This is a genomic window from Pseudomonas palleroniana, from assembly GCF_003031675.1.
Classification (GTDB): Bacteria; Pseudomonadota; Gammaproteobacteria; order Pseudomonadales; family Pseudomonadaceae; genus Aquipseudomonas; species Aquipseudomonas palleroniana.
On the sequence record NZ_PYWX01000048.1, the window covers coordinates 1 to 57,671 of the forward strand.

The window sequence follows — 57,671 nt, forward strand, 5'->3', positions numbered from 1 at the left end:
CGTTGATAGAGCCAAACAACACCGCCCTACCAACTCCTTCTGGGCTTCGATGAACTGAAGCTATTCGCTGCCTGAATCTTCGTAACTTCTTGTTTACCAAGGAGTTTTTAGTTTCGACTGCGCCGGAAGTGGGGCGAATTATAGACAGATATAATTCGCCGTCAACCACTAATTTCAGCTTTATTCAGCCTTGAGCGTAATACGCGCAAATGCCTTCTTCCCTGCCTGACAGACATGGGTAGCACCAAGCTCGTATATAAAGGTGCGATCAACCACCTCACCATCTATACGCACACCGCCGGAACCCAGCAGATCACGTGCCACCGCCGAGTTCTTCACCAGGCCCGCCTTGTTAAGGACAGCCGCGATCGGCATTGCCTCTGCAGCAGCCAATTCAATCTCAGGCAGATCGTCCGGCAGCTCGCCATCCTTCATACGGTTACCCGCCGCACGGTGAGCACTGGCCGCAGCCTCTTCACCATGGAAACGCGCAACGATCTCTTCTGCCAACTTGATCTTGACGTCCCGCGGATTCGCACCCGCCTCTACATCGGCACGCAATGCGTTGATCTCATCCATCGAGCGGAAGCTCAACAACTCGAAGTAACGCCACATCAGCGCATCCGGAATAGACACCAGCTTGCCGTACATCACGCCGGGAGCTTCCTGGATACCCACATAGTTACCCAAGGATTTGGACATCTTCTTGACGCCATCCAACCCCTCCAGCAAAGGCATAGTCAGAATGCATTGAGCTTCTTGCCCATACGCACGCTGCAGCTCACGCCCCATCAGCAGGTTGAACTTCTGATCAGTACCGCCCAGCTCGACGTCCGCACGCAACGCCACCGAGTCATACCCCTGGACCAGCGGATACAGGAACTCGTGAATGGCAATCGGCTGATTGGTGGAGTAGCGCTTATCGAAATCATCGCGCTCAAGCATGCGCGCGACAGTGTACTGAGAGGTCAGACGAATAAAGTCCGCCGGCCCCATCTGATCCATCCAGGTGGAGTTGAACGCCACCTCGGTCTTGGCCGGATCGAGAATCTTGAACACCTGCGTCTTATAGGTCTCGGCATTCTCGAGAACCTGCTCACGAGTCAGCGGCGGACGCGTTGCGCTTTTGCCGCTCGGATCACCGATCATCCCGGTGAAATCACCGATCAGAAAAATGACCTGATGCCCCAGCTCCTGGAACTGACGCAACTTGTTAATAAGCACGGTATGCCCCAAGTGCAGATCCGGTGCTGTCGGATCAAAGCCAGCCTTGATACGCAGGGGCTGGCCACGCTTGAGCTTTTCAATCAGCTCGGCCTCGACCAACAATTCTTCCGCACCACGTTTTATCAGCGCTAGCTGCTCTTCAACCGACTTCATAACAGACCCGCAAGGCTCGAATTCAAAAGGGAACCAACCATACAAGATCAGTGACTAATTACAAGTTTTGCCCTACGTACGGACACCACTCAGCAAGCCCAGCGTTCGCGAGCTTGCGCCACAGATGATTTGGTTATATTTTATACAGTTATTTCATCTTCATCATGTCATTCATCTTTTCCATTTCATCTTCAAAGTCAAAATTACTTATGACCACTGAACCGTCTAAAGCGCCGCCGCTTTACCCGAAGACCCACTTGCTCGCCGCAAGTGGCATCGCCGCTCTTCTCAGCCTGGCACTCCTGGTATTCCCTTCCAGTGACGTAGAAGCCAAACGAACATCCCTGAGCCTTGACCTGGAAAGCCCAGTTGAACAACTGACACAAGATCAAGACGCTTCCGACGCCCAACAAGCCACAAATGCACCAGTTGAATCACCCTTCGCACAGATAGAAAACACGCCTGAAGAGACTCAACAGGCCGAACAGGAGCCGCCTGCAGCCGCCCCTGCCAAGAACCCACTGCATCGCGAAGTGATCGTGGCGAAAGGTGACACGCTATCAACCTTGTTCGAGAAGGTCGGCTTGCCCGCCGCCACCGTTAATGAGGTGTTGGCCAGCGATAAACAAGCCAAGCAATTCACCCAGCTCAAGCACGGCCAGAAGCTTGAGTTCGAAATGGCGCCAAACGGCCAGCTGAACAACCTGCACAGCAGCACCAGCGACCTGGAAAGCATTGCCCTGACCCGGGGCGCCAAAGGTTTCACCTTCAACCGCATAACCGCCAAGCCCGTAATGCGCTCAGCTTACGTACACGGCGTAATCAATAGCTCCCTGTCTCAATCAGCCGCCCGCGCCGGCTTGTCCCACAGCATGACCATGGACATGGCCAAGGTGTTCGGCTACGACATCGACTTCGCCCAGGACATCCGCCAGGGTGACGAATTCGACGTGATCTACGAACAGAAAGTCGCCAACGGTAAAGTCGTCGGCACCGGCAACATTCTTTCCGCACGTTTTACCAACCGCGGCAAGACCTATACCGCCGTTCGCTATACCAACAAACAGGGCAATAGCAGCTACTACACTGCCGACGGCAATAGCATGCGCAAGGCCTTCATTCGTACGCCCGTCGACTTCGCTCGTATTAGCTCGCGTTTCTCCATGGGTCGCAAGCATCCAATTCTGAACAAAATCCGCGCCCACAAAGGCGTCGATTACGCAGCCCCTCGCGGCACGCCTATCAAGGCAGCCGGTGACGGTAAAGTCCTGCTGGCCGGCCGTCGTGGCGGTTACGGCAACACCGTGATCATCCAGCACGGCAACACTTACCGTACCCTGTATGGTCATATGCAAGGTTTCGCCAAGGGCGTATCGACAGGCAGTAACGTGAAGCAGGGCCAGGTGATCGGTTATATCGGTACCACCGGCCTGTCGACTGGACCGCACTTGCACTATGAGTTTCAGGTCAACGGCGTTCACGTAGATCCGCTGGGCCAGAAGCTGCCAATGGCCGACCCTATCGCCAAGGCCGAGCGCGCACGCTTCCTGCAACAGAGCCAGCCGCTGATGGCGCGCATGGATCAGGAACGGTCCACCTTGCTGGCTTCGGCGAAGCGTTAAGGTATGTCGCTCTATATAGGCGTGATGTCCGGGACCAGTCTCGATGGCCTGGATATCGCCCTGATCGAACAAGACCCGACGATCAAATTGATCGCCAACCACTATATTCCCATGCCGGACACGCTGCGCACCGAGCTTCTTGACCTGTGCGCCAGCGGCCCGGACGAGATAGCCCGCTCGGCCATTGCCCAGCAACACTGGGTAACACTGGCCGCTCAGGGCATCCACGCCTTGCTGGACCAGCAAAATCTCAAGCCTCAGGATATCCGTGCGATTGGCAGCCATGGCCAGACCATCCGCCATGAACCTGCACGGGGCTTCACCGTTCAGATCGGCAACCCCGCCCTGCTCACCGAGCTGACCGGTATCGCCGTGGTCAGCGACTTTCGCAGCCGTGATGTAGCGGCCGGCGGCCAGGGCGCACCCTTGGTACCCGCCTTTCATGAAGCGTTGTTCGGCGAGCAGACCGGTCAGCGCGCCGTACTAAATGTCGGCGGGTTCAGCAATCTCAGCCTGATTGAAACCGGCAAGCCCGTAGCGGGCTTCGACTGCGGCCCGGGCAACGTATTGCTGGACGCCTGGATTCATCACCAACGCGGTGAGCACTTTGACCGAGACGGCCAATGGGCGGCCAGTGGCAAGGTCCAGCCGCAGTTACTCAACGCGCTGCTCAGCGACCCCTTCTTCCAGACCAAAGGCCCGAAAAGTACCGGACGCGAAGTGTTCAACCTGAAATGGCTGCAACAGCATCTCGGTCAATTGCCTGCGTTCCAGCCTCAGGATGTGCAAGCCACCCTGCTTGAGCTGACCGCCCTGACCGTCGTCGAATCTCTACAAGCGGCACAATCCGGAACGCAGACCCTGCTGATCTGCGGCGGCGGCGCCCATAACGCTACGCTGATGAAGCGATTGGCCGCACTGCTGCCCAACACCCAGGTCGATAGCACCGCTTCTTACGGTGTAAGCCCCGACTGGGTTGAGGCCATGGCCTTCGCTTGGCTGGCCCATTGCTGCCTCGAAGGCATCGCCGCCAACCGCCCGAGTGTCACCGGTGCACGCGGGCTTCGGGTCCTGGGCGCGATCTACCCCGCCTGACGACACTGAGAATCGCAGACAGCAAAACGCCGCTTGGCCAATCAAGGCCAAGCGGCGTTTTTTATGCGCTATCGATCAGATCGAGAACGAAGACCCGCAACCACAGGTAGTCGTGGCATTAGGGTTCTTGATCACAAAACGCGAACCTTCCAGACCTTCCTGATAATCCACCTCGGCACCTGCCAGGTATTGGAAGCTCATCGGGTCAACGACCAGGCTGACGCCCTCGCGCTCGACGATCGTATCGTCGTCGGCCACATCTTCATCGAAGGTAAAACCGTACTGAAACCCTGAACAACCGCCGCCCGTAACGAATACGCGCAGCTTCAAGCGATCATTACCCTCTTCATCGACCAGGCTCTTCACCTTGTGCGCAGCACCGTGGGTGAATTGCAAAGCCGTGGGGGTGAAGGATTCAACGCTCATGCTGATAATCTCCCGGCGTAGCGCCGCCCTATGCGTAATGGACGGCATTATCCGCTTCTCCTAGAAAAGCGGTCAACTATTGTTACGGTATATCAATCTGCTCAAGCGCCATTAAAAACACAAAAGGCCCGATCAACGGGCCTTTTGCACAGCGACAAAGCCGTCTTAAGGCAGCATGCCTGCGTGAGACAAGCCCAGCTTTTCATCCAGGCCAAACAGGATATTCATGTTCTGCACCGCCTGGCCCGACGCGCCCTTGACCAAGTTGTCGATCACCGACAGCACCACCACCAAGTCGCCATCCTGCGGACGGTGCACGGCAATACGGCATACATTGGCACCACGCACGCTGCGGGTTTCCGGGTGGCTGCCGGCGGGCATCACGTCGACGAACGGCTCGTTGGCGTAACGCTTTTCAAACAGCGCCTGCAGATCAACCGAGCGATCGACCACGGTGGCGTAGAGCGTGGAGTGAATACCACGGATCATCGGCGTCAGATGTGGCACAAAAGTCAGGCCCACATCCTTACCGGCAGCACGGCGCAGCCCTTGGCGGATTTCCGGCAGGTGGCGATGCCCTTTGACTGCGTAGGCTTTCATGCTTTCCGACGTCTCGGAGTACAGCGAACCTACTGCCGCGCCACGACCGGCGCCACTCACGCCCGACTTGCAGTCCGCGATCAAACGCGAAGCATCTGCCAGCCCGGCCTCCAGCAATGGCAGGAAACCCAGCTGGGTCGCAGTCGGATAGCAGCCCGGCACGGCAATCAGGCGCGCTTGTTTGATCTGCTCGCGATTGACTTCCGGCAGGCCATACACCGCCTCCTCCAGCAATTGCGGTGCGCCGTGCGGCTGGCCGTACCATTTGGCCCACTCATCGGCATCCTGCAGGCGGAAGTCTGCGGACAGGTCGATCACCTTGGTGCCGGCCGCCAGCAGTTCGCCAGCCAACGCATGGGCCACACCGTGGGGCGTAGCGAAAAACACCACATCACAGGCGCCCAGGGTCTTGATGTCCGGAACACTGAATGCCAGGCCGTCATAGTGGCCTCGCAGGTTCGGGTACATATCGGCCACGGCCAGCCCGGCCTCTGATCGGGAAGTGATGACGACCACCTCTGCCTGCGGATGCTGGGCCAACAGACGCAGCAATTCGACACCGGTGTAACCCGTGCCGCCGACGATACCGACCTTGACCATAAACCTGCCCTCAACGAACCCACTGGAAAGGCGTCGATAATAGGGGCCGTATCGTCCTGCGACAACCGCCAACGTGACGTACGGCCGCGTCAACCACTACTATCTTGGCTACCGTGAACCTGGGAATAATCAAAAATGCTTTATCTATGGGTCAAAGCCTTTCATATCGTCAGCATCGTCTGCTGGTTTGCCGGGCTGTTCTACCTCCCCCGCCTCTTCGTCTACCACGCTCAAAGTGAGGACACCGTCAGCAAAGAACGCTTCAGCGTGATGGAACGCAAGCTTTACCGCGGCATCATGGGGCCGGCGATGCTCGCCACATTGATATTCGGTATCTGGATGCTTGCGCTTAACCCCGGCATCTTTCAATCGGGTGCCTGGATCCACGCCAAGCTCACGCTTGTCGTACTGTTGATCGGCTACCACCACATGTGCGGCGCACAGGTGAAGCGTTTTGCCCGTGGCGAAAACACCCGCAGCCATGTCTTTTATCGCTGGTTCAATGAAGTGCCGGTTCTGATATTGCTGGCTATCGTAATTTTGGTCGTGGTCAAACCGTTCTAACTTCACATCACACGGGGTACCTCCAATGTCGCTGCCCGCTCTGCTTGAACAACGTCTGCGCCTGCCGGTAGTGGCTGCGCCGATGTTCCTGATTTCCAACCCGCAACTGGTCCTGGCGTGTTGCCGCAACGGGGTGGTCGGGAGCTTCCCGGCGCTCAACCAGCGCGAAAGCAGCGGCTTCAAGGCCTGGCTGGAGGAAATCGAAGCGGGCCTGGCACAGTTGGACAACCCCGCGCCATATGCCGTCAACCTGATCGTGCACAACAGCAACCCACGTCTGCAGGCCGACCTGGCGATCTGTATCGAACACAAGGTCCCCATCGTCATTACCAGCCTCGGCGCGGTGAAGGAACTGGTCGACGCCGTGCACAGCTATGGCGGACTGGTGTTTCACGACGTCACCACGCGGCGCCATGCCGAGAAAGCCGCAGAAGCGGGTGTTGACGGCCTGATCGCCGTGGCGGCCGGCGCCGGAGGCCATGCAGGCACCTGGAGCCCATTCTCGCTGATCGCTGAAATACGCCAGTTCTTCGATAAAACGCTGCTGCTGGCCGGCTGCCTGAATCATGGGCACGAGATCCTCGCCGCCCAGCTGTTGGGAGCCGACCTTGCGTATTTCGGCACGCGCTTTATCGGCACCACCGAAAGTCATGCGCCGGATGCCTATAAAGAGATGCTGCTCACATCGCGGGCCGCCGACATCGTGCACACTCCAGCAGTCTCCGGCGTACCCGCCAGCTTCATGCGCCAGAGCCTGGAAAACGCCGGCTTCGACCTCGCAGCCCTTCAAGGCAAGGCGCAAGTCAATTTCGGCTCCAAGCTCAAGCCGTTGAATGACGAGGCCAAAGCCTGGAAAACCGTATGGTCTGCCGGCCAAGGTGTCGGGGAAATCAATGATTTGCCCACTGTGGACGAACTCGTTGCTCGCCTGGATGCCGAATACCGCAAGGCCCGCGAGCAGGTGACACAGTTACGCTGGCCACGCTGATACAATTGCCGGACCGGCTGGCAGCAGCCGGCCTGCAACCCTCCCACTACAAACGACAAGGATGCCCGCATGAGCGACAACCGTTTCAAGATAGTGTTTGATGGAGCATTGCTCCCGGGTGTCGAAAGCACCACTGCCAAGCTGAACCTCGCCGAGCTGTTCAAGAGTGAAGTCGAGGCCATCGAGAAACTCTTCACCGGCCGCCCCGTTGCGCTGAAACGTGACCTGTCCCGCCCGGACGCAGAAACCTATCTCAACGCACTGAAAAACGCCGGCGTCGACGCACGTATCGAAGCCGAACAGCCGGTAGCCTTCAGCCTGGCAGAAACCCACGAAACATCGTCCCACACCTCAGACTTCTCGCAACCAGCCGCCTCGCCCTATGCCCCACCGCGCGCAGCCGTAGGCGATGAGTTGCCGGAATACGCCCCCCTCAACGTGTTCACCATCCATGGACGTATCGGCCGCCTGCGGTACCTGGCCTGGACACTGGTGTTGACCGTTGCGATGCTCGTCGCCTCCGGCATCATCGCCACTGCCGGCTTTGCCGTGGCAACCGCTTCGCCGACCGCGGGTATCATCCTGGGCTCGCTGCTGGGCTTTGCGTTGTTCGTGGCCATGCTCTGGGTCAGCGTGCAAATCGCCGTGCAGCGGCTGCACGACCTGGGTTGGTCCGGCTGGTTATGGTTCCTCAACCTGGTCCCGCTGGTGAACAGCGTCTTCCCGATCTTGTTGCTGGTATTGCCGGGGAACGCTGGCGCCAACCAATACGGTGCGCCACCACCGCGCAACTCCACTGCGGTAAAAGTCCTGGCGACCTTGTGGCTGGCGTTTATTCCGGTGATGCTGGCTATCGTGGTTACGCTGGGTATGAACGGTTATCTGAATCAACTCGAAGCCAACATGGACAGCGGCTACGAAAACAGCTCGATCACCTCCGATGACGCTGCCGATCAGAGCGTTATCGTTGATGAAGAAGACGCGCAAAGTGCTGATGAAGCAGCCGAACCTGTAGACTCTCCAGAACAGTGAAGAAACGCCCGCCCGCCTGTGATGTCCCTGTCACAGGCTCGGCGGCGTTGCGATGGAGAAAGGCATGACCCGTTACGCTCTGATCACCGGTGCCTCCAGCGGCATCGGCCTGGCTTTGGCCGAAGCCCTGGCCCGGCGCGGCCGCAGCCTGATTCTGGTGGCCCGTCAGCGTGATCAGTTGGAAAACATTGCAATCGAATTGACTCAACGCTTTGGCGTCGAGGTGCTGTTTCGTGCCTGCGACCTGGGCGAGCCCCTGCGTTTGTCTGGGTTCCTGCTGGAACTGGAAGAAGGCGAACGTCAGATCGACTTGCTGGTGAACTGCGCCGGCATCGGCACCAGCGGGCCATTTCTGGCCCAGGACTGGATGACCGAACAAGACCTGATCGAAGTCAACATTCTGGCCCTGACCCGCATGTGCCATGCCCTTGGCAACGCGATGGCCCTGCACGGGGGCGGGCAGATTCTCAACGTCGCCTCAGTCGCCGCCTTCCAGCCCGGCCCGTGGATGAGCAGCTACTACGCCAGCAAGGCTTATGTACTGCACTTTTCCGAAGGGTTGCGCGAAGAGTTGAAAACCTGCGGCATCAAAGTTTCAGTCTTGTGCCCCGGACCTACACGCACGGCGTTCTTCGGCACCGCGCAAATGGACGCCGCAAAGCTCGACCGCAGCGGACAATTGATGAGCGCTGAGGAAGTGGCGCTCTATACCGTGCGAGCACTGGAAAAGAACAAAGCCATCATCATTCCCGGGCGACGCAATCGCTGGCTGGCCTTCAGCCCGCGTTTCAGCCCACGCTGGCTGACCCGCAAGATCGCAGGCGCGATCAACAAGGCCTATTGCCCGCGCTGACCGCCTGGGTACACTCACCTCGCACTTTCATAATGGAGAAACAGCTGTGGATACTCTGTTCACCAAGATCATCAACAGAGAAATACCCGCGAAGATCATCTACGAGGATGACCAGGTCCTCGCCTTCCACGACATCGCGCCTCAGGCACCGGTGCATTTCCTGGTAATCCCGAAGAAGCCGATCCGTACGCTCAATGACCTGACGGAAGAAGACAAGAGCCTGGCCGGCCATATCCTGTTCACTGCCCAGCGCCTGGCGGTAGAGCAAGGCTGCGAAAAGGGCTTTCGCGTGGTGATGAACTGCAATGAAGATGGCGGGCAGACCGTCTATCACATCCATATGCATGTACTCGGCCAGCGCCAGATGAACTGGCCACCGGGCTGATCAGCCTCGCGGTACAGGTCGCGGCCCAAGGCTGCGACCCCATGCCCCTGACTCAGCACAAACGCTTTGTCCTCTCTTGCGGTAAACTGGCCGCCGAGATTCCTCCCGGAGGTCAGCATGACTACCCAACGTCACTACTCGCCGATTGACCGTCTGTTGCTGCAAGCCGACATGGCCATGCGCACGCTGCTGCCATTCAGCGGCCAACCTTACCGTCCATCGCCCGCCATAGTGCAACCTGAAGCGCAGATGAGCGAGACCGACACCCGCCACGTTGCCGGCCTGATGCGTATCAACCATACCGGTGAAGTGTGTGCCCAGGCGCTGTACCAGGGCCAGGCGCTGACCGCCAAGCTGCCGCAAGTACGCGCGGCGATGGAACATGCGGCCGAAGAAGAAATCGACCACCTGGCCTGGTGCGAACAGCGCATTCGCCAACTGGGCAGCCACCCCAGCGTACTCAACCCATTGTTCTACGGTTTGTCGTTCGGCATCGGCGCCGCTGCCGGCTTGATCAGCGACAAGGTCAGCCTGGGGTTTGTCGCAGCGACAGAACATCAGGTATGCAAACACCTGGATGAACACCTGGAGCAATTGCCGGCGGAGGACGAAAAGTCCCGGGCCATTCTTGAGCAAATGCGCATCGATGAAGAACACCACGCAGAAAGCGCACTGGATGCCGGCGGTTTCCGCTTCCCGGCGCCGGTAAGGTTCGGCATGAGCCTTTTGGCCAAGGTCATGACCAAGAGCACCTACCGCCTATAAGTACCTAGAGCCTGACCCGCAAAAAAAGGGCGCTATCGAGCGCCCTTTTTCTTTTGCGTGTCCCGTCAGCCCAGCTCGATGATTTCGTAGTCGTGGGTGATCGCCACACCGGCCGCGCCGAGCATGATCGACGCCGAGCAATACTTCTCGGCCGACAACTCGATGGCACGTTTGACCTGAGCCTCTTTCAGCGCTCGCCCCTTCACCACGAAATGCATATGGATCTTGGTAAACACCTTGGGATCTTCAGTGGCACGCTCGGCCTCCAGGAAGGCTTCGCAGCTCTCCACGGCCTGGCGGGATTTCTTCAGGATGCTGACCACGTCGAAATTGCTGCAACCGCCTACGCCGAGCAGGAGCATTTCCATCGGGCGTACACCCAGGTTACGGCCACCGGCCTCCGGCGGGCCGTCCATGACCACGACATGGCCACTGCCCGACTCACCGAGGAACATGGCTTCGCCCGCCCATTGGATGCGTGCCTTCATCATCCAGACTCCACTGCTAAAAAAGGGTCATCAGCTTAGCACAGGGCCTCGAAACAGCAGCGCCCCGCATGAAAGCGATCAATGACAGCATTTGCCAGGCAAAATCATCAATCGAATCAGAATGCGTCTGGTAAGCTGGCGCCAATTCAATGGCGCATTGCCATCTTTTGTGCAGCGTGTATCAATGCCGACACCGCTGGATAAAAACAAATCCAATCACACCCTGCAGTTCTTTCGGGATACAACCATGGTTGCTCTTACTCCCACACCCAAGATCAAGAATCTCGACAAGTTGTTGATGCATTGCCAGCGCCGTCGCTATCCGGCCAAACACAACATCATCTGCGCAGGCGAACGCTCGGAAACGTTGTTCTTCATTGTGAAGGGCTCAGTCACCATCTTGATCGAGGATGACGACGGTCGCGAAATGATCATCGCGTACCTCAATACCGGGGATTTCTTTGGGGAACTCGGGCTGTTCGAACAGGCGGGTAAAGAGCAGAAACGCAGCGCGTGGGTGCGGACCAAGGTCGAATGTGAAGTGGCCGAGATCAGCTATACAAAATTCCGCGAACTGGCCCAGCATGACCCCGACATTCTGTACGCGCTGAGTGGTCAGATCGCCCAGCGCCTGCGTGACACCACGCGTAAAGTGGGCGACCTGGCATTCTTTGATGTCACCGGCCGCGTGGCTCGCTGCCTGCTTGAGCTGTGCAAACAGCCTGACGCGATGACTCACCCCGACGGCATGCAGATCAAGGTCACACGCCAGGAAATCGGGCGCATTGTCGGGTGTTCACGGGAAATGGTCGGCCGCGTGCTCAAGGACCTGGAAGAGCGCAACCTGGTGCACGTCAAAGGCAAAACAATGGTGGTGTTCGGTACCCGTTAACCCGGCAGGAAACTGGCCAACATTTGACGGTACAGCGCGTCCAGCCGAGCGATCGCATCCGGCGCGGGAAAAGCTTCGTGCAGGGCAATATGGCTGTCGGCACGCACCCGCTGGTCGAGACCGCAGGCTTGATTGAAGCGATTGACCGCCGCGATCAGTTCCTCACGGTCGTTATCCAGCAGCAATGCACCATGCACCAACCCCACCGGGCGGCCAGCACTTTGTCGCCAGCGCTGGGCGGTGCCGACCATTTTGCGGCCGTTCAGATTGACGTTGTAGCGACCGTCACAAAACGCGCCGTCGATTTCACCGACAGAAGCATCGCCCCCCAACTCGCTGAGTAAATCGCAGATCGGCTGGCACAAACGCAAGTAACCGGTTTCGATACGATTCTGGTCACCTTCGCTGCGCGGCGGTGCATAGACCAGGGCGATATTGACCGTCGCACTCGACTGCGGCACCGGTTCTCCGCCGGTTTCACGCAGCAGTACCGGCCAACCGGCATCCGCTGAAACCTGGCTGGCGGTTGCGAAAGCCGGCAGCCGGCTCAAACGGCGCGGCATGACCAAGGCTTGATCGCTGGGCTGCCAAAACAACAGCCCGAACGCCTGCTCACCCGCACACACGGCCGCCAACAACGCCTGCTCGGCGGCAAGCCCTGCCTCAACGGTCATCCTTGCGGGCAGGGTCATCATCAGTCCAGGGTCGAACCGCTGATCGTCACGCCACGCTCCGGGAAGAACAGGCGTTGCAGCTCCGCCCCCGGGTTCTCGGCGCGCATGAATGTCTCGCCGACCAGGAACGAATACACGCCGCTGATTTCCATCAGTTCAACGTCAGCTCGGTTGACGATGCCGCTCTCGGTAACCACCAGGCGGTCCCGCGGAATGCGCGGCAACAGGTCGAGGGTGTTTTCCAGGCTGACTTCGAAGGTGTGCAGGTTACGGTTGTTGACCCCCACCAGCGGTGTGTCGAGGGTTTTCAGAGCGCGCTCCAGCTCGTCGCCATCGTGCACTTCAACCAACACATCCAGCCCGACGCTTTTGGCCACGGCGGCCAGCTCAGCCATCTTCACGTCATCCAGCGCGGAAACGATCAACAGCACACAGTCGGCGCCGAGGGCACGGGCTTCGACGATCTGGTAAGGGTCAACCATGAAATCCTTGCGGATCACCGGCAGCTTGCACGCGGCGCGCGCCTGCTGCAGATACAAGTCGGAACCTTGGAAGTAGTCGATATCGGTCAGCACGGACAGACAAGTCGCCCCGCCCTTCTCATAGCTGCCGGCGATTTCCGCCGGCACGAAATGTTCGCGGATCACGCCTTTGCTTGGAGAAGCCTTCTTGATTTCGGCAATCACCGCCGGTTGCTTGAGCTTGGCCTGGGTGATCAAGGCATTGGCAAAACCACGCGGGGCATCGGCGACTTTCGCCTGAGCCTCAAGCTCCGCCAGGCTCACGCGAGCGCGGCGCTCGGCGACTTCTTCGGCTTTGCGCGCGAGGATTTTTTCCAGCACGGTCGGGACACTCATCCTTCATTCTCCATCTTGAACACTGCGGTGAATGCTCCCAGCTCTTCGAGCTTCTCGCGAGCCAGACCGGTGTGCAACGCATCGTGGGCCAAAGCGACACCCTCTTTAAGACTATAGGCATGGTCCGCTGCGTAAAGTGCCGCGCCAGCATTCAGGACAATCATTTCCGCGGCTTTTTGGCCATTTTCAGTCTTGCGACGCCCCAAGGCATCACGAATCAGCTCCAGCGACGCCGCCGGGCTCTCAACCGAAAGGCCGTGCAAACTCTGGCTCTTCATGCCGAGATCTTCGGGCTCGACCCAATATTCGCTGACCTGGTCATTCTTCAGCTCCGCGACAAAGGTCGGTGCCGCCAGGCTGAACTCATCCAGGCCATCCTTGGAATGCACCACCAGCACGTGCTTGCTGCCCAGACGCTGCAGCACTTCGGCCAACGGCCGGCACAGCGCCTGACTGAATACGCCCACCACCTGATGTTTCACACCGGCCGGATTCGTAAGCGGGCCGAGCATGTTGAACAGGGTACGCAGGCCAAGATCCTTGCGCGGGCCGGCTGCGTGTTTCATCGCACCGTGATGGGACTGGGCGAACATGAAGCCAATGCCCACGCTGTCGATACAGCGCGCCACTTGCACCGGTGTCAGGTTCAGGTAGATCCCGGCCGCTTCCAGCAAATCGGCACTGCCGCTCTTGCCGGAAACCGCACGGTTGCCGTGCTTGGCCACGGTGCAGCCGGCGGCGGCGACGACAAAGGATGAAGCCGTCGACACGTTGAAGATATTGGCGCCGTCACCGCCGGTGCCTACCACGTCGACCACACCGTCGAGGGTATTGAGTTCGACCTTGTCCGCCAGCTCACGCATGACCGACACGGCGCCCACGATTTCGTCGATGCTCTCGCTCTTCATGCGCATCGCCATCATGAAAGCGCCGATCTGCGCATCGGTGCATTGACCGGTCATGATTTCGCGCATCACATCGCTCATTTCAGCGGTGCTCAGGTCCAGATGGCCGACGATACGGCTCAGGGCAGTCTTGATATCCATGGAAAGTCCTTAGCGCGTGCCGCCGCTCTGCTTGAGAAAGTTGGCGAACAGCTCGTAGCCCTGCTCGGTCAGGATTGATTCGGGGTGAAACTGCACCCCTTCGATATTCAGCGTCTTGTGGCGCAGGCCCATGATCTCGTCGACCGAGCCGTCTTCCAACTGGGTCCAGGCGGTCAACTCCAGGCATTCGGGCAGCGTCTCGCGCTTGACCACCAGCGAGTGGTAACGGGTCACGGTCACCGGCAAGTTAAGGCCGTGGAACACCCCCAGGTTCTTATGGAACACCGGGCTGGTCTTGCCGTGCATCACTTGGCGCGCACGCACTACGTCACCGCCAAACGCCTGGCCGATGGACTGATGGCCCAGGCATACGCCCAAAATCGGCAATTTGCCGGCGAAGTACTTGATCGCTTCCAGGGAGACGCCGGCTTCGGTCGGCGTGCAGGGCCCCGGCGAAACCACAATGCGTTCCGGATTCAAGGCGGCGATTTCGGCCACGGTCAGTTCATCGTTGCGCACCACTTTGACCTCGGCACCGAGTTCACCCAGGTACTGCACAACGTTGTAGGTAAAGGAGTCGTAGTTATCAATCATCAGCAACATGTGGGTTCAAACCTCTTGAATTCACTGATTTCGAATGACCGCCTTCCAAAAGAGTGTCCCGCTGCCAGACGCACGTTCCGGTTGCCGGGGTGAGCGGGCAAGGGCGTCAAACAGAGGGTGCAGAAGGCAAATCGGTACAGGTCCGGCCAGGCCGGCAGAGAAAAATGTCAGGCGCGCCAACGCCAACGGGCGTGTGCCTTGACTACTCGCATCAAGAGTTTGCTGATGATCAACACGGGGAGGGTCTCATTCATACGTTCTGGCACAGTAACGTAGCCTCGCCAGCGGTGCAATATGGAGCAACGAATACGGGGGCATCACCACCGCCTCTTTGTAGGAAAAAACCATAATCGTCGAAGAAAAGCCGGAAAACATTGCTAGTGTTTCACCTGCGATACAAAAACAACTAAATGGAATTTTGCATGTTCAGACCGACTTTCTTCGCTCCATTGGCCGGCTGCCTCCTGTCACTGGCCTGCGCGCAGGCATTTGCAGCCTCATCTCCCTACTCAACCATGGTGGTTTTTGGCGACAGCCTCGCCGACGCCGGCCAGTTCCCCGATGGCAACGCCGGCGCCACCTTGCGCTTTACCAACCGCACCGGGCCGACGTTCCAGGGCGGCTACGGCCTGGTTTCATCGACCTTATTGGGTACCAGGCTGGGTGTCGCGCCCAATGACCTGAATGCCTCCACCTCACCGGTTCGTGCAGCACAAGGTCTGCCTGACGGGAACAACTGGGCGGTCGGCGGCTACCGTACCGACAATATTCTGGATTCCATCACCTCCGTCTCCAACGCGGCGATTCCACCCGGCAACGCCGGTGGCGGTACCGTACTGCGCAGCCGCCAGGGTTATCTACCGGCCAACGGCGGGCGAGCCGACCCCAATGCGCTGTATTTCCTCTCCGGGGGCGGCAATGACTTTTTGCAAGGCCGTGTACTCAGCCCCGGCCAAGCCGTTGCCGCAGGCGGGCGTCTGGCCGACAGCGCACAAGCTCTGCAACAAGCGGGGGCGCGCTACATCATGGTGTGGATGTTGCCCGACCTGGGGCTGACACCGGCGATTAACGGTACGCCGGCACAAGGGGCGAGTACTGCCCTGAGTAACCTTTTCAACCAGGCGCTGGTCCAGCGCCTGTCGCAGATCGACGCCCAGATCATCCCGCTGAACATCCCGTTGCTGTTGAAGGAAACCTTCGCCGACCCTGCCCGCTTCGGCCTGGCCACCGGACAAAACCTCACGGGCACCTGCTTCACCGACCCCAGCTGCGCCAACCCGACCTATGGGCTTGGCGGCACCAACCCCGATCCGACCAAGCTGATCTACAACGATTCGGTACACCCCACCATCACTGGGCAACAGCTGATCGCCGACTACGCCTATTCGCTGCTCGCGGCGCCATGGGAATTGAGCCTGCTGCCGGAGATGGCCCAAGGCACCCTGCGTGCGCACCAGGATGAACTGCGCAATCAGTGGCAGGCCGACAACGGCCACTGGCAGGCGGTGGGCCAATGGCGAGCGATTGTGGCGGGGGGAGGCCAGCACTTGGACTTCGATCGTCAAGGCAGCTCGGCCAGCGGTGACGGCAATGGCTACAACGTCAATGTCGGCGGCAGCTACCGGCTCAACGAGAGCTGGCGTGTAGGCGTTGCAGCCGGGCTGTATCGACAGACTCTCGAAGCCGGCGCCCGCGATTCGGACTACAAACTCAACAGCTACATGGGCAGTGCTTTCGCGCAGTACCAGCAAAACCACTGGTGGGCCGATGCCGCACTGACCGGCGGCAAACTGGACTTCGACAGCCTCAAGCGCAAGTTCGCCCTGGGCGTCAGCGAAGGCTCGGAGAAAGGTGACACCGACGGCTGGCTATGGGCCTTGAGCGGCCGCGCAGGCTATGACATTGCCGCTCCAGGCAGCGACTGGCACCTGTCGCCCTTTATCAGCGCCGATTACTCGCGGGTCGAAGTAGAGGGTTACTCGGAAAAAGACAGCCGCTCCACCGCACTGACCTTCGCCGATCAACAACGCGACTCCAAACGCCTCGGCGTCGGCCTGCAGGGCAGCTACCGCGTGACGCCGCAAACCCAGGTATTTGGCGAGGTCGCCCACGAGCACGAGTTCGAAAACGACACCCAGAAGGTGAAGATTTCACTCAACAGCGTGCCGGGCATCGACTTCAAACTGGATGGCTACACGCCCCGCAGCAACTCGGACCGCTTGAGCCTGGGAGTCAGCCACAAGCTGACACAAGAGCTGGCGCTGAGGGCTGCGTATAACGTAAGAAAGGATGACAACCTGACCCAGCAAGGGGTGAGTGTGGGGGTGAGCCTGGACTTCTGATCAAGTCTTGAAATGGCGCAAAACCAAAGTGGGAGGGGGCTTGCTCCCGATTGCGGTGGATCAGCCAGCTCATTGGCAACTGACACTCTGCAATCGGGAGCAAGCCCCCTCCCACACTTTGATCTACAGCTGGCTTCACCCCTGCGGGGTTTGCTCAGCCAACGCCACCGCGCGGAACATGGCGCGGCGCTTGTTCAGGGTTTCTTCCCATTCAAGGGCCGGCACCGAGTCCGCCACAATGCCGCCACCGGCCTGCACATGCAGCTCACCGTCCTTGATCACCGCGGTGCGGATCGCAATGGCGGTGTCCATGTTCCCGTTCCAGGCGAAATAGCCCACCGCGCCGCCGTAGACGCCCCGCTTGACGGGCTCCAGCTCATCGATGATTTCCATCGCACGAATCTTCGGCGCACCCGACAAAGTGCCCGCCGGCAAAATTGCCCGTAGCGCGTCCATCGCGGTCAAGCCGGCCTTCAGCTCGCCGGTCACGTTGGAGACGATGTGCATGACGTTGGAATAGCGCTCGATCACCATCTTCTCAGTGAGTTTCACCGAGCCGATTTCCGAGACACGCCCGGTATCGTTGCGACCCAGATCGATCAGCATCAAGTGCTCGGCGATTTCCTTGTCGTCGCTCAGCAGGTCTTCTTCCAGCGCCAGATCCGCCTCTTCGGTCGCGCCACGCGGGCGAGTACCGGCGATCGGGCGCACGGTGATCAGGTTGTCCTCGACACGCACCAGCACTTCCGGCGAGCTGCCCACCACGTGGAAGTCGCCAAAGTTGAAGAAGTACATGTAGGGCGTCGGGTTGAAACAACGCAGCGCACGGTACAGATCGATCGGCGCCGCCTTGAAGTCGATGGACATACGTTGCGACGGCACGACTTGCATGCAATCACCTGCGAGGATGTACTCCTTGATGGTGTCGACTGCGCGCTCGTAGTCATCCTGGGTAAAACTGGAGCGGAATACCGGGTCAGCGGCAGGCGGACGGCTAAGGTCCAACCCGCGCCGCGGAGTGATCGGCTGGCGCAGTTTATCCAGCAGGGCTTCGAGACTGGCCTGGCCTTGTTCGAACGCGTCCGCCTGGGACGGGTCGGCCAAGACGATCGCATGCATCTTGCCGGCGAGGTTGTCGAACACCACCACGGCATCGGAGACCATCAGCAGAATGTCCGGCACGCCCAATGGGTCGGGGTTCGGGCATTTGCCCAGGCGTTTTTCCACGTAGCGCACGCAGTCGTAGCCGAAGTAACCCACCAGGCCGCCGTTGAAACGCGGCAGGCCGGGAATGGTCGGTACGTTGTAGCGCGCCTTGAAGGTCTCGACGAAGGCAAGCGGGTCTTCCACATCATGGCTTTCGATCTCGACGCCATCATGCGTGATACTCACCCGATGGTCGTGTACCCGCAGCACGGTACGGCACGGCAGGCCGATGATCGAGTAACGGCCCCATTTCTCACCGCCCTGTACCGATTCCAGCAGATAGGAATTGGGCTGGTCGGCCAGTTTCAAGTAGATCGACAGCGGCGTATCGAAGTCGGCCAGGGTTTCGCAGGCCATGGGAATACGGTTATAGCCGGCAGCGGCCAAACGCAGGAATTCTTCGCGGATCATGAGGTGCCTCGTGGCTTGAGGGTCAAACGGTCAGATAGGCAAACGTGCCGCAGCGCGGCCAGGATCAGTCAGGCGCGCCAACGCCAGCGGGCCAGGGCCTTGATGACTTTCATCCAGAGTTTGCGAGTGACCACCACGATGGAATTTCCAGAAGGGTTTGAATCGACGTCGAGCAACGTTATCTCAGCGCCCGCTCCCAAGCAACCGGGGATTAACTGGCGCAGGTCATCAATCACCAGCGCCGGCGACTCTTCGGCAATCGGCCGGCCATGGTTATAGCCGTAGCTCAGGGCCACGCACTGCACCCCCGCCGCTTTCGCCGCCAGCACATCACTGCGCGAATCGCCGACGAACAACGACTGGGACGCGGGGATGTTGGCCATTTTCATCACGAAGAACAGCGCCGCCGGGTCAGGTTTCTTCTGCGGCAGGGTATCGCCGCCGATGATCCAGCGGAAATAGCGGCCGATCTTCATCTCGTCCAGCAACGGCGCGACGAAACGCTCCGGCTTGTTGGTGATCAGCGCCATTTCCACACCCTGCTTGCTCAGCCACTTGAGGGTGTCGCGCACGCCTGGGTAAACCACGGTCAGTTCGTGGCTGCTCTCATAGGCGGCGTTAAACAGCTCCAAGGCGTGTTCGGCCTCGACATCGTCCACACCGTCGGCGTCGAGATGATTGGCCAGGGCCCGGCGCACCAGCATCTGTGCGCCGTTACCCACCCATTCGCGCACCGAATCAATGCCCGCCGGCTTGCGCCCCAGCTTGAGCAGCATCTCGTCCACCGCCGCCGCCAGGTCAGGCACCGAGTCGATCAAGGTACCGTCCAGATCGAACATCACCAGCCGTGGCAGTTTGCCGGGGAACAGCCGCTCAAAGCCGCTCATGGACGCGCCAGCGCCAGTTCGGCACGCATCTTGTCGATGACTTCCAGGTAGTCCGGGGCGTTGAAGATCGCCGAGCCGGCCACAAAGGTATCGGCACCTGCAGCAGCGATTTCGCGGATATTGTTGACGTTGACCCCGCCGTCGATTTCCAGGCGGATATCACGGCCGGACGCATCGATCAGCGCACGGGCTTCGCGCAGCTTGTTCAGCGTGCCGGGGATGAACGTCTGCCCGCCAAAGCCTGGGTTGACGCTCATCAGCAAGATCATGTCGACCTTGTCCATCACATACTCAAGCACGCTCAGCGGGGTGGCCGGGTTGAACACCAGGCCGGCCTTGCAGCCGCCTTCGCGGATCAGTTGCAGGGTACGGTCGACGTGCAGCGAGGCTTCCGGATGGAAGGTAATGTAGGTCGCGCCAGCCTCAACGAAGTCGCCGATGATGCGATCCACCGGGCTGACCATCAGGTGCGCATCGATCGGCGCGGTGATGCCGTACTTGCGCAACGCCGCGCAGACCATCGGCCCGATAGTCAGGTTGGGTACGTAGTGGTTATCCATGACATCGAAGTGCACGAAGTCCGCACCGGCGGCCAATACCTTGTCCACTTCCTCACCCAGGCGGGCAAAGTCGGCGGAGAGAATCGATGGAGCAATGACGAAGGGCTGCATGACGCACCTTTTTGAGCTAAATCACGATGGCGCGCATTGTATACCTCATGCTTTGCCGCGCGCACCGTGACCTGGCTCAATGGCTAGTACGCTGCGCGGTAGATTTTCTCGATATCCGCTGTGCTGAGCTGGCGCGGGTTGTTGCGCATCAGGCGTTCAATGCCTGCAGCTTCGGCAGCCATGGCCGGAATTGCGTCTTCGGGAATCCCGAAGCTGCGCAGGCCCGTGGGGATTTCCACGGCGGCGCACAACCGCGTCATCGCCGCGACGGCCTGATCGGCCGCGTCAACCAGACTCAAGCCGGTGACATTCACGCCCATGGCCTCGGCGATGTCGCGCATGCGTTCGACACACGCCAGTTTGTTCCACTGCATCACATAGGGCAGCAACAGGGAGTTGCTCACGCCATGACCGATATGAAAACGACCGCCCAACGGATACGCCAATGCATGCACGGCGCCCACCCCGGCGTTACCGAACGCCATGCCCGCCATCAGGCTGGCGGTGGCCATGTCGTCACGGGCCTGCAGATGCCCCGGGTTGGCGTACGCCTTGGGCAATGCGTTGGCTATCAACTTGACCGCGCCGATCGCCAGGGCATCGGTAATCGGCGACGCATTCAGCGACAGGTAGGCTTCAATGGCATGCACCAACGCATCCACACCGCTGGCGGCTGTCACGCTGCGCGGGCACGTGAGGGTCATTTGCGGGCTCATCAGTGCAACATCCGGCAGCAAGTAATCGCTGACGATGCCTTTTTTCAATTGTGCGACCTTGTCGGAAAGGATCGCCACATTGGTCACCTCCGAGCCGGTACCGGCCGTGGTCGGGATCGCGATCAACGGCGGCCCCTTGCGTGGCACCTGGTCGATGCCGAACAGATCGGCCAGCGCACCGTGGTAGCCGGCATACGCGCCGACGCATTTGGCGATATCGATGGAGCTGCCCCCGCCGACACCAATCAAGCCATCATGCCCGCCGTCGCGGTAGGCCTGCATGCAGTCTTCGACGATGGCAATTTCCGGGTCGGGCTGCACCCGGTCGAAGATTTCATAGTCGCGCTCGCCCAAATGCTCGAGCGCCAGCGCCACGGTGCCGGACTTGACCAACGCCGCATCGGTGACGATCAGCGGGTTATCCACATCCAGGCGTGTGAGTTCGGCGGCCAGTTGCTCGATGGCACCTGCGCCGGTGAGCAACTTGTGGGCGATCTTGAATGAGGAAGTACTCATGTGCGCGGCCTCTTATTGAAGGATGGGCTGGCACAAGAGTAGCTCTCTATGCGGGGTTGTCAGCCATTCAGCAGCTGAATGGTCATCATACCTGCGCAGTGCGCAGCTTCTCGCTACGCCCGCGCAACCATTCCAGGGTGAGCAACAGCAGCACCGAGAAGGCAATCAGCAGGGTGGCGGCAGCAGCAATGGTCGGGCTGAGGTTCTCGCGGATGCCGCTGAACATCTGGCGCGGCAGGGTCGCTTGCTCGGGGCCGGCGAGGAACAGCGTCACCACCACTTCATCGAACGAGGTAGCAAAGGCAAACAGCGCCCCGGAAATCACCCCCGGCGCGATCAACGGCAAGGTCACCCGGCGAAACGCGATCAATGGCGAAGCGCCCAGGCTCGCCGCCGCCCGCACCAGGTTATGGTTGAAACCCTGCAAGGTCGCCGACACGGTAATGATCACAAACGGCACACCCAGCACCGCATGCACAACGATCAGCGAGAAGAAGCTGTTGCCCAGGCCCAGTGGCGCAAAAAACAGGTAACTCGCCACGCCGATAATCACCACCGGCACCACCATCGGCGAAATCACCAGGGCCATCACCAGCGCCTTGCCGGGGAAATTGCCGCGCGTGAGGCCTATCGCGGCCAAGGTGCCGAACACCATGGCCAGCACCGTGGCGGCCGGCGCGACGATAATGCTGTTCTTCAACGCACGCATCCATTCGGCCGAGGCGAAGAAATCCTGGTACCAATGCAGCGAAAAACCTTGCAGCGGGTACACCAGGAAACTGCCGCTGTTGAACGACAGCGGGATGATCACCAGCACAGGCAATATCAGGAACAACAGGATCAAGCCGCACAGAATCCGCAGGCTGTAGAACCACAGGCGTTCGACGGGCGACATATAAGGGCTCAGCATCGCAAGTTCTCCTCAGCTCAGGCGCAGGCGGCTGGCGCCTACCAGCCGGTTGTAGATCAGATACAGCAGCACCGTCGCCAGCAGCAGCAAGCCGCCCAGCGCCGTGGCCATGCCCCAGTTGATGCTGGTGTTGGTGTAGAACGCCACGAAGTAGCTGACCATCTGGTCGTTCGGGCTGCCGAGCAGCGCCGGGGTGATGTAGTAACCAATCGCCAGGATGAACACCAACAGGCAGCCGGCGCCGACGCCGGCGTAGGTCTGCGGGAAATACACGCGCCAGAAGCTGGCGAACGGGTGGCAGCCCAGGGAAATCGCTGCACGCATATAGGTGGGTGAGATGCCTTTCATCACGCTGTAGATCGGCAGAATCATGAACGGCAACAGGATGTGCACCATGGAGATATAGACCCCGGTACGGTTGAACACCAGCTCCAGGGGTTTGTCGATCAAGCCCATGCTCATCAAGGCGCTGTTGATCAGGCCACCGGATTGCAGCAGCACGATCCACGCGGCGACCCGCACCAGGATCGAGGTCCAGAACGGCAGCAGCACCAGAATCATCAGCAGGTTGCTTTTGCGCGCCGGCAGGTTGGCCAGCAGGTACGCCAAGGGATACGCCAGCAGCAGGCAGATGAAGGTAATCACCAGGCCCATCCAGAAGGTACGCGCGAAAATGTCCAGGTAAATGGCCTGGTCCGGCGTAGCCGGGGCCAGTTCGCCCAGGTCATTGATACGGTGGTCGACAGCCGCCAGCAGGTAGAACGGTGTGAGGCTGCTGGTATTGCGCCGGATCGCCTGCCAGTACGCGGGGTCGCCCCAGCGTTCATCGAGGCTTTCCAATGCTTCTTTATAAGAGCCGGGCGCCTCGGTAAAGGGCAGCGCCCGCGCGGTTTTGGTCAGCAGGCTGCGATAGCCGGCCAACTCCATGTTCAAGCGCTTGGACAAGTCGCCCAGCGTCTGGTTTTTGCGCGCTTCGCCCAAGTCTTCGCTCAGCGCCTGATACACCGGTTCGCCGGGCAGGCCACGGCCATCCCAGGCCTTGACCGCCACCACGGTACGCGGCAAACCGCCCACCACTTCCTCGTTGCCGACGCTTTTGTAGAGCAGCGCAATGATTGGCACCAGGAACACCAGCAGCAAAAACAGCACCAGCGGTGCAATCAATGCCTGGGCCTTCCAGCGGTTGAGCCGTTCGGCACGCGCCAGGCGCTGCTTGAGGGTGGGGCTGGGAATGGCGATAGCCATGGCTGACTCCGGATCTTGAAAGGAAATGCAGAACCCTGGTGGGAGAGAGCAACGCCTCTCCCACTGGGGTAAGCGGTGTTATTTGGCAGCCCAGGAATTGAAGCGCTGCTCCAACTGCTCGCCGTTATCCGCCCAGAAGCTCACATCGATCTGCACCTGGTTGGCGATGTTTTCCGGGGTGGTCGGCATATCCTTGAGGATGTCCTTGGCCAGCAACGGGACCGCTTGGGTGTTGGCCGGGCCGTAGGCAATGTTTTCCGAGTAGGTCTTCTGCTGCTGCGGCTGAACCGAGAAGGCGATGAATTTCTTCGCGGCTTCGGCACGGTCTTTCGCCAGGCCTTTAGGAATGGCCCATGCGTCAAAGTCGTAGATGCCGCCGTTCCACACCACCTTGAGGTTGCTTTCTTTCTGAACGGCAGCGATACGGCCGTTGTAGGCCGAACTCATCACGACATCACCCGAGGCCAGGTACTGTGGCGGTTGGGCGCCCGCTTCCCACCACTGGATCGATGGCTTGAGTTCGTCGAGCTTCTTGAATGCACGGTCCTGGCCATCTTTGCCGGCCAATACTTTGTAGACGTCCTTGGGCGCTACGCCGTCGGCCATCAGGGCGAATTCCAGGGTGTACTTGGCACCTTTACGCAGGCCGCGCTTGCCTGGGAATTTCTTGGTATCCCAGAAATCCGCCCAGCTGGTTGGCGGGGAAGCCAATTTGTCGGCGTTGTAGGCCAACACCGTGGACCACACGAAGAAACCCACGCCGCACGGCTGGATCGCGCCTTTTACGTAGTCCGCAGCATTACCGAACAGCTTGGGGTCCAGCGGTTCGAACATATCTTCGTCACACCCCCGGGACAACTCCGGCGACTCCACTTCCACCAGGTCCCAGGACACACTCTTGGTGTCGACCATGGCCTTGACCTTGGCCATTTCACCGTTGTACTCGCCGGCGACGATCTTGCCGTTGCCCGCGCTTTCCCACGGTGCGTAAAACGCCTTGACCTGAGCGGCCTTGTTCGCGCCACCAAAGGACACGACGGTCAGGTCCGGGCCGGCCATGGCCTGGGTCGCGCCGAACAAGCCGATAACCAGCGCTGAATACTTAAGGGATCTCAACATTGTGGTGCTCTCCACGTGCAGGGTTGGTGAAGCCATGGGGCGATCAATTCGCCTCTAGAAGTGGGTCGAGTGCGCGAACGTGCTCGACTTGCCAGCCAATCGGTACCACGTCGCCGACCGCCAGGGCCGGGTCCAGCTCGGCGATCGGTTGTTTCACAAAAAAATCGGTCTTGCCGCAGACTTCCAGACGCACGCGCACGTGGTCGCCCAGGTAGATGAATTCCGCCACCCGCCCCGAAAAACGATTGATGCAGCTTTCGCTGGAACCATTGAGGCTGACCCGCTCCGGACGCACCGACAGCGTGACCGGCCCGCCGACCTGACCCACGTTCACCGCCAGCGCCTCGACCTTCTCGCCGCGCGCCAGCTCCACGACGCAGCGCTCGCCGGTGTGGCTGTGCAGGCGGCCGTTGAGACGGTTGTTTTCGCCGATGAAGTTGGCGACGAAGGTATTTTTCGGTTCTTCATACAAGGTCCGCGGCGCAGCAATCTGCTGGATCTCGCCCTGATGAAACACCGCCACGCGGTCGGACATGGTCAAGGCCTCGCCCTGATCGTGGGTCACGTACACCACGGTCACGCCGAGACGCTGATGCAGGTGCTTGATTTCCATCTGCATGTGTTCACGCAGTTGCTTGTCGAGAGCGCCTAGGGGTTCGTCCATCAACACCAGTTGCGGTTCGAACACCAGCGCACGGGCCAGGGCCACGCGCTGTTGCTGACCACCGGAAAGTTGCGCCGGGTAGCGTTGGGCGAAGGCGTCGAGCTGGACCATGCTCAGCACGCGTTTGACCCGCTCACTGATGTCGGTCTTGCTTAACGAGCGCACCGAGAGCGGGAACGCCAGGTTCTCGGCAACCGTCATGTGCGGGAACAGCGCGTAGTTCTGGAACACCATGCCGATATCGCGCTTGTGCGGCGGCACGTTGTTGATGGAACGCCCGGCCAGGAGGATTTCACCGGCGGTCGGTGTCTCGAAGCCGGCGAGCATCATCAGGCTGGTCGTCTTGCCGGAACCCGACGGCCCAAGCAGTGTGAGGAACTCGCCCTTGCGAATCTCCAGGTTGAGGTCTTTGACGATCAGGTTCTCGCCGTCGTAGCTCTTCTGCACGCCACGAAAGCTGACCAGCACATCATTTGTATCCGCCTCGCTCATACCCGCACCTTTGTGTTTTGGACCGCAATGGAACAAGCGTAGTCCAGGCGCAAGCCCCCGGAAATCGGGGGCTGGGAGAGAATTGCATCAGCCGGTTGGAAGGTTGGGGGTAGGGATTGCCCTACAGCGATGGCGGGCACAGGACGGTGCAACTACAAGGGGTGAGCTGCAAGCGGCAAGAATGGGCTCGGTGATGTTTTGCAGGGTGTCGCTAATGGGCATGTCGTCAGAGCAGCCTGTGCTCCATGGCGTACTTCACCAGTTCCGCCAACGAAGTGATATTGAGCTTTTGCATCAACCGCGCCTTATGCGTGCTGATGGTCTTGCTGCTCAGCGCCAGTTGCTGGGCAATATCATTGACGTTGGCCCCCTGGGCCAGGCGTTCGAATACCGAGAACTCGCGCTCCGACAGCAACGAATGCAGCGGCCGCGTATCGGTCAGGCCGACTTCGAAGACCATACGGTCGGCCAGGTCGGGGTCGATGTATCGCCCACCCGCCGCCACCTTGCGAATAGCGGTCAGCAACAGCGCCGGGTCGCTGTCCTTGGTGGCATAACCCGCCGCGCCAACCTTGAGGGCGCGGGCAGCCATTTGCGCTTCATCATGCATCGACAACACCAGAATCGCCGGCGGATTGCCCAACGCCCGGATGCGCGCAATGGCCTCCAGGCCGTTCACACCCGGCATCGAGATATCCAGCAGCACCACCTCGCACGTCACATGGCGCAAGGTTTCCAGCAACTGCTCGCCATTACTGGCTTCACCGACCACCTGCAGGTCTTTGGCCAGGCCGATCAATTGCTTGATGCCCTCTCGGACGATGGTGTGGTCTTCGGCTACCAATACGCGAATCACAGGTTTTTCCTCTTGTTGTCAGGCATCCAACGGCACCGTGACGCTCAGGGTGGTGCCTTCCCCCACTTCGCTCTGCAGGCTCAGTTGCCCACCCATCATCAGCACTCGCTCGCGCATACCGACCACGCCGAAAGAAACAGGGCGGCCGGGGGTTTCGACGAAACCGACGCCATCATCGCTGATGGTCAACCGCAGGTCTGCCCCCTCAATCACCAGGGTCAGCTCGACGGTATGCGCCTGGGCATGGCGCATCACATTGGTCAGTGCCTCCTGCAGGACCCGGAACAAACCAATGGCCTTGGCGTCGCTCAGGGCCGGCAGGTTATCCGGAACCTGTACCAGGCAGGGAATTTGCGTGCGGGCTTCGAAGCGCCGGGCCTGCCATTCGATGGCCGAGGCGATGCCGGCGTCGAGGATCGGCGGGCGCAGCGCGGTGGCCACATCGCGCACCAGTTGGAACAGCTGGGCGATCAGGCGCTTCATGCTGTTGAGCCGTTCATTCAGGCCAGGGTCGAGCTGCGCATAGGCCAATTCGCACATCGAGGTTTCCAGCTTGAGCACCGTGAGCATCTGGCCCAACTCATCGTGTACCTCGCGGGCGATGCGGGCTTTCTCTTCTTCGCGCACGGTTTCCAAATGGGCGGACAATTCGCGCAACTGCGCTTCGCTTTGCAGCAAGGCGGCCACGTAACGGCGGCGTTCGGTGACATCGTTGAGGTACACCACCAGGTATTCGCCCTGAGCAAAGCGCAGGAAACTCAAAGACACATCGGCGGGCAGGATACTGCCATTGGCGCGCACGCAATCGGTGGCGAAGGTTTGCCCGCCCTCCTCGCTGGCGCGGGCGCGTCGCCACAGGTTGAGCCAGCGATCCATGTTCAAGGTCGGGTCGACCTCGACCAGCGGCCGCTCGATCAGCGCGCCCGGGGCGTAGCCGAGCATGCTTTCTGCCGCACGATTGGCGTAACGCACATGGCTGTCCCAATTGACCCACAGGATGCCGACCGTACTTTGATCGATGGAAAACTGCGTCAACCGCAAGGCTTCGGCACCGGCAGCGCGGGCGGCGCTTTCTTCCCGTGCCGCCAGCAAGTCGTGTTCCAGGCCGCGTTGCTGGCGACGCTGCCAGGCGACCATCGCGAGGCAGGCCAGCAGGCAGATTCCCAGCAACAGGCTGAGGTTCTTCCAGAAACCCGGGAATTCCGACAATCGCGGGTACTGGGGTTGCAGCCAGCGATTGTGCAACTGGTCCAAGTCTCGCGCGGGTATCGCCCGCAAGGCGCTCTGCATGAGGGTTGCCAGTTCCGGCCAATCGCGACGCGTGCCCACCCGCAGCAACTGTGGCAAGCCGATATCACCGACCACCGCCAGCCCCGCAAATTCTGCTTCGCCGGACAAGCGGCTCAGTTGCGCCTCATCCACCACGGCATATCGCGCTTGTTGGCTTACCAGCAGCTGCAGGGCCTGGCGCTCCATGGGCACCCCTTGCAGGTTGAGGTTGGGATAGGTGCTGCGCAGGTAATCGGCCACGGCGCTGGGCATGCGCACGGCAATGCGCGATTGTTCGTCGAGTTTCTCCAGCTCCACTGCGCCGCCGCCTTCGCGGACGCCGACAATATGCTGGGGCACGCGCATGTAAGGGTCGGTGAATAACCACAGGCGCAAACCCGCCGGGGTTTGCTGCAGGCCGGGCGCAATATCCACTTCGCCGTCGCGCACGGCGGCCTCCAACTGCTCCTGATCGGGAAAATTGCGCCACAACAGTTCGATATTCAGCGCCTTGGCCAGCCACTGCATCAACTCCACATTGGCCCCGGACAAGCGTTGCAGGCGCCGATCGTATTGCGCGTAAGGCGCCTGCAGCACCAGCCCCACGCGCAGCTCCGGATGCAGGCTCAGCCACTCACGCTGCTGCGCATTGAGCTGTGCTTTCGGCGCAACGGGCGCCGGCGCGGCCGTTGCCATCAAGGCACAGCACAAACCGCCGATAATCAGCAGACAGCGAAAACCCATGATCCACGTCTCACATCACTGACAAATACTGACCAACCCATTAGGCTGCTGGAATCATTTCTGGCCGGGAATTAACGATGCCCTTTCACCACCGTTCGGCACTGCCAGCATTGTGCCTGTCGCTGCTATTTACCAGCGCCTTTTCTGTTCAGGCCGCTGACGCCCCCGCGCCCGCCGCCGAAAAACCTGCGGAGCGCCAAGCGCTGCCCGAGCGCAGCCAGGAAGAGGCCAGCGCGCTGGAGCGCAATATTCCACAACACGAGCAACAACAATTGCAGGCCGGCACCGATTCGTTCCTGGCCTTATGGAAACCCGCCAACAGTGCAGAACCGGAAGGGGTGGTGATTATCGTCCCCGGCGCCGGCGAAAATGCTGACTGGCCGCAAGCAATCGGCCCGTTGCGCCGCAAATTGCCGGATGCCAACTGGGGCAGCCTCAGCCTGTCGCTGCCGGACGTGAGCATGGACACCCTGCCGCCACGGGTGATCGAAGCGCCCAAGGCAACCGTCGACACCAGCAGCAAAGACGGCAGCACGGCCGCCAAGCCCATCGAACAAGCCGCCAGCGCCGAAGCCGAAGGCACCGACCCTGCGGTAGTGCCGGGGGCGGATGAACAGGACAAGACCGACGCCAAGCGTATTTTCGACCGGATCGACGCAGCCGTGGCTTTTGCCCAGACCCAGAGCGCGCGCAGTGTGGTGCTGCTCGGCCACGGCACTGGCGCCTGGTGGGCCGCACGTTACCTGAGCGAAAAGCAACCGGCGCAGGTTCAGAAGCTGGTGCTGGTGGCCGGCAAAACCCCGGTGGGCCGCCAACCGGATCTGCAACAAGTGGCCCCGGCCTTGAAAGTGCCGACGGCGGATATCTTCTATCAGGACAATGCCCTGGACCGTAAAAACGCCCTGGCGCGGCTTCAGGCGGCCAAGCGTGGGAAGAATGAAGGCTATAAGCAGGTGTCACTCAAGACCCTGCCCGGCAACAGCTCGGCCGAGCAGGAGCAGCTGTATCGGCGGGTTCGCGGCTGGTTGAGCCCGCAAACCGTCGACTGAGGCTTACCGGAAATCGCGCCGTTCGCGAATCAACGCATAGGCGTTGTGCAACTCGCGGGTTCGCTCGGTTGCCTCGCGCACTTGCGCAGGGCTGGCGCCGGTGCCGGCAACCTTGTCCGGATGGTGACGACTGAGCAGGCGGCGATAGGCACGCTTGATCACTGACGGCTCCGTAGTTGCGGTGACCCCCAGGATTCGCAACGCCTCCTGATAAGCCCCCCCTCGGTTCACCAACGGCTTGCGCTCAGGGGTGTAATCGGACGCCAGTGCGTGCAGTTGTTGCGGTGTCCACCCCAGCCACTTGCCCCACTGGTCAATCAGGTCGCGCTCGGCGTCATCCGCTCTGCCATCGGCCCAGGCCATGCGCCAGCAGGCGCGCAGCACGCCCTCTGCCGCATGGGGCTGCGCCTTGAGCACGCGCAGATAGCTACGCACCCGATCGCTACCGGACTTGCCCCGGTTGAACGCCGTGATAGCGCGGCGCTGGGCGGGTTCGTTCATATCCAGTGCACGCATTTCCAGGCGCGCCTGCTGGATATGCCCATCCACCACCCGGCCATTGCTTTTGGCCAGTCGGCCCAGCAGCACAAACAGCAATTCGTCATTGCGCAGCGCCGGCCGGCCGCCCAGGCGTTCGCGCAATTGCGCCCAACTCTGCAGCTGCAAGCGGCGATCCAGCGCCTGCCCCAGCAATGCCCCCAACAAAGCCCCCGGAATGCTGGCAATGGCAAAGCCAGCCCCGGCGCCGATCAGCGTCCCTGGCCACAACATCTTATCGCTCCGCAGTCAGCAGGGTTTCGACCTGCGCCAGGCGCTCCAATGTCCCCACATCAATCCAGCGTCCCGCCATGTGCTCCCCCGTTACCAGACCTTTGCTCATGGCCGCCCGCAGCAGCGGCGCCAATTTAAAGGCACCGGCACTGCAACCCGCGAACAGCTGGGGGTCGAGTACCGAAATGCCACTGAAGGTCAGGTTATCGGCACCGGGCGCGGCATCATGAAGCAAACCCTGGTCCAGGTAGAAATCACCACCCGAAGGGTGGTGCGCCGGGTTATCCACCATCACCAGATGGGCCAGGCCCTGGAGCGGCTGACGTAGCCGGGTGAAGTCGTAATCGGTCCAGATATCACCATTGACCACCAGGAACGGCTCATCGCCCAGCAACGGCAAGGCTTGGAAAATCCCACCGCCGGTTTCCAGCGGTTCACCTTCGGCCGAGTACTGGATACGCAGGCCAAACTGCGCGCCGTCACCCAGATAACTTTCGATCTGCTGACCGAGCCACGCATGGTTGATCACAATCTCGGTGAAACCCGCCTTCGCCAGTGCCTCCAGGTGGTACTCGATCAGGCGCTTGCCGCCCGCTTGCACCAGCGGCTTGGGCGTATGCAGCGTCAGCGGGCGCATGCGCTCGCCTTTACCGGCGGCCAGGATCATCGCCTTCATACGCTCGCCTCGACCGGCTCGCGCAGGCTGGCAAGCAACTCACCCAGTTCGCGCAGTTCGGGCCGGTCTGCAAGCACCGCTTCTATATAAGCAAAGAAGCGCGGCACATCCGCCAGATAGCGCGGCTTGCCGTCGCGATGGCAAATGCGCGCAAAGATGCCGATGACCTTGAGGTGGCGCTGCACGCCCATCAGGTCGCTGGCACGTAGGAAAGCCTCGAAATCGGCGTGCACGGGAAGACCCAACTGCACGGCACGCTCCCAATAGCCGCGCTGCCATTCGCGCACACGCGCCTGGGGCCAACTGAGGAATGCATCCTTGAACAGACAGGTAATGTCGTAGGTCACCGGGCCGTAGACCGCATCCTGGAAATCCAGTACGCCAGGGTTGGGCTCGCTGATCATCAGGTTGCGCGGCATGTAGTCGCGGTGTACCAGCACCTTTGGCTGAGCCAGGGCGCTGTCGATCAGTTGCTCGCTGACGCGTTGCCAGAGATCGCGCTGGCGAGTATCGAACTCGATACCCAGGTGCCGGCGAACGTACCACTCAGGAAACAATTCCAGCTCGCGACGCAGCAAGGCAACGTCATAGCTGGGCAGTGGCGCATCCATCGGTAACTGCTGAAAAGCCAGCAGCGCATCGATGGCATCGGTAAACAATTGATCGGCGTTGTCGGCGTCAATCACGTCCAGATAGGTTTTTCTGCCCAGGTCATTGAGCAAAAGGAAGCCGCGAGGCAAATCTTCTGCATAAATTTTGGGTACGTTTATCCCCGATTTCGCCAGTAGATGCGCAATTTCGACGAAAGGTTTGCAGTTTTCCTGGGGCGGTGGCGCGTCCATGACCACGAACGTATGCGCCCCTCCCTCCCAGCGGAAATAGCGCCTGAAACTCGCGTCGCTACTGGCCGCGGTCAATGTGGCCGGGGGTACGGCCCCCCAACCCTGGGCGTTGAAAAGGATTGGCAATTGCTCATCCAGCCAGACTTCCAGCTGTTGTAAACGTAGATCTTGCTCGGGCATTACAAGGGTCTCCGACGGCGCTAGCCGTCAAGCGGGGCATGCTTTATTATCACGCATCTTTTTCAGACCATCGAGAGGCGTGCGGCCCAAACCGCGGGCAGATGGCACGCAGGAAGCCCGGACTAATAAGATGGCATTGAAATCCCCCGCGTTTCGTAGAAAATTTCCGTTGCTAGTAACCGGCAGTCTGCTGGCCATGCAACCTTTCGCCACCTCATTCGTGGTCGCCGCGGAACAGTATGACTGCTCAGTCTCTGCTTCGGGTGCCTGGGATTGCGCGCCGAAAACCGCCGCAGCCCCATTGCCGCCACGCCCGGTGCATGATGGCTCTGCCGTCAGCTCGGCAAACGGTACGCCACAAGGCGAAACCGGCGGCAACGCCGACGCCGAACCCAAGACCATGCTGGTCACCGAAGCCAAGGGCCGTGGCCTGCGTTCGCGCAGCGCCGACTACAGCCACCTGGACTGGGTGCCTCGCGAGAAGCTGACCGCAGCCCAGCTGGCCGAAACCGGCCCTTATTGCGGCGGTGCGTACATCGAGCCGATGCGTCCTGGCATGAACGACAAAACGGCCAAGAGCGACGCACCGACGTTCATCGGCGCCAAGGCTTCTCGTTACGAGCAGGAACAACAGATCGCGACCTTGGCCGGTGACGTCGTCATGCGCCAGGGCAGCATGCAGATGGAAGCCCAGGAAGCCAGCCTGTATCAGGCGGAAAACCGTGGCGAGCTGAACGGCAACGTTCGCCTGCGCGACAACGGCGCCCTGATCGTGGGTGACCATGCCCAGGTACAGCTCGATACCGGTGCGGCGCAGATCGACAACGCCGAATACGTGATGCACAAGTCGCGCATCCGCGGTAACGCCCTGTACGCCAAGCGTGCCGAAAACGCGATCATCCGTCTCAAAGACGGTACGTACACCACCTGCGAGCCAGACAGCAACGCCTGGCAGCTCAAGGGCAACAACATCACGTTGAACCCTGCCACCGGTTTCGGTACGGCAACCAACGCGACGTTGCGGGTCAAGAACATCCCGATCCTCTACACCCCTTACATTTATTTCCCGATCGACAACCGTCGTCAATCCGGCTTCCTGCCGCCGAGCTTCAGCACGGGTAGCGAGTCTGGTTTTACCCTAGTTACGCCGTACTACTTCAACCTGGCGCCGAACTATGACGCCACGTTGTACCCGCAATACATGACCAAGCGCGGCATGTTGATGGAAGGCGAGTTCCGCTACCTCACCAAGTCCAGTGAAGGTCAGTTTGGGGGCGCGTACCTGAATGATGACAGCGATGAGCGGACGAAACAGACCGACTACGAAAAAACCCGCTATATGCTCAATTGGCAGCACCGTGGCGGTCTCGATTCGCGTCTGTCAACTCGAGTGGATTACACCAAGATCAGTGATCCGTTTTACTTCCAAGATCTCAAGACGTACCAGGAGGGAGTCCAAAGCCAAGATTTCCTCAACCAACAGGGCGCTTTGACCTATAACGGTGACAACTATCAGGCTCGCCTGAACGTTCAAGCGTACCAGCTGGCGACGATCTCTCAGATCACTCCGTATGACCGCTTGCCGCAAATCACCTTCAACGGGGCACTGCCATACCATCCGGGCGGATTGAATTTTACTTATGAGACCGAAGCGGTTCGATTCGATCGCGATCTCAGAAGCGGTAACGTCTTTGACAAAGAAGGTGGCCCGTTCGATGCGAATGGCCTGCCCGTTGGCGAGAAGCGCCTGGATGAATACGTAAGCGGCCTTACCCGTGCAAACGGTACGCGCCTGACCGTCGCACCAGCTGTTGAATACCCGATGAATTGGACTTACGGGTTTATCACGCCGAAGCTCAAGTATGTCTATACCAAGTACGATCTTGACCTGGATAGCAAAGGTAAGAATGACATTGTGGCTGCACAACTGGCCGCTACTCAGCCGGGAGCTTCTCCGTACGCAGGCGGGGTGTTCAAAAGCTCACAAGACCGTGCAATTCCAGTTGCGAGCATTGACAGCGGCCTGTACTTCGACCGTGATACCAACTGGTTCGGAAAAGACTATCGCCAAACCCTGGAACCGCGTGCCTACTACCTCTACGTACCTAACAAGGACCAGAGCGATATCCCGGTATTCGACTCAGGTGAGTACTCGTTCAGCTACGCCTCGCTGTTCCGTGACAATCGATTCAGCGGCAGTGACCGGATCGGTGACGAGAACAAGCTGTCTCTGGGTGTGACCAGCCGCTGGATCGAAGAAAACGGCTTCGAACGTCAACGTGTGTCCGTGGGCCAGGCGTTGTATTTCAAGGACCGTGAAGTCCAACTGCCCGGCGTCTTGGCTGCCGACCGTGCCGACGCACAGTCGAACGTATCGCCTATCGCTCTGGACTATGAGTTCCGCTTCAATCGCGATTGGCGTGCGACTGCCGACTACAACTGGGACCCTGACAGCCACAGCCCTCGCTCCGGCAGCGCCATGTTCCACTACCAACCGGAAGACAACCCGAACAAGGTCGTCAACCTGGGTTATCGCTATCGCAACGACCAGGTGGTGTACAACCAGCTGACCGGCAAATGGCAGTTCGGTGGTGACTACGGGCAGCCAGGCGACGCGAACTTCGTGAAGGATTACTACAAAATCCAGCAACACGACTTCTCGATGATGTGGCCGATCATTCCGCAGTGGAACCTGATCACCCGCTGGCAGTATGACTACGCCCGCAACCGTACCCTGGAAGCCTTCGGTGGTTTCGAGTACGACAACTGCTGCTGGAAACTGCGCGTTATCAATCGTTACTGGGTTTCCAACGACGAATATACCCAGATCGCCCCCCTTAACGAAAAGGGTGACCACGGGCTCTTCTTCCAGATCGTCCTTAAAGGACTCGGCGGCCTGACCGGCTCCAAGGTAGAGAGCTTCCTCGACAAAGGCATTCAAGGTTATCGTGAACGTGAAGATCAAGCTTTCTGATTGTCTGCGCCCGCTCGTGCTGGGCGCGCTGTTCCTGGGTACCGTATCGGCACACGCGGCCGTTCAACAGCTGGACAAAGTTGCGGCCATTGTCGATAACGACGTGATCATGCAGAGCCAGCTGGACCAACGGGTCAAGGAAGTGCAGCAAACCATCGCCAAGCGTGGCGGCGGTGTGCCACCGACCAGCGTTCTGGAGCCTCAGGTGCTGGAGCGCCTGATCGTCGAAAACCTGCAACTGCAGATCGGCGAACGTTCCGGCATCCGTATTTCGGACGAAGAGTTGAACCAGGCCGTCGGCACCATCGCTCAGCGCAACAACATGAGCATCGATCAGTTTCGCGCCGCCCTGGCTCACGATGGCCTGTCCTATGAGGACGCTCGTGACCAGATCAAACGTGAAATGATCATCAGCCGTGTGCGTCAGCGTCGTGTGGCGGAGCGGGTCCAGGTTTCCGAACAGGAAGTGAAGAACTTCCTGGCTTCGGACCTGGGCAAGATGCAGCTCTCCGAGGAACTGCACCTGGCCAATATCCTGATCCCGACGCCGGACAGCGCCAACGCAGAGCAACTCAATGCCGCCGCGGCAAAAACCCAGGCCGTTTACGACCGCCTGAAGGCTGGCGCTGACTTTTCCCAGACCGCCATCGCCGTATCCGGTAGCGATAACGCCCTGGACGGTGGTGACATGGGCTGGCGTAAAGCCGCTCAGTTGCCGCCTCCGTTCGACCGCGAACTCAGTGCAATGCAAGTGGGTGATATCACCCAGCCTGCCCGCACGCCAGGCGGCTTCATCATCCTCAAGCTGTTGGGCAAGCGTGGCGGCGAGACCTCGCTGAAAGACGAAGTCCATGTTCGTCACATCCTGGTCAAGCCAAGTGAAATCCGCACCGAGGCACAAACCAAGGAGCTGGCGCAGAAGATCTATGACCGCATCGAAGGCGGTGAAGACTTCGCAACACTGGCCAAGAGCTTCTCGGAAGACCCGGGTTCGGCCCTCAACGGCGGCGACCTGAACTGGATCGACCCGAAAGCACTGGTGCCGGAGTTCCAGGACGTGATGGCCAAGACCCCGCAAGGCGTGTTGTCCAAGCCGTTCAAGACCCAATATGGCTGGCATGTACTGGAAGTCCTGGGCCGTCGCGCCACCGACAACACCACCCAGGCTCGCGAGCAACAAGCCCTGACCGTGCTGCGTAACCGCAAATACGACGAAGAGCTGCAAACCTGGTTGCGCCAGATCCGTGACGAAGCCTACGTTGAGAACAAGCTGCCAGGCGCCGAGCAAACAGGCACCAACCAGGCAAGCCAGTGAAACCCCAACGCTTTGCAGTCACACCCGGCGAGCCGGCCGGCATTGGTCCAGACCTCTGCCTGCTGCTCGCCTCGCAGCCACAGCCACACCCCCTGATTGCCATTACCAACCGCGACCTGCTCCTTGAGCGGGCTGCGCAGTTGGGCGTGGCCGTCAACCTGCTGGATGTGGCGCCGGGCAACTGGCCTGATCTGCCGGCCCCCAAAGACAGCCTGTATGTATGGGATACCCCGTTGCCGGCCAAGGCGGTTGCGGGGCAACTGAACAAGGCCAACGCGGCCTTTGTGCTGGAAACATTGACCCGCGCCGGGCAAGGCTGCATGGACGGTGACTTCGCCGGCATGATCACCGCCCCTGTACACAAGGGTGTGATCAACGAATCCGGCATCGCCTTCTCCGGCCATACCGAATTCCTCGCCGAACTGACCCATACCGCTCAAGTCGTGATGATGCTGGCGACTCGCGGCCTGCGCGTTGCCTTGGTGACGACGCATCTGCCGCTGCGTGAGATTGCAGACGCCATCACCGCCGAACGGGTGGAGCGTGTCACACGCATCCTGCACGCCGACCTGCAACAGAAGTTCGGCATCGCCCAACCGCGCATCCTGGTCTGCGGGCTCAACCCCCACGCCGGTGAAGGCGGCCACTTGGGCCATGAAGAAATCGACATCATTGAACCCACATTAGAGCGCCTGCGCCAAGAAGGCATGGACCTGCGTGGCCCACTGCCTGCGGACACTCTGTTTACCCCCAAATATCTGGAGCACTGCGATGCAGTGCTGGCGATGTACCATGACCAAGGCTTGCCCGTGCTGAAATACAAAGGCTTCGGCGCCGCAGTCAACGTGACATTGGGCCTGCCGATCATCCGTACCTCCGTCGACCATGGCACTGCCCTGGACCTGGCGGGCAGCGGCAAGATCGATACCGGCAGCCTGCACGTGGCCCTGGAAACCGCCTATCAGATGGCCGAGACCCGTATATGACTGAGCATTACCAACACCGGGCGCGCAAGCGCTTCGGGCAAAACTTCCTGCACGATGCGGGTGTAATCGACCGCATCCTGCGCTCCATCCATGCCAAGCCCGAAGACCGCCTGCTGGAAATCGGCCCGGGCCAGGGCGCACTGACCCAGGGCCTGTTGGCCAGCGGCGCTCAACTGGACGTGGTTGAGCTGGACAAGGACCTGATCCCGATCCTCAATCAGCAGTTTGCCGGCAAGTCCAACTTCAACCTGCACCAGGGCGACGCGCTCAAGTTCGACTTCAACAGCCTCAATGCCGCGCCTAACAGCCTGCGTGTGGTCGGCAACCTGCCGTACAACATTTCCACACCGCTGATTTTTCACCTGCTGAACAACGCAGGGATCATCCGCGACATGCACTTCATGCTGCAAAAGGAAGTGGTTGAGCGTCTGGCAGCAGGTCCGGGTGGGGGTGATTGGGGTCGCCTGTCGATCATGGTCCAGTATCACTGCCGCGTGGAGCACTTGTTCAACGTCGGCCCAGGGGCGTTCAATCCGCCACCGAAGGTCGATTCGGCCATTGTGCGGCTCGTGCCTCACGCCGTACTGCCGCATCCCGCCAAGGACCATCGGTTGCTGGAGCGCGTGGTGCGTGAAGCATTCAACCAACGTCGCAAGACCTTGCGTAACACGCTCAAGGCGCTGCTGAGCAACGCCGAGATCGAAGCCGCCGGCGTCGATGGCAGCCTGCGCCCGGAGCAACTGGACCTGGCTGCGTTCGTGCGCCTGGCCGACCAGCTTGCCATCCAACCGCCGCCCGCCGCAGACTGAAGCCTGCCTCTGTGGGAGCCGGTTTACCCGCTCCCGCAGACAGCGAGTCTGGCCTAGTGCCCGCCTCATGGCCTAGACTGATCCGCATCTGCTGTCCTCCGCTTTTGCTTTTAAGGTAAGGCCTCTCGCATGTCCGATCCTCGCTACCAGATCGACGTCAGCGTCGTCACCCGCTTCCTCGCGGACCAATCGCAACCTGAACACAACCGTTTCGCCTTCGCCTATACCGTCACGGTGAAGAACAACGGGCTGGTGCCGGCCAAGCTGCTGTCGCGCCACTGGGTCATCACCGACGGTGACGGCCAGGTAGAGGAAGTACGCGGCGCGGGCGTTGTCGGCCAACAACCATTGATCGACAGCGGCGCCAGCCACACTTATAGCAGCGGCACGGTCATGACCTCCAAGGTCGGCACCATGCAAGGCTCGTATCAAATGAAGGCCACCGATGGGAAATTGTTCGACGCCATCATCGCGCCCTTTCGCCTCGCGGTACCGGGAGCCCTGCACTGATGGCGACCTACGCGGTCGGTGACCTGCAAGGCTGCCTGGAGCCTCTCAAGTGCCTGCTTGAACAAGTGGGCTTCGACCCGGTGAATGATCGCCTGTGGTTGGTGGGTGATCTGGTCAACCGTGGCCCACAGTCACTGGAAACCCTGCGCTACCTCTATCGTTTGCGCGACTCACTGGTGTGCGTACTGGGCAACCACGACCTGCACCTGCTGGCGGCGGGCAATAACATCGAGCGCCTGAAAAAGAGCGACACCCTGCGGGAAATTCTCGAAGCGCCCGATCGTATCGAGCTGCTCGACTGGCTCCGCCGACAAAAGCTCATGCATTATGACGAAGCCCGCAACACGGCCTTGGTCCACGCCGGCATCGCGCCGCAGTGGTCGCTGAAGAAAGCCCTCAAGTGTGCCGCCGAAGTAGAAGCGGCGCTGGCCGACGACAACCTCTACACCGCCTATCTCGATGGCATGTACGGCAACGAGCCGGTGAAGTGGGACAACGACCTCAGCGGCGTCACCCGCCTGCGAGTGATCACCAACTATTTCACACGCATGCGCTTCTGCACCGCCGAGGGCAAGCTGGACCTCAAGAGCAAGGAAGGCGTCGATACCGCGCTGCCTGGGTACAAACCCTGGTTTGCCCATAAGGAGCGCAAGACCCGCGACACGAAGATCGTCTTCGGTCACTGGGCAGCCCTGGAAGGCAAGTGCGAAGAACCTGGCGTGTATGCCCTCGACACCGGTTGCGTGTGGGGCGGCGCCATGACCCTGATGAACATCGACACCGGCGAGCGCCTGAGCTGCCAGTGCCCACCCCCCGTGCCCGTCACACAGCCGACCGCCGCCAAGCCATAGGAGCCCGCCATGAGCGAATTCAAACGTATCCCCCCCGAACAAGCCCAGGCGTTGCGCGAGCAGGCCGCAGTGGTCGTGGATATCCGTGATCCCCAGGCGTACGCCGCGGGTCATATCAAGGGCGCCCAGCACCTGGACAACCACAACATCGCCGATTTCATCCGTGCGGCCGACCTCGACGCGCCAGTGATCGTGGCCTGCTACCACGGCAATTCCAGCCAGAGTGCCGCCGCCTACCTGATCAGCCAGGGCTTCTCCGACGTCTATAGCCTGGACGGTGGCTTCGAGTTGTGGCGTACGACCTATCCTGCGGAAATTTCCTCAGGCGATTCGCAATAATTTTTTTCACACCCCGCTACCCCGCGTGACGCTTGGGCTCGCGCCGTTTCTGACGAACGGCGCAGCCAAACTAATTGCGCATCTCACCTTGACCTCCCGGATTCCGAACTATCCTTAAGCGCAGGCCATCCAAATCAGGGGAGAGCCGGTACACCGGCGTGCGGGTCATCGGTAGCGTTTCAGGGTGTTCTGGGGGGAAACGGTCATTGGCGTCCGCCAATGTCTGCCAGCATCGACTGATTGATCCGGCGTCGGCTCCACGTATCGAGCGAGGTGACGACGTCATGAGTATTTTCAGCCACTTCCAACAACGCTTCGCATCCACACAGCAGGAAGAACTCACGCTGCAAGAGTATCTTGAGCTGTGCAAACAGGACCGCAGCACCTATGCATCCGCCGCCGAGCGCCTGCTATTGGCGATCGGCGAGCCGCAACTGATAGACACCTCAAGCAATTCGCGCCTGTCGCGAATATTCTCCAACAAGGTGATCCGGCGCTACCCGGCCTTTGAAGACTTCCACGGCATGGAAGAATGCATCGACCAGATCGTCTCCTACTTCCGCCATGCCGCCCAAGGCCTGGAAGAGAAGAAACAGATCCTCTATCTGCTGGGTCCGGTCGGCGGCGGCAAGTCGTCCCTGGCGGAAAAACTCAAACAACTGATCGAGAAGGTGCCCTTCTACGCCATCAAGGGCTCGCCGGTCTTCGAGTCGCCTTTGGGCCTGTTCAACGCCACGGAAGATGGCGCGATCCTCGAAGAAGACTTTGGCATCCCACGTCGCTATCTCAACACCATCATGTCGCCTTGGGCCACCAAGCGCCTGTCCGAATTTGGCGGGGACATCAGCCAGTTCCGCGTGGTGAAACTCTACCCGTCGATCCTCAACCAGATCGGCGTAGCGAAAACCGAGCCAGGGGATGAGAACAACCAGGACATTTCCGCGCTGGTGGGTAAAGTCGATATCCGTAAACTCGAAGAATTCCCGCAGAACGACGCCGACGCCTACAGCTACTCGGGCGCCCTGTGCCGGGCCAACCAGGGTTTGATGGAGTTCGTGGAGATGTTCAAGGCACCGATCAAGGTGCTGCACCCACTGCTGACCGCCACCCAGGAAGGCAACTACAACAGCACCGAAGGCCTGGGCGCGATTCCGTTCAACGGCATCCTGCTGGCCCACTCCAACGAATCGGAATGGCACACCTTCCGTAACAACAAGAACAACGAAGCCTTCATCGACCGTATCTATATCGTCAAGGTGCCTTACTGCCTGCGGGTCAGCGATGAAATCAAGATTTACGACAAGCTGCTGTTCAACAGTTCGCTGGCCAAGGCCCACTGCGCGCCCGACACCTTGAAGATGCTGGCGCAGTTCACCGTACTGTCACGTCTCAAGGAGCCGGAAAACTCGAATATCTATTCGAAGATGCGCGTATACGACGGCGAAAACCTCAAGGACACCGACCCCAAGGCCAAGTCTATTCAGGAATACCGTGATGCGGCAGGCGTGGACGAAGGCATGAACGGCCTGTCGACACGCTTTGCGTTCAAGATCCTCTCCAAGGTCTTCAACTTCGACCCTCACGAGATCGCCGCCAACCCGGTCCACCTGCTCTACGTTCTCGAACAGCAGATCGAACAGGAACAGTTCCAGGCGGAAACCCGCGAACGCTACCTGCGCTTCCTCAAGGAATACCTGGCGCCGCGCTACATCGAGTTCATCGGCAAGGAAATCCAGACCGCCTATCTGGAGTCCTACAGCGAATATGGCCAGAACATCTTCGACCGCTACGTGCTGTACGCCGACTTCTGGATCCAGGACCAGGAATACCGCGACCCGGAAACCGGCGAGATCCTCAACCGCGTGGCTCTCAACGAAGAACTGGAGAAGATCGAAAAACCGGCCGGCATCAGCAATCCGAAGGATTTCCGCAACGAAATCGTCAACTTCGTGCTGCGCGCCCGTGCCAACAACAATGGCAAGAACCCAACGTGGCTCAGCTACGAGAAGCTGCGGGTAGTCATCGAGAAGAAAATGTTCTCCAACACCGAGGATCTGCTGCCGGTCATCAGCTTCAATGCCAAGGCCAGCAAGGAGGATCAGCAAAAACACAACGATTTCGTCACACGAATGGTCGAGCGTGGCTACACCGACAAACAGGTGCGACTGCTCTCCGAGTGGTACCTGCGGGTTCGCAAATCGCAGTAAGGCAGCGACGGGCGCACACTGCCAGGCCTTTGGCCTGGCAGCTGACCGCTTGTCTCTAAGCTTCCAGCTCACGGCTTGAAGCTTGTAACGTGAAGCTGCCCGGAGGGCTCCCCATGAGCTATGTGATCGACCGACGCCTCAATGGCAAGAACAAAAGCACGGTAAACCGCCAACGTTTCCTGCGGCGTTACCGTGACCACATCAAAAAGGCCGTTGAAGAGGCCGTCAGCCGTCGCTCCATCACCGACATGGAGCATGGTGAACAAATCAGCATTCCCGGACGGGACATCGACGAACCGGTGCTGCACCACGGTCGTGGCGGCAAGCAGACCGTGGTTCACCCCGGCAACAAGGAATTCACCACCGGCGAACATATCCAGCGCCCCCAGGGCGGAGGCGGCGGCAAGGGGCCGGGCAAAGCCGGTAACTCCGGCGAAGGCATGGATGAGTTCGTGTTCCAGATCACCCAGGAAGAATTCCTCGAATTCATGTTCGAAGACCTGGAACTGCCTAACCTGGTCAAACGCAACCTGACCGGCACCGACACCTTCAAGACCGTGCGCGCCGGCGTCAGTAACGAAGGTAACCCGTCCCGCATCAATATCATTCGCACCCTGCGCTCGGCACATGCCCGGCGTATTGCCCTGTCGGGCAGCAGTCGCGCAAAACTGAAGGAAGCCAAGGAGGAACTGGCTCGTCTTAAGCGTGAAGAGCCAGACAACTTCGGCGATATTCAGGAAATCGAGGCGGAAATCGAGAAACTCAGCGCGCGTATTCACCGTGTGCCGTTTCTCGATACGTTCGACCTCAAATACAACCTGCTGGTGAAACAGCCCAACCCCAGTTCCAAGGCCGTGATGTTCTGCCTGATGGACGTGTCCGGCTCCATGACCCAGGCCACCAAGGACATCGCCAAACGTTTCTTCATCCTGCTGTATCTGTTTCTCAAGCGGAACTACGACAAGATCGACGTAGTGTTCATTCGACATCACACCAGCGCGCGGGAAGTGGACGAAGAAGAGTTTTTCTACTCACGGGAAACCGGCGGCACCATCGTGTCCAGCGCCTTGAAACTGATGCAGGAGATCATGGCCGAGCGCTATCCAGCCAATGAGTGGAACATCTACGCCGCCCAAGCCTCCGACGGTGACAACTGGAATGACGACTCGCCAATCTGCCGCGACATCCTGATCAACCAGATCATGCCGTTCGTGCAGTACTACACTTATGTTGAAATCACCCCCCGTGAGCATCAGGCCCTGTGGTTCGAATACGAACGCATCGGCGAAGCCTTTGCCGACACTTTCGCCCAGCAGCAACTGGTCTCGGCCGGCGATATCTACCCGGTCTTCCGTGAACTCTTCCAGCGCAGGTTAGTGACATGACCGCCAAAAAAGAGCAAAAACGCCAACCCATATCCACGGGCTCCGAGTGGACCTTTGAACTGATCCAGGCCTATGACCGGGAAATCAGCCGTATCGCGGCGGGCTATGCCCTGGACACCTACCCCAACCAGATCGAAGTGATCACCGCCGAACAGATGATGGATGCCTATGCCTCGGTGGGCATGCCCTTGGGCTATCACCATTGGTCCTACGGCAAGCACTTCCTTAGCACCGAGAAATCCTACACCCGTGGCCAGATGGGGCTGGCCTACGAGATCGTCATCAACTCCGACCCGTGCATCGCCTACCTGATGGAGGAAAACACCATCTGCATGCAGGCGCTGGTGGTGGCTCACGCCTGCTACGGGCACAACAGCTTCTTCAAAGGCAACTACCTGTTCCGCACCTGGACCGATGCCAGCTCGATCATCGATTACCTGGTGTTCGCCAAGCAGTACATCATGCAGTGCGAGGAACGCCATGGCATCGATGCGGTAGAGGATTTGCTCGACTCCTGCCATGCCCTGATGAACTACGGCGTTGATCGCTACAAACGCCCGTATCCGATCTCCGCCGAAGAAGAACGCCTGCGCCAGAAAGAGCGCGAGGAGCACCTGCAGAAGCAAATCAACGACCTGTGGCGCACCATTCCCAAACGTGCCGGTAAAAACAGCGACAAAGACAATGCGCGCTTCCCCGCCGAACCTCAGGAAAACATCCTGTATTTCCTGGAAAAACATGCGCCGCTACTGGAGCCGTGGCAGCGAGAAATCGTGCGCATCGTGCGCAAGATCGCCCAGTATTTTTATCCACAGCGCCAGACCCAGGTGATGAACGAGGGCTGGGCAACGTTCTGGCACTACACCTTGATGAACGACCTGTACGACGAGGGGCTGGTCACTGACGGCTTCATGATGGAGTTCCTCACCTCGCACACCAGCGTGGTGTTCCAGCCCGGCTTCGACAGCCCGTATTACAACGGCATCAACCCCTATGCGCTGGGTTTTGCCATGTACCGCGACATCCGCCGCATGTGCGAGCACCCCACCGAGGAGGACCGCCGCTGGTTCCCGGAGATCGCCGGCAGCGACTGGCTGTCGACCATCAAGTTCGCCATGAGCAGCTTCAAGGATGAGAGCTTCATCCTGCAGTACCTGTCACCCAAGGTGATTCGTGACCTCAAATTGTTCAGCATTCTCGATGACGACCTCAAGGATGACCTGGTAGTCCCGGCCATCCATGATGAACCGGGTTACCGCACCATCCGCGAAACCCTGGCGGCGCAGTACAACCTGGGCAATCGCGAACCTAACGTGCAGATCTACAGCATCGACGTGCGCGGTGACCGCTCGCTGACGCTGCGTCACCAGCAGCACGATCGCAAACCCTTGGGCGAGTCCACCGAAGAAGTGCTCAAGCATCTGCATCGGCTGTGGGGCTTCGACATTCACCTGGAAACCCTGCAGGGCGATCAAGTGATGAAGACTCACCATGTGCCTCCGCGCACCGATCACAACGACAACGACTACGGCCGCCTGGACCTGGCCGTCGTTCACCTCTGAAACGGCAAAGCCTCCATTGGTCCGGCACAGGCGGTATCCTGTGCGGCTAATGGAGGCTTTTTCATGAAAATCTACAAAGTCGGCGGTGCGGTACGTGACCGCTTGCTGGGCATACCGGTCACCGACATCGACCGCGTTGTGGTGGGCGCAACCGCCGAAGAAATGCTCGCCAAGGGTTATAAGCCTGTGGGCGCTGACTTTCCGGTGTTCCTGGACCCGAAAAACGGTGACGAATATGCCCTCGCCCGCACCGAGCGCAAAAGCGGCCGGGGCTACGGCGGCTTTGTGTTTCACGCCAGCCCCGAGGTCACGCTGGAAGAAGACCTGATTCGGCGCGACCTGACCATCAATGCCATGGCAGAGGACGATGAAGGCAACCTGACCGACCCCTACGGCGGCCAAAGCGATCTTGCTGCGCGCATCTTGCGTCACGTTTCCCCAGCTTTTGCTGAAGATCCCCTCCGTGTGCTGCGTGTTGCACGCTTTGCCGCGCGTTACGCTCATTTGGGTTTTACCGTGGCGCCGCACACACTGGAACTGATGCGTCAGCTCAGCGAGTCCGGCGAACTGCAAGCGCTGACCCCGGAGCGTAGCTGGAAGGAAATATCCAGGGCGCTGATGGAGGATCAGCCAGAGGTGTTTATCCAGGTACTGCGCGACTGTGATGCGCTGAAAACCTTGATGCCGGAAGTGAACGCGTTGTTCGGCGTACCACAGCCTGAAGCCCATCACCCCGAAATTGACACCGGCGTACACACCTTGAGCGTGCTGGCACAGGCCGCCCGGCATCAACAACCCCTGACGGTGCGCTGGGCCTGCCTGCTGCATGACCTGGGCAAGGGCCTGACGCCTGTGGATAAGTTGCCACAGCATATCGCTCACGAGCACAAGGGCCTGAAGTTGATCAAGGCGGTCAACGAACGTTTCAAAGTGCCGAGGGATTGCCAGGATTTGGCGCTGCTGGTTGGCCAGTACCACACTCACGGACATCGTGCACTTGAGCTGAAAGCCTCGACGTTATTGGAGTTGCTGCAAAGTTTCGATGTGTACCGTCGACCCCAGCGCTTCGAGGAGTTTGTGGTGGCATGTGAAATGGATGCGCGCGGCCGCAAGGGTTTCGAGCAGCGTAGTTATCCACAGGCCGACTACTTACGCGGCGCGGCAAAGGCAGCGCGCGAAGTGGCGGTAGCGCCCCTGCTGGAGAAAGGTTTCAAGGGCCCGGAGCTGGGCGAAGCCCTCAAGCGCGAACGGCTCAAGGCGTTGAAGCACTACAAAGAGCAATATTCAGTGTAGAAGCGAGCTTGCCCGTGAGGATCGTCACACCGACTGCCTGGATTAACTCGCCTCTTGCGCGAGCAAGCTCGGCGCTTACAGAAGAACGTCCGAAGTGAGTTGCTGGCCCTGCCATTCAAACCCGACAGGCGCCAGTACCTGCTCGATCCGCGCATCACGCCACAGCTCAGCCAACGGCTTGCCCGCCTCCGGATGCACACGATCGGGGGCCATCAACGACAACGGCCACAATACAAAGGCGTTTTTCAGTATTTCTGCCCGCGGCAGGATCAAACCATCGAAATTACCCACCAGCTCGCCATACAGCAGCACGTCAATATCTAACGGCAAGCCCTTGCGATCAGGCGCATAGCGGCCATTGTCGGCCTCGATGAATTTCAAACGACGGTCCAGCTCCATCAATGGCAGATCGGTGTAGCCCGACACCACCAGATTGAAGAACGGCCCGCTCTTGATACCCACCGGCTGGCTTTCGAACACCGCCGAACAACGCATATCGACCAGCAAACCCGCCAGCGCGTCCAGGCCGGCGCATAAGTGGGTTTCGCGCTCGATATTGCTGCCAAGACCAAGGTAAACCTGAGTTAGCGACATCCGCGCTCGATCTCCACACCCACGCCCTTGGCGGCCGGCACGGCACCCGGCTTGGTCAGTTTGAGGTGCAGCCAGGGAATCTGGAACTCGCTCATCAGCACTTCGGCCAAGCGCTCGGCAAAGGTTTCCACCAGCTGGAATTGAGCCTGCTCGGCAAATGCCTGGATACGTGCGGATACGCTGGCGTAATCCAGCGCCAGGGTCAGGTCGTCGCCGGCCGCAGCCGGGCGGTTATCCCAGGCGAAGCTCAGGTCCAGGCGCAGGCATTGCTTGATGCCGCGCTCCCAGTCGTAGGCCCCGATCACGGTGTCGACTTCCAGGCCTTCGATAAACACTCTGTCCAAGCACTCTTCTCCGCAGCACGACAAGGGCGCGATGCCCCGTTAGAATCAGGGCGTCCTCGCCCGGAATAGTTAGCATGTTTTGGTCACTGGCGATTCTCGCCTACCTGCTCGGCTCGCTGTCCTTTGCCATTTTGCTCAGCCGCCTGACGGGAAATCCCGACCCGCGAATGAGTGGCTCAGGCAATGCCGGTGCCACCAATATGTTGCGCCTGGCCGGCAAGAAACTCGCCGTGCTGACGTTGCTCGGCGATCTCTGCAAGGGCCTGTTGCCCGTGCTGATCGCCAGCCTTGTCGGTCTTTCCCTGCAACAGCAAGCCTGGGTAGGCGTGTGTGCCGTGCTGGGCCATCTGTTTCCACTGTACTTTCGTTTTCGCGGCGGTAAAGGTGTTGCCACGGCAGCCGGCATGCTGCTGGGGATCTACCCGCCGGCTGCGTTGCTGGCCGTACTGGCCTGGCTACTGACCTTCTACCTGACCCGCACCAGCTCGCTGGCCGCGCTGATCGCCACACCGCTCACCCTGCCCCTGCTCGCATGGCAGGAGCCTGCGGCGCTGTTGCCGATGAGCGTGTTGACGCTGCTGATTGTCTGGCGTCACCGCGGCAATTTACGCGACCTGTTTGCCGGGCGCGAACGGCATTTTTAAATGCTGTCGATGAACCCGGCTCGCACCGCCCCCTTACAACGGTGAAAGCTGCTCCATCGGCCAACGCGCCTGCACGCTGATGGCCAGGCTCTCATGCTGCCCGGCCTGCAGACGCTGGCAACCGGCATAGGCGATCATCGCGCCGTTGTCGGTGCAGAACTCTGGCCGCGCATAGAACACGTCGCCCTGCATGTCGCCGAGCATTTTTTCCAGCGAGATACGCAATGCCTTGTTGGCGCTGACGCCGCCTGCAATCACCAGGCGCTTCATCCCTGCCTGTTTCAGGGCGCGCTTGCACTTGATGGTCAAAGTCTCCACCACGGCCTGCTGGAACGCCAGCGCAATGTCGCAACGGGCTTGTTCACTGTCGTCCCCGGCGCTGACGCTTTGCTGCCAGGTATTGAGCGCAGAGGTTTTCAAGCCGCTGAAGCTGAACATCAAGCCAGGGCGATCGCACATCGGGCGCGGAAACGTATGACGACCCGGTACGCCCTTTTCGGCCAGACGCGCAATTTCAGGGCCACCGGGATAGTTGAGGCCCATCATCTTCGCGGTCTTGTCGAAAGCCTCACCAGCAGCATCATCCAGCGATTCGCCCAAAAGCGTGTATTGGCCGATGCCATCGACCTGAACCAGCTGCGTATGGCCGCCGGAAACCAACAAAGCGACGAACGGAAACTCTGGCGGTGTTTTTTCCAGCATGGGGGCCAATAAATGGCCCTCCATGTGGTGCACACCGAGGGCTGGAATGCCCCAGGCAAAGGCCAGCGCCTGAGCGCAAGAAGCCCCAACCAGCAAGGCTCCAACCAATCCGGGGCCTGCGGTGTAAGCAATTGCGTCGATCTCGGTCGGCACACAGCCGGCCTCATCCAACACCTGGCGAATCAACGGCAGCATGCGTTTGACGTGATCGCGGCTGGCCAGCTCCGGCACCACGCCGCCATAGGCACGATGCAGGTCGATCTGACTGAACAGTGCATCGGCCAAAAGCCCGCGTTCACTGTCGTAAAGTGCGACGCCGGTTTCGTCGCAGGAGGTTTCAAGTCCCAGTACTAGCATGGGTTTGCGCCTTGTAGAGGCTGAATTCGAAGGCGCGCATAATAGTCGCCACTCCCCCTCCCGACTAGCGGTTTTCGATCAGAGGCTTTGCATTCCGGGCAATGAGGGGTTAACATCCGCAACCCTTAAAAACCGACGACCTCAGCCGCGAATGTTTTGCGACGAGAACGTTGATCCCGGTAATGAAAGAAGGTAGCTCTGGATGCCAGCCGTCAAAGTTAAAGAGAACGAACCCTTCGACGTAGCTCTGCGTCGTTTCAAGCGCTCCTGCGAAAAAGCCGGTGTACTGGCTGAAGTTCGTAGCCGCGAATTTTACGAGAAGCCAACTTCTGAGCGTAAGCGTAAAGCAGCAGCCGCTGTTAAGCGTCACGCCAAGAAAGTTCAGCGCGAACAGCGCCGCGCCGTTCGTCTGTACTAATACACAGACGATCGTAGCAAGCTTCTGCCAAAGCCCGGCCTTCAGCCGGGCTGCTGGCATTTGCGGATATCGCTTGATGCTTCACTGTTGACGCCGCACACGCGACCGATACACAGCTTCACACGTCAGGACTGGCTCTTTTGCCAGCGGTGCACGTCTCTTCTGACGAGCCTAACAAGGCTACTGACGAGCACACTTATTTTTCAACAGACGATCAATCGTATCGGCTGCGCCCCTTTTCCAAGGCCCGTCATTGGCCAAGACCGGAAACCCGGGCAACATTTCCAAGCCGAAGACTGATAGAAATTAACGTCAGTGAATGCTCGGCAGATACACTCCCTGACAGCCCAAGCAGACAATTGTTGATCAAGCCGTGAATCCCTGTGCTTGAGCGCTTGATGGACCCTCATTTACACGCAGTGATGACGAGAACGCCATGGCCGGGCTAATTCCCCAGAGCTTTATTGACGACCTTCTGAACCGCACCGACATCGTCGATGTTGTCAGCTCGCGCCTGCAAATGAAGAAGGCGGGTAAAAACTACACCGCCTGCTGCCCGTTCCACAAAGAAAAGACTCCGTCGTTCAGCGTCAGCCCCGACAAACAGTTCTACTACTGTTTCGGCTGCGGCGCAGGCGGCAACGCCCTCGGCTTCATCATGGACCACGACAACCTGGACTTCCCCCAGGCCGTCGAGGAACTGGCGAAAGCCGCCGGCATGGAAATCCCCCGTGAAGAAAGTGGCCGCGCGCGCAAACCCCGACAGCCTACAGACTCACCGCTCTACCCGCTGCTGACCGCCGCTGCCGACTTCTATCGCCAGGCACTTAAAAGCCACCCGCAGCGCAAGGCCGCCGTCGATTACCTCAAGGGGCGCGGCCTCACCGGCGAGATCGCCCGCGATTTCGGCCTGGGCTTTGCCCCCCCCGGCTGGGACAATCTGTACAAGCACCTGAGCAGCGATACGCTGCAGCAAAAGGCCATGATTGATGCTGGCCTGCTGGTGGAAAACGCCGAGACCGGCAAGCGTTACGACCGTTTCCGCGACCGCGTGATGTTTCCGATCCGCGACAGCCGCGGCCGGATCATCGCCTTTGGTGGCCGGGTACTGGGGGACGACAAACCCAAGTACCTGAACTCGCCGGAAACGCCGGTATTCCACAAAGGCCAGGAGCTGTACGGCCTGTTCGAAGCGCGCAAGCACAACCGCAACCTTGATGAAATCATCGTGGTTGAAGGCTACATGGACGTCATCGCCCTGGCCCAGCAAGGCCTGCGCAATGCCGTGGCGACACTGGGCACCGCCACCAGCGAAGAACACATGAAACGCCTGTTTCGCGTCGTGCCCAGCGTGCTGTTCTGCTTCGACGGCGACCAAGCCGGGCGCAATGCCGCCTGGCGCGCACTCGAAGCCACGCTGTCGAGCTTGCAGGATGGGCGTAGGGCGCGCTTTCTGTTCCTGCCCGAAGGCGAAGACCCGGACACACTGGTTCGCTCCGAAGGCACCGACGCGTTTCGCGCACGCATCAATCAGCACGCCCAGCCACTGGCGGATTATTTCTTCCAGCAACTGACCGAAGAAGCCGACCCGCGCTCCCTCGAAGGCAAGGCGCACATGGCCACCCTCGCGGCACCGCTGATCGACAAAGTCCCAGGCGCCAACCTGAAATCACTGATGCGCATGCGCCTGCTGGAAATCACCGGATTGAGCGGGGATGCCGTCAGTCAGCTGGTGCACAGCGCGCCACCGGACGCACCGCCGGCCTATGACCCAGGCATGGATTACGACGCCATGCCGGATTATTCCGATTTCCACCAACCCCAGGAGGCCTACACGCCCCAGCAGGAGTGGACACCGAAGAAACCCGGCGCCGGCGGCAAGAAATGGGACAACAAGAAACCCTGGAGCAAGAACGGCAAGCGCGGCGACCGCGATGAAGCCTATGCGCCACGTACTCCGGTAGCGGTTGAGGCGCCCATGCTTATCGCGTTGCGCACGCTTATTCATCACCCGCAACTGGCGGGAAAGGTTGAAAGCGCCGACCACTTCGCCAATGAAAGCAACAGCTATGCTCAGGTACTGATCGCCTTGATCGAGGCGGTGCAGAAAAATCCCAAGCTAAACTCAATTCAATTGATGGCTCGTTGGCATGGCACCGAACAGGGGCGCCTCTTGAGAGCACTCGCGGAAAAGGAGTGGCTAATTGACGGCGATAACCTTGAACAACAATTTTTAGACACCATTACTAGGTTATCTGCGGGTCAGCACACGCAGACCCTCGATGACCTCATCAAAAGAGCAAGGCAGCCGGGATTGTCGGCTGAAGAGCAAATTCAGATAGCAAAACAGATGCGCGACCTCTTAAAACAGAACGTTTGCGCATCAAACCCGACCTCAGCTGGCGTGTGAGGTCATAGCTCGGGTATAATCCTCGGCTTGTTTTTTGCCCGCCAAGACCTTCAGTGGATAGGGTGTTATGTCCGGAAAAGCGCAACAGCAGTCTCGTATTATTGAGTTGATCAAACTGGGTCGTGAGCAGAAGTATCTGACTTACGCCGAGGTCAACGACCACCTGCCCGAGGATATTTCAGATCCTGAGCAGGTGGAAGACATCATCCGCATGATTAACGACATGGGGATCCCCGTACACGAGAGTGCTCCGGATGCGGACGCCCTTATGTTGGCCGACGCCGATACCGACGAGGCTGCCGCTGAAGAAGCGGCTGCCGCGCTGGCTGCTGTGGAGACCGATATCGGTCGTACCACCGACCCTGTGCGCATGTATATGCGTGAAATGGGTACCGTCGAGCTGCTGACACGTGAAGGCGAAATCGAAATCGCCAAGCGTATCGAAGAGGGTATCCGTGAAGTGATGGGCGCAATCGCGCACTTCCCTGGCACGGTTGACCACATTCTCTCCGAGTACAACCGCGTTACCAGCGAAGGTGGCCGCCTGTCGGACGTCCTGAGCGGTTATATCGACCCGGACGACGGCATTGCGCCGCCGGCTGCCGAAGTGCCGCCGCCTGTCGATGCCAAGGTTGCAAAAGCGGACGACGACTCCGACGACGACGAAGCTGAATCCAGCGACGACGAAGAAGAAGCCGAAAGCGGTCCAGACCCGATCATCGCTGCCCAGCGTTTCGGTGCGGTTTCCGATCAAATGGAAATCACCCGCAAGGCCCTGAAGAAGCACGGTCGCACCAACAAGCAGGCAATTGCCGAGCTGCTGGCGCTGGCTGAGCTGTTCATGCCGATCAAGCTGGTACCGAAGCAATTCGAAGGCCTGGTTGAACGTGTTCGCAGTGCACTTGAGCGTCTGCGTGCTCAAGAACGCGCAATCATGCAACTGTGTGTACGTGATGCACGCATGCCGCGCGCCGACTTCCTGCGCCAGTTCCCAGGCAACGAAGTTGACGAAAGCTGGTCCGACGCGCTGGCCAAGGGCAAGGCGAAATACGCTGAAGCCATTGGTCGCGTGCAACCGGACATCATTCGCTGCCAGCAGAAGCTGACCGCGCTTGAGACCGAAACCGGCCTGACCATTGCTGAAATCAAGGACATCAACCGTCGCATGTCGATCGGTGAGGCCAAGGCCCGCCGCGCGAAGAAAGAGATGGTTGAAGCGAACTTGCGTCTGGTGATCTCGATCGCCAAGAAGTACACCAACCGCGGCCTGCAATTCCTCGACCTGATCCAGGAAGGCAACATCGGCCTGATGAAGGCTGTGGACAAGTTCGAATACCGTCGCGGCTACAAGTTCTCGACTTATGCCACCTGGTGGATCCGTCAGGCGATCACTCGCTCGATCGCCGACCAGGCCCGCACCATCCGTATTCCGGTGCACATGATCGAGACCATCAACAAGCTCAACCGCATTTCCCGGCAGATGTTGCAGGAAATGGGTCGCGAACCGACCCCGGAAGAGCTGGGCGAACGCATGGAAATGCCTGAGGATAAAATCCGCAAGGTATTGAAGATCGCTAAAGAGCCGATCTCCATGGAAACGCCGATTGGTGATGACGAAGACTCCCATCTGGGTGACTTCATCGAAGACTCGACCATGCAGTCGCCAATCGATGTCGCCACCGTTGAGAGCCTCAAAGAAGCGACTCGCGACGTACTGTCCGGCCTTACTGCCCGTGAAGCCAAGGTACTGCGCATGCGTTTCGGCATCGACATGAATACCGACCACACCCTTGAGGAAGTCGGTAAGCAATTTGACGTGACCCGTGAGCGGATCCGTCAGATCGAAGCCAAGGCGCTGCGCAAGCTGCGCCACCCGACGCGAAGCGAGCATCTGCGCTCCTTCCTCGACGAGTGATACCAGAACCCCCGGCCCAGGCCGGGGGTTTTGCTTTCTACAGATAAAACACTCTGTCTCCTCCCTCCCCCGCAATGCCCGTCTACACTCGAAACATTCCCCGTGCCATAACGAGACCGTTATGCCCAGACTGCCGACTGTGTTACTGCTGTCGCTGCTGACCTGGACCGCAACGGCTGGCGCGTTGACTCTTTCTGATGATGAGCGTAGCTGGCTGGCGGACCATCAGGAGCTGCGCCTTGGGGTGGATGCCTCTTGGCCCCCCTTCGAATATCGCGACGAAAACGGTCGCTACCAGGGACTGGCTGCCGACTATGTGCGCCTGATCCAGGACCGCCTGGGCGTGCGGATCAATCTGATTGAGCCTGCAAACTGGACCGCCGTGCTTGAACAGGCCAAACACAACCAGCTCGACCTGCTGCCCGGCATCATGTCCACTCCGGAGCGGCAAAGCTACATGGCCTTTACGCGCCCCTATCTGGATTTCCCCATCGTCATCCTCGCCCATGTAGGGGGTGCCAAACCACGCGACCTCAAGGGTCTGTACGGGCTGAAGATTGCCGTGGTGGAAAACTATGCGCCCCACGAACTGCTGCGTACCCACCACCCCGACCTCAACCTGGTGGCGATGCCCAACGTCAGCTCGACACTGCAGGCCCTGGCCACCGACGAAGTGGATGCCGTGGTCGGCGATCTGGCTTCCAGCGTCTGGAGCCTGCGCCAGCTCAAGCTTGATGGCTTGTACGTCAGCGGCGAAACGCCCTACCGCTATCAACTGGCGATGGGCGTACCACGGGATGAAAAAATACTGGTGGGCATACTCGACAAGGTGCTCGCCGACTTGAGCCCCGATGAAACCGACGCGATCCAGCAACATTGGGTAGGCAGCGTCGCTGATCACCGGACTTTCTGGGTCGACTTGCTGACGTACGGCCTACCCGCCGTGCTGCTGCTGAGCACAGTCCTGGCCATCGTGATTCGGATTAATCGTCGGCTCAGTTCGGAAATTTCCCGGCGAGTCGCCCTTGAACAGGAACTGCGCAGCAGCGAATACCACTATCGCGGCCTGGTGGAGAGCCTGTCCGCCATTGCCTGGGAAGCCAGCATCACCGACTTCACCTACAGCTACGTATCGCCCCATGCCGAAGACCTGCTGGGTTACCCCCGCGCCCACTGGCTGATCCCCGGCTTCTGGCGCAACATCATCCACCCCGCCGACCTGACACGCGCCGAAGCCTATTGCTACCGCGAAACCCGCGCCAACCGCGACCATAGCGTGGATTATCGCGTGATCACCGCCGACGGCCGCTGCCTGTGGGTGCGTGACATTGTCAGCCTGATCGAACACGGCCATGAGCCGGTACTGCGCGGCCTGATGATCGACATCAGCGATGCCAAGCGCACCGAAGAAGCGCTGCAGCTGTCTGAGCAGAAGTTTGCCTCTGTGTTCCAGCAATGCCCGGACATTCTGGTGATCGCGCGGATGTCCGATGGCTGCCTGCTGGAAGTCAACAAGGCGTTCGAGGACCAAATTGGCCTGACGGCCGAAGAGGTCGTGGGCAAAACCGCCACCGAACTGAATATCTGGGGCGTCCAAGGCGTCGGTCCCGACCTGCTGCAAAGGGCGCAGAACACCAGCATCCGCAACTTGGAGATGACCTTCCTGCGCAGCAATGGCCAGGCGTTTACCGGGCTGATCTCGGCCGAACCCTTCCAACTCGACACCACCGCAGCCTTGGTGGTGGTGGTGCGTGACATCAGCCAACTCAAAGAAACTCAACAACAACTGCAAACCTCTGAAGAGAAATTCGCCAAGGCATTCCATGCCTCTCCAGATGGCTTGCTGTTGAGCCGCCAGCGCGATGGTGTGTTGATTGAAGTGAACGAGGGCTTCAGCCGGTTGACCGGTTTCACCAGCGCGACGCTTGACCAGTCCTCCCTGGACCTGGGCATCTGGGTCGACCTCAACGAACGCAAGCACATGCTGGAGCTCATGCAGCGTGACGGGTTTGTGCGCGACTTTATCTGCCACATCCGCCGCGCCGACGGTTTGATTCGCCTATGTGAATTATCCAGCCGGCCCCTGCCCATCGGCGGTGAAGACTGCATGCTGACTATCGCCCGCGACATCACTGAGCGCCAGTTGATGCAGGAAAAACTGCAACAGGCCGCCACGGTGTTCGAAAGCACCGCCGAAGGGGTATTGATCACCGACACCCGACAGAACATCAGCGCCGTGAACCGTGCTTTCAGCGAAATCACCGGCTACAGCGAAGCCGAAGCCCTGGGCCAGACTCCGCGCCTGCTCGCCTCCGGCCTGCACGACAGCGCGTTCTACGCAGCGATGTGGCATCAGTTGACCGCGCATGGGCATTGGCAGGGCGAGATTTCCAACCGCCGTAAGAACGGCGAGCTGTACCCCAGTTGGCTGACCATCAGTGCCGTGCGCAACCGCGAGCAACTGATCACGCATTTCGTCGCGGTGTTTGCTGATATTTCCAGCCTCAAGCACGCCCAGGCCCGCCTCGACTACCAGGCGCACCATGACCCGCTGACCGGCCTGCCCAACCGCACACTGTTTGAAAACCGCCTGCAGGCGGCGCTCAACACCCAACAGGAAATCGGCAACCAGGGCGCGGTACTTTTCCTCGACCTGGACCGTTTCAAGCACATCAATGACAGCCTCGGTCACCCCATCGGCGACCTGCTGCTCAAGGACATCGCCGTACGCCTCAAGGAACAACTGCGCGATATCGACACCGTCGCCCGGCTAGGCGGTGACGAATTCATCATCCTGCTGCCCGGCCTGCAACAAGCCAGCGATGCCGAGCATCTGGCCAATAAGCTGCTGGCCTGCTTTACCCCACCGTTCCAGGCCGGTGAGCACGAGTTCTTTATTACCGCCAGCATCGGCACCAGCCTGTACCCCCAGGACGGCACTGATGTCGCCACCCTGGTCAAGAACGCCGACGCTGCGATGTACCGCTCCAAAGCCAAGGGGCGCAACCGGGTCGAAAGCTATACCCGCGACCTGACTGCCCAGGCCAACGAACGTGTGGCGCTGGAACACGAATTGCGCCGCGCCATGGAGCGCGACGAACTGAGCCTGTACTACCAACCAAAACTCAGCCTTTCGACGCAAGAAGTGATCGGCGCCGAAGCGCTGATTCGCTGGCACCACCCGACCTTCGGCGATGTCCCGCCTGAACACTTCATCGCCCTGGCCGAAGAGAACGGCATGATCTTGCAGATCGGCGATTGGGTCCTGGAGCAAGCCTGCCGCCAGATGCATCTGTGGAAAGAAGCCTTCGAAGACTTCGGCCCACTCTCTGTCAACCTTGCCGGCGCACAGTTGCGCCATCCCAACCTGCTGGGGCGCATTGAACAGCTGCTACGCGACTACCGCCTGGAGCCGGGACGCCTGCAATTGGAGATCACCGAGAACTTCATCATGAGCCAGGCCGAAGAAGCGCTGGAGGTGCTGCATCAACTCAAGCGCCTGGGCGTACAGTTGGCCATTGATGACTTCGGCACCGGCTACTCGTCCCTCAGCTACCTCAAGCGCCTGCCGCTGGACTTCCTGAAGATCGACCAGTCCTTCGTGCGCGGCCTGCCCGATG

General features: G+C 59.8%; 51 protein-coding genes (1 of these 51 running past the window's edge). 27 read left to right on the forward strand and 24 right to left on the reverse strand.

What is annotated here, in order from left to right; genetic code table 11:
• Positions 1-180 precede the first annotated feature (180 nt).
• Complete coding sequence (tyrS, locus tag C9383_RS15495) at positions 181-1,380, reverse strand: tyrosine--tRNA ligase (protein ID WP_090368530.1); 1,200 nt, start codon at positions 1,378-1,380, stop codon at positions 181-183.
• 209 nt (positions 1,381-1,589) lie between these two features.
• On the opposite strand from tyrS, the gene C9383_RS15500 reads away from it, so the two are divergent.
• Positions 1,590-3,002, forward strand: a complete 1,413-nt coding sequence (locus C9383_RS15500) for a peptidoglycan DD-metalloendopeptidase family protein (RefSeq protein WP_060757310.1) — start codon at positions 1,590-1,592, stop codon at positions 3,000-3,002.
• A gap of 3 nt (positions 3,003-3,005) precedes the next feature.
• Positions 3,006-4,097, forward strand: a complete 1,092-nt coding sequence (locus C9383_RS15505; protein WP_090368525.1) for an anhydro-N-acetylmuramic acid kinase — start codon at positions 3,006-3,008, stop codon at positions 4,095-4,097.
• 75 nt (positions 4,098-4,172) lie between these two features.
• Here the strand turns inward: C9383_RS15505 and erpA are convergent, their stop codons facing one another.
• Positions 4,173-4,523 (reverse strand): iron-sulfur cluster insertion protein ErpA, encoded by a 351-nt coding sequence (erpA, locus tag C9383_RS15510; RefSeq protein ID WP_003176443.1) that lies wholly within the window; start codon positions 4,521-4,523, stop codon positions 4,173-4,175.
• Between the two features lie 165 nt (positions 4,524-4,688).
• Positions 4,689-5,723, reverse strand: coding sequence for an N-acetyl-gamma-glutamyl-phosphate reductase (gene argC, locus C9383_RS15515; RefSeq protein WP_003210935.1), 1,035 nt, complete (start codon positions 5,721-5,723; stop codon positions 4,689-4,691).
• 135 nt (positions 5,724-5,858) lie between these two features.
• On the opposite strand from argC, the gene hemJ reads away from it, so the two are divergent.
• From hemJ to coq7, 6 genes are all read left to right on the forward strand, one after another.
• Positions 5,859-6,287 carry a protoporphyrinogen oxidase HemJ gene (gene hemJ, locus C9383_RS15520; RefSeq protein WP_060757307.1) on the forward strand — a complete coding sequence of 143 codons (429 nt, stop codon included), beginning with the start codon at positions 5,859-5,861 and terminating at the stop codon, positions 6,285-6,287.
• Positions 6,288-6,312: 25 nt separating this feature from the next.
• Positions 6,313-7,275, forward strand: coding sequence for an NAD(P)H-dependent flavin oxidoreductase (locus C9383_RS15525; protein ID WP_060757306.1), 963 nt, complete (start codon positions 6,313-6,315; stop codon positions 7,273-7,275).
• A gap of 69 nt (positions 7,276-7,344) precedes the next feature.
• Positions 7,345-8,307, forward strand: a complete 963-nt coding sequence (locus tag C9383_RS15530; RefSeq protein WP_090368523.1) for a DUF805 domain-containing protein — start codon at positions 7,345-7,347, stop codon at positions 8,305-8,307.
• A gap of 64 nt (positions 8,308-8,371) precedes the next feature.
• Positions 8,372-9,160, forward strand: a complete 789-nt coding sequence (locus C9383_RS15535; RefSeq protein ID WP_090368521.1) for an SDR family NAD(P)-dependent oxidoreductase — start codon at positions 8,372-8,374, stop codon at positions 9,158-9,160.
• 46 nt (positions 9,161-9,206) lie between these two features.
• Positions 9,207-9,545 carry a histidine triad nucleotide-binding protein gene (locus C9383_RS15540; protein WP_060757303.1) on the forward strand — a complete coding sequence of 113 codons (339 nt, stop codon included), beginning with the start codon at positions 9,207-9,209 and terminating at the stop codon, positions 9,543-9,545.
• A gap of 117 nt (positions 9,546-9,662) precedes the next feature.
• Positions 9,663-10,310 carry a 2-polyprenyl-3-methyl-6-methoxy-1,4-benzoquinone monooxygenase gene (gene coq7 / locus C9383_RS15545; RefSeq protein WP_060757302.1) on the forward strand — a complete coding sequence of 216 codons (648 nt, stop codon included), beginning with the start codon at positions 9,663-9,665 and terminating at the stop codon, positions 10,308-10,310.
• A 65-nt stretch (positions 10,311-10,375) separates the two neighbouring features.
• Here coq7 and C9383_RS15550 read toward each other — a convergent pair whose 3' ends face one another.
• Positions 10,376-10,798 carry an OsmC family protein gene (locus C9383_RS15550; protein ID WP_005792019.1) on the reverse strand — a complete coding sequence of 141 codons (423 nt, stop codon included), beginning with the start codon at positions 10,796-10,798 and terminating at the stop codon, positions 10,376-10,378.
• A 247-nt stretch (positions 10,799-11,045) separates the two neighbouring features.
• Between C9383_RS15550 and crp the strand changes: the two genes are divergently transcribed.
• On the forward strand, positions 11,046-11,690 hold the full coding sequence (crp, locus tag C9383_RS15555) for a cAMP-activated global transcriptional regulator CRP (RefSeq protein WP_060757312.1): 645 nt from the start codon (positions 11,046-11,048) through the stop codon (positions 11,688-11,690).
• Here the strand turns inward: crp and C9383_RS15560 are convergent.
• The 4 genes from C9383_RS15560 to C9383_RS15575 are packed head-to-tail and all read right to left on the reverse strand — an operon-like array spanning position 11,687 to position 14,870.
• Positions 11,687-12,382: a lipoate--protein ligase family protein gene (locus tag C9383_RS15560; RefSeq protein WP_090368519.1), complete on the reverse strand. Its 696-nt coding sequence runs from the start codon at positions 12,380-12,382 to the stop codon at positions 11,687-11,689. The genes crp and C9383_RS15560 overlap by 4 nt on opposite strands.
• A gap of 2 nt (positions 12,383-12,384) precedes the next feature.
• Complete coding sequence (gene trpC, locus C9383_RS15565; RefSeq protein WP_090368518.1) at positions 12,385-13,221, reverse strand: indole-3-glycerol phosphate synthase TrpC; 837 nt, start codon at positions 13,219-13,221, stop codon at positions 12,385-12,387.
• On the reverse strand, positions 13,218-14,267 hold the full coding sequence (trpD, locus tag C9383_RS15570) for an anthranilate phosphoribosyltransferase (protein ID WP_060757299.1): 1,050 nt from the start codon (positions 14,265-14,267) through the stop codon (positions 13,218-13,220). The genes trpC and trpD overlap by 4 nt, the downstream gene beginning before the upstream one ends.
• Positions 14,268-14,276: 9 nt before the next feature.
• Positions 14,277-14,870: an aminodeoxychorismate/anthranilate synthase component II gene (locus tag C9383_RS15575; RefSeq protein ID WP_060757298.1), complete on the reverse strand. Its 594-nt coding sequence runs from the start codon at positions 14,868-14,870 to the stop codon at positions 14,277-14,279.
• A 422-nt stretch (positions 14,871-15,292) separates the two neighbouring features.
• Here C9383_RS15575 and estP point away from each other — a divergent pair, with 422 nt between their 5' ends.
• Positions 15,293-17,212, forward strand: a complete 1,920-nt coding sequence (estP, locus tag C9383_RS15580; RefSeq protein ID WP_090368517.1) for an esterase EstP — start codon at positions 15,293-15,295, stop codon at positions 17,210-17,212.
• Between the two features lie 135 nt (positions 17,213-17,347).
• On the opposite strand, the gene trpE is transcribed toward estP, so the two are convergent.
• The 10 genes from trpE to C9383_RS15630 form a co-directional block, all read right to left on the reverse strand.
• Entirely contained in the window at positions 17,348-18,829 is a 1,482-nt protein-coding gene (trpE, locus tag C9383_RS15585; RefSeq protein WP_060757296.1) for an anthranilate synthase component I, read from the reverse strand.
• Between the two features lie 68 nt (positions 18,830-18,897).
• A complete protein-coding gene (locus C9383_RS15590) occupies positions 18,898-19,716 on the reverse strand; it encodes a phosphoglycolate phosphatase (RefSeq protein ID WP_090368516.1) in 819 nt (272 codons plus the stop codon).
• Positions 19,713-20,387 carry a ribulose-phosphate 3-epimerase gene (rpe, locus tag C9383_RS15595; protein ID WP_090368515.1) on the reverse strand — a complete coding sequence of 225 codons (675 nt, stop codon included), beginning with the start codon at positions 20,385-20,387 and terminating at the stop codon, positions 19,713-19,715. The genes C9383_RS15590 and rpe overlap by 4 nt, the downstream gene beginning before the upstream one ends.
• A gap of 83 nt (positions 20,388-20,470) precedes the next feature.
• The gene (locus tag C9383_RS15600) at positions 20,471-21,619 is read right to left on the reverse strand and encodes an iron-containing alcohol dehydrogenase (RefSeq protein WP_060757294.1); all 1,149 of its coding nucleotides are present in this window, start codon (positions 21,617-21,619) and stop codon (positions 20,471-20,473) included.
• Positions 21,620-21,704: 85 nt separating this feature from the next.
• On the reverse strand, positions 21,705-22,529 hold the full coding sequence (locus tag C9383_RS15605) for an ABC transporter permease (protein ID WP_060757293.1): 825 nt from the start codon (positions 22,527-22,529) through the stop codon (positions 21,705-21,707).
• A gap of 12 nt (positions 22,530-22,541) precedes the next feature.
• Entirely contained in the window at positions 22,542-23,774 is a 1,233-nt protein-coding gene (locus C9383_RS15610) for an ABC transporter permease (protein WP_090368513.1), read from the reverse strand.
• Positions 23,775-23,852: 78 nt separating this feature from the next.
• On the reverse strand, positions 23,853-24,893 hold the full coding sequence (locus tag C9383_RS15615; protein ID WP_090368511.1) for an ABC transporter substrate-binding protein: 1,041 nt from the start codon (positions 24,891-24,893) through the stop codon (positions 23,853-23,855).
• 43 nt (positions 24,894-24,936) lie between these two features.
• Positions 24,937-26,049, reverse strand: a complete 1,113-nt coding sequence (locus C9383_RS15620) for an ABC transporter ATP-binding protein (protein WP_060757290.1) — start codon at positions 26,047-26,049, stop codon at positions 24,937-24,939.
• 226 nt (positions 26,050-26,275) lie between these two features.
• The gene (locus C9383_RS15625; protein ID WP_060757289.1) at positions 26,276-26,905 is read right to left on the reverse strand and encodes a response regulator; all 630 of its coding nucleotides are present in this window, start codon (positions 26,903-26,905) and stop codon (positions 26,276-26,278) included.
• Between the two features lie 18 nt (positions 26,906-26,923).
• On the reverse strand, positions 26,924-28,918 hold the full coding sequence (locus C9383_RS15630) for a histidine kinase (protein WP_090368509.1): 1,995 nt from the start codon (positions 28,916-28,918) through the stop codon (positions 26,924-26,926).
• Between the two features lie 77 nt (positions 28,919-28,995).
• On the opposite strand from C9383_RS15630, the gene C9383_RS15635 reads away from it, so the two are divergent.
• The gene (locus tag C9383_RS15635; RefSeq protein ID WP_060757287.1) at positions 28,996-29,967 is read left to right on the forward strand and encodes an alpha/beta hydrolase family protein; all 972 of its coding nucleotides are present in this window, start codon (positions 28,996-28,998) and stop codon (positions 29,965-29,967) included.
• Positions 29,968-29,970: 3 nt separating this feature from the next.
• On the opposite strand, the gene C9383_RS15640 is transcribed toward C9383_RS15635, so the two are convergent.
• The 3 genes from C9383_RS15640 to C9383_RS15650 are packed head-to-tail and all read right to left on the reverse strand — an operon-like array spanning position 29,971 to position 32,436.
• The gene (locus C9383_RS15640) at positions 29,971-30,738 is read right to left on the reverse strand and encodes a TerB family tellurite resistance protein (RefSeq protein ID WP_090368507.1); all 768 of its coding nucleotides are present in this window, start codon (positions 30,736-30,738) and stop codon (positions 29,971-29,973) included.
• 1 nt (position 30,739) lies between these two features.
• Positions 30,740-31,414, reverse strand: a complete 675-nt coding sequence (murU, locus tag C9383_RS15645; RefSeq protein ID WP_090368505.1) for an N-acetylmuramate alpha-1-phosphate uridylyltransferase MurU — start codon at positions 31,412-31,414, stop codon at positions 30,740-30,742.
• The gene (locus tag C9383_RS15650) at positions 31,411-32,436 is read right to left on the reverse strand and encodes an aminoglycoside phosphotransferase family protein (RefSeq protein WP_090368503.1); all 1,026 of its coding nucleotides are present in this window, start codon (positions 32,434-32,436) and stop codon (positions 31,411-31,413) included. The genes murU and C9383_RS15650 overlap by 4 nt, the downstream gene beginning before the upstream one ends.
• Positions 32,437-32,566: 130 nt before the next feature.
• On the opposite strand from C9383_RS15650, the gene C9383_RS15655 reads away from it, so the two are divergent.
• The 11 genes from C9383_RS15655 to C9383_RS15705 all read left to right on the forward strand — a co-directional run bounded on the left by C9383_RS15655 (position 32,567) and on the right by C9383_RS15705 (position 46,667).
• A complete protein-coding gene (locus C9383_RS15655) occupies positions 32,567-35,410 on the forward strand; it encodes an LPS-assembly protein LptD (protein WP_090368501.1) in 2,844 nt (947 codons plus the stop codon).
• Entirely contained in the window at positions 35,385-36,725 is a 1,341-nt protein-coding gene (locus tag C9383_RS15660; protein ID WP_081087108.1) for a peptidylprolyl isomerase, read from the forward strand. Before C9383_RS15655 ends, C9383_RS15660 begins: the two co-directional genes overlap by 26 nt.
• Positions 36,722-37,711, forward strand: a complete 990-nt coding sequence (gene pdxA / locus C9383_RS15665) for a 4-hydroxythreonine-4-phosphate dehydrogenase PdxA (protein WP_090368499.1) — start codon at positions 36,722-36,724, stop codon at positions 37,709-37,711. Before C9383_RS15660 ends, pdxA begins: the two co-directional genes overlap by 4 nt.
• Complete coding sequence (gene rsmA / locus C9383_RS15670) at positions 37,708-38,520, forward strand: 16S rRNA (adenine(1518)-N(6)/adenine(1519)-N(6))-dimethyltransferase RsmA (RefSeq protein WP_090368498.1); 813 nt, start codon at positions 37,708-37,710, stop codon at positions 38,518-38,520. The genes pdxA and rsmA overlap by 4 nt, the downstream gene beginning before the upstream one ends.
• Positions 38,521-38,649: 129 nt before the next feature.
• On the forward strand, positions 38,650-39,030 hold the full coding sequence (gene apaG / locus C9383_RS15675) for a Co2+/Mg2+ efflux protein ApaG (RefSeq protein WP_060757279.1): 381 nt from the start codon (positions 38,650-38,652) through the stop codon (positions 39,028-39,030).
• Positions 39,030-39,881 carry a symmetrical bis(5'-nucleosyl)-tetraphosphatase gene (locus C9383_RS15680; RefSeq protein ID WP_090368496.1) on the forward strand — a complete coding sequence of 284 codons (852 nt, stop codon included), beginning with the start codon at positions 39,030-39,032 and terminating at the stop codon, positions 39,879-39,881. Before apaG ends, C9383_RS15680 begins: the two co-directional genes overlap by 1 nt.
• A gap of 9 nt (positions 39,882-39,890) precedes the next feature.
• Positions 39,891-40,220, forward strand: coding sequence for a thiosulfate sulfurtransferase GlpE (gene glpE, locus C9383_RS15685; protein WP_090368494.1), 330 nt, complete (start codon positions 39,891-39,893; stop codon positions 40,218-40,220).
• A gap of 284 nt (positions 40,221-40,504) precedes the next feature.
• The gene (locus C9383_RS15690; protein ID WP_090368492.1) at positions 40,505-42,427 is read left to right on the forward strand and encodes a PrkA family serine protein kinase; all 1,923 of its coding nucleotides are present in this window, start codon (positions 40,505-40,507) and stop codon (positions 42,425-42,427) included.
• A 113-nt stretch (positions 42,428-42,540) separates the two neighbouring features.
• On the forward strand, positions 42,541-43,812 hold the full coding sequence (locus C9383_RS15695) for a YeaH/YhbH family protein (RefSeq protein ID WP_060757275.1): 1,272 nt from the start codon (positions 42,541-42,543) through the stop codon (positions 43,810-43,812).
• Complete coding sequence (locus C9383_RS15700; protein WP_060757274.1) at positions 43,809-45,374, forward strand: SpoVR family protein; 1,566 nt, start codon at positions 43,809-43,811, stop codon at positions 45,372-45,374. The genes C9383_RS15695 and C9383_RS15700 overlap by 4 nt, the downstream gene beginning before the upstream one ends.
• Before the next feature lie 63 nt (positions 45,375-45,437).
• Positions 45,438-46,667 carry a multifunctional CCA addition/repair protein gene (locus C9383_RS15705; RefSeq protein ID WP_090368490.1) on the forward strand — a complete coding sequence of 410 codons (1,230 nt, stop codon included), beginning with the start codon at positions 45,438-45,440 and terminating at the stop codon, positions 46,665-46,667.
• A 75-nt stretch (positions 46,668-46,742) separates the two neighbouring features.
• Here the strand turns inward: C9383_RS15705 and folK are convergent, their stop codons facing one another.
• A complete protein-coding gene (folK, locus tag C9383_RS15710; RefSeq protein ID WP_090368488.1) occupies positions 46,743-47,261 on the reverse strand; it encodes a 2-amino-4-hydroxy-6-hydroxymethyldihydropteridine diphosphokinase in 519 nt (172 codons plus the stop codon).
• Positions 47,252-47,605: a dihydroneopterin aldolase gene (gene folB, locus C9383_RS15715; RefSeq protein ID WP_060757271.1), complete on the reverse strand. Its 354-nt coding sequence runs from the start codon at positions 47,603-47,605 to the stop codon at positions 47,252-47,254. Before folB ends, folK begins: the two co-directional genes overlap by 10 nt.
• A gap of 74 nt (positions 47,606-47,679) precedes the next feature.
• On the opposite strand from folB, the gene plsY reads away from it, so the two are divergent.
• Positions 47,680-48,249, forward strand: coding sequence for a glycerol-3-phosphate 1-O-acyltransferase PlsY (gene plsY, locus C9383_RS15720; protein ID WP_060757270.1), 570 nt, complete (start codon positions 47,680-47,682; stop codon positions 48,247-48,249).
• Positions 48,250-48,282: 33 nt separating this feature from the next.
• Here plsY and tsaD read toward each other — a convergent pair whose 3' ends face one another.
• Positions 48,283-49,308 carry a tRNA (adenosine(37)-N6)-threonylcarbamoyltransferase complex transferase subunit TsaD gene (gene tsaD, locus C9383_RS15725; RefSeq protein ID WP_060757269.1) on the reverse strand — a complete coding sequence of 342 codons (1,026 nt, stop codon included), beginning with the start codon at positions 49,306-49,308 and terminating at the stop codon, positions 48,283-48,285.
• Positions 49,309-49,510: 202 nt separating this feature from the next.
• Between tsaD and rpsU the strand changes: the two genes are divergently transcribed.
• The 4 genes from rpsU to C9383_RS15745 form a co-directional block, all read left to right on the forward strand.
• Entirely contained in the window at positions 49,511-49,726 is a 216-nt protein-coding gene (rpsU, locus tag C9383_RS15730; RefSeq protein ID WP_002551877.1) for a 30S ribosomal protein S21, read from the forward strand.
• 436 nt (positions 49,727-50,162) lie between these two features.
• Positions 50,163-52,136, forward strand: a complete 1,974-nt coding sequence (gene dnaG / locus C9383_RS15735; protein ID WP_090368486.1) for a DNA primase — start codon at positions 50,163-50,165, stop codon at positions 52,134-52,136.
• Between the two features lie 67 nt (positions 52,137-52,203).
• Complete coding sequence (gene rpoD, locus C9383_RS15740; protein WP_060757267.1) at positions 52,204-54,051, forward strand: RNA polymerase sigma factor RpoD; 1,848 nt, start codon at positions 52,204-52,206, stop codon at positions 54,049-54,051.
• A 121-nt stretch (positions 54,052-54,172) separates the two neighbouring features.
• Positions 54,173-57,671, forward strand: the 5' portion of a protein-coding gene (locus C9383_RS15745) for a bifunctional diguanylate cyclase/phosphodiesterase (RefSeq protein ID WP_090368484.1). Its footprint extends 242 nt past the window's final position; the window shows 3,499 of its 3,741 coding nt (coding positions 1-3,499); its start codon is at positions 54,173-54,175; its stop codon lies off the right edge, out of view.

Bases quoted from the DNA above. Each gene is read 5' to 3' on its own strand.
- C9383_RS15690 (WP_090368492.1), top strand. From the start codon at position 40,505: ATGAGTATTTTCAGCCACTTCCAACAACGCTTCGCATCCACACAGCAG.
- C9383_RS15695 (WP_060757275.1), top strand. From the start codon at position 42,541: ATGAGCTATGTGATCGACCGACGCCTCAATGGCAAGAACAAAAGCACG.
- dnaG (WP_090368486.1), top strand. From the start codon at position 50,163: ATGGCCGGGCTAATTCCCCAGAGCTTTATTGACGACCTTCTGAACCGC.
- apaG (WP_060757279.1), top strand. From the start codon at position 38,650: ATGTCCGATCCTCGCTACCAGATCGACGTCAGCGTCGTCACCCGCTTC.
- C9383_RS15525 (WP_060757306.1), top strand. From the start codon at position 6,313: ATGTCGCTGCCCGCTCTGCTTGAACAACGTCTGCGCCTGCCGGTAGTG.
- C9383_RS15550 (WP_005792019.1), bottom strand. From the start codon at position 10,798: ATGAAGGCACGCATCCAATGGGCGGGCGAAGCCATGTTCCTCGGTGAG.
- trpD (WP_060757299.1), bottom strand. From the start codon at position 14,267: ATGGATATCAAGACTGCCCTGAGCCGTATCGTCGGCCATCTGGACCTG.
- hemJ (WP_060757307.1), top strand. From the start codon at position 5,859: ATGCTTTATCTATGGGTCAAAGCCTTTCATATCGTCAGCATCGTCTGC.
- glpE (WP_090368494.1), top strand. From the start codon at position 39,891: ATGAGCGAATTCAAACGTATCCCCCCCGAACAAGCCCAGGCGTTGCGC.
- C9383_RS15705 (WP_090368490.1), top strand. From the start codon at position 45,438: ATGAAAATCTACAAAGTCGGCGGTGCGGTACGTGACCGCTTGCTGGGC.
- rsmA (WP_090368498.1), top strand. From the start codon at position 37,708: ATGACTGAGCATTACCAACACCGGGCGCGCAAGCGCTTCGGGCAAAAC.
- C9383_RS15505 (WP_090368525.1), top strand. From the start codon at position 3,006: ATGTCGCTCTATATAGGCGTGATGTCCGGGACCAGTCTCGATGGCCTG.
- C9383_RS15600 (WP_060757294.1), bottom strand. From the start codon at position 21,619: ATGAGTACTTCCTCATTCAAGATCGCCCACAAGTTGCTCACCGGCGCA.
- C9383_RS15590 (WP_090368516.1), bottom strand. From the start codon at position 19,716: ATGAGCGGCTTTGAGCGGCTGTTCCCCGGCAAACTGCCACGGCTGGTG.
- folK (WP_090368488.1), bottom strand. From the start codon at position 47,261: ATGTCGCTAACTCAGGTTTACCTTGGTCTTGGCAGCAATATCGAGCGC.
- trpC (WP_090368518.1), bottom strand. From the start codon at position 13,221: ATGAGTGTCCCGACCGTGCTGGAAAAAATCCTCGCGCGCAAAGCCGAA.
- C9383_RS15530 (WP_090368523.1), top strand. From the start codon at position 7,345: ATGAGCGACAACCGTTTCAAGATAGTGTTTGATGGAGCATTGCTCCCG.
- estP (WP_090368517.1), top strand. From the start codon at position 15,293: ATGTTCAGACCGACTTTCTTCGCTCCATTGGCCGGCTGCCTCCTGTCA.
- C9383_RS15500 (WP_060757310.1), top strand. From the start codon at position 1,590: ATGACCACTGAACCGTCTAAAGCGCCGCCGCTTTACCCGAAGACCCAC.
- argC (WP_003210935.1), bottom strand. From the start codon at position 5,723: ATGGTCAAGGTCGGTATCGTCGGCGGCACGGGTTACACCGGTGTCGAA.
- tsaD (WP_060757269.1), bottom strand. From the start codon at position 49,308: ATGCTAGTACTGGGACTTGAAACCTCCTGCGACGAAACCGGCGTCGCA.
- C9383_RS15635 (WP_060757287.1), top strand. From the start codon at position 28,996: ATGCCCTTTCACCACCGTTCGGCACTGCCAGCATTGTGCCTGTCGCTG.
- rpsU (WP_002551877.1), top strand. From the start codon at position 49,511: ATGCCAGCCGTCAAAGTTAAAGAGAACGAACCCTTCGACGTAGCTCTG.
- C9383_RS15655 (WP_090368501.1), top strand. From the start codon at position 32,567: ATGGCATTGAAATCCCCCGCGTTTCGTAGAAAATTTCCGTTGCTAGTA.
- C9383_RS15535 (WP_090368521.1), top strand. From the start codon at position 8,372: ATGACCCGTTACGCTCTGATCACCGGTGCCTCCAGCGGCATCGGCCTG.
- C9383_RS15605 (WP_060757293.1), bottom strand. From the start codon at position 22,529: ATGCTGAGCCCTTATATGTCGCCCGTCGAACGCCTGTGGTTCTACAGC.
- rpe (WP_090368515.1), bottom strand. From the start codon at position 20,387: ATGCAGCCCTTCGTCATTGCTCCATCGATTCTCTCCGCCGACTTTGCC.
- erpA (WP_003176443.1), bottom strand. From the start codon at position 4,523: ATGAGCGTTGAATCCTTCACCCCCACGGCTTTGCAATTCACCCACGGT.
- coq7 (WP_060757302.1), top strand. From the start codon at position 9,663: ATGACTACCCAACGTCACTACTCGCCGATTGACCGTCTGTTGCTGCAA.
- C9383_RS15610 (WP_090368513.1), bottom strand. From the start codon at position 23,774: ATGGCTATCGCCATTCCCAGCCCCACCCTCAAGCAGCGCCTGGCGCGT.
- C9383_RS15575 (WP_060757298.1), bottom strand. From the start codon at position 14,870: ATGTTGCTGATGATTGATAACTACGACTCCTTTACCTACAACGTTGTG.
- C9383_RS15620 (WP_060757290.1), bottom strand. From the start codon at position 26,049: ATGAGCGAGGCGGATACAAATGATGTGCTGGTCAGCTTTCGTGGCGTG.
- C9383_RS15630 (WP_090368509.1), bottom strand. From the start codon at position 28,918: ATGGGTTTTCGCTGTCTGCTGATTATCGGCGGTTTGTGCTGTGCCTTG.
- C9383_RS15700 (WP_060757274.1), top strand. From the start codon at position 43,809: ATGACCGCCAAAAAAGAGCAAAAACGCCAACCCATATCCACGGGCTCC.
- rpoD (WP_060757267.1), top strand. From the start codon at position 52,204: ATGTCCGGAAAAGCGCAACAGCAGTCTCGTATTATTGAGTTGATCAAA.
- trpE (WP_060757296.1), bottom strand. From the start codon at position 18,829: ATGATCCGCGAAGAATTCCTGCGTTTGGCCGCTGCCGGCTATAACCGT.
- crp (WP_060757312.1), top strand. From the start codon at position 11,046: ATGGTTGCTCTTACTCCCACACCCAAGATCAAGAATCTCGACAAGTTG.
- C9383_RS15640 (WP_090368507.1), bottom strand. From the start codon at position 30,738: ATGTTGTGGCCAGGGACGCTGATCGGCGCCGGGGCTGGCTTTGCCATT.
- C9383_RS15680 (WP_090368496.1), top strand. From the start codon at position 39,030: ATGGCGACCTACGCGGTCGGTGACCTGCAAGGCTGCCTGGAGCCTCTC.
- C9383_RS15615 (WP_090368511.1), bottom strand. From the start codon at position 24,893: ATGTTGAGATCCCTTAAGTATTCAGCGCTGGTTATCGGCTTGTTCGGC.
- plsY (WP_060757270.1), top strand. From the start codon at position 47,680: ATGTTTTGGTCACTGGCGATTCTCGCCTACCTGCTCGGCTCGCTGTCC.
- C9383_RS15560 (WP_090368519.1), bottom strand. From the start codon at position 12,382: ATGACCCTGCCCGCAAGGATGACCGTTGAGGCAGGGCTTGCCGCCGAG.
- C9383_RS15650 (WP_090368503.1), bottom strand. From the start codon at position 32,436: ATGCCCGAGCAAGATCTACGTTTACAACAGCTGGAAGTCTGGCTGGAT.
- murU (WP_090368505.1), bottom strand. From the start codon at position 31,414: ATGAAGGCGATGATCCTGGCCGCCGGTAAAGGCGAGCGCATGCGCCCG.
- tyrS (WP_090368530.1), bottom strand. From the start codon at position 1,380: ATGAAGTCGGTTGAAGAGCAGCTAGCGCTGATAAAACGTGGTGCGGAA.